Source organism: Pseudomonas sp. WS 5532 (assembly GCF_012985445.1).
GTDB classification, from domain to species: Bacteria; Pseudomonadota; Gammaproteobacteria; order Pseudomonadales; family Pseudomonadaceae; genus Aquipseudomonas; species Aquipseudomonas edaphica.
This window is the reverse complement of sequence record NZ_JAAQWK010000023.1, coordinates 1-53288: the sequence shown is the minus strand read 5'-3', so window position 1 is coordinate 53288 and position 53288 is coordinate 1. Positions and strand designations below refer to the sequence as shown.

Annotated in this window: 64 protein-coding genes, 1 tRNA gene and 1 pseudogene (1 of these 66 running past the window's edge); 37 read left to right on the top strand and 29 right to left on the bottom strand. The window is 60.4% G+C overall.

Features of this window, described 5'->3' with window-relative positions; translation table 11 throughout:
• A protein-coding gene (locus HBO23_RS28220) for a M48 family metalloprotease (protein ID WP_017137332.1) crosses the window boundary here: on the bottom strand, positions 1 to 327 show its start. It extends 1107 nt beyond the left edge of the window; only the first 327 of its 1434 coding nucleotides appear in the window; it begins with the start codon at positions 325 to 327; its stop codon lies beyond the left edge, outside the window.
• A gap of 95 nt (positions 328 to 422) precedes the next feature.
• On the opposite strand from HBO23_RS28220, the gene HBO23_RS28215 reads away from it, so the two are divergent.
• The gene (locus HBO23_RS28215; RefSeq protein ID WP_017137333.1) at positions 423 to 662 is read left to right on the top strand and encodes a sulfurtransferase TusA family protein; all 240 of its coding nucleotides are present in this window, start codon (positions 423 to 425) and stop codon (positions 660 to 662) included.
• Positions 663 to 693: 31 nt separating this feature from the next.
• Entirely contained in the window at positions 694 to 1764 is a 1071-nt protein-coding gene (locus tag HBO23_RS28210) for an AI-2E family transporter (RefSeq protein ID WP_017137334.1), read from the top strand.
• 129 nt (positions 1765 to 1893) lie between these two features.
• On the opposite strand, the gene HBO23_RS28205 is transcribed toward HBO23_RS28210, so the two are convergent.
• On the bottom strand, positions 1894 to 2367 hold the full coding sequence (locus HBO23_RS28205; protein WP_017137335.1) for a peroxiredoxin: 474 nt from the start codon (positions 2365 to 2367) through the stop codon (positions 1894 to 1896).
• Positions 2368 to 2377: 10 nt separating this feature from the next.
• Positions 2378 to 2938: a glycine cleavage system protein R gene (locus HBO23_RS28200; protein WP_017137336.1), complete on the bottom strand. Its 561-nt coding sequence runs from the start codon at positions 2936 to 2938 to the stop codon at positions 2378 to 2380.
• 273 nt (positions 2939 to 3211) lie between these two features.
• On the opposite strand from HBO23_RS28200, the gene dapA reads away from it, so the two are divergent.
• The 7 genes from dapA (at position 3212) to HBO23_RS28165 (ending at position 7854) form a co-directional block, all read left to right on the top strand.
• Positions 3212 to 4090 carry a 4-hydroxy-tetrahydrodipicolinate synthase gene (dapA, locus tag HBO23_RS28195; protein WP_017137337.1) on the top strand — a complete coding sequence of 293 codons (879 nt, stop codon included), beginning with the start codon at positions 3212 to 3214 and terminating at the stop codon, positions 4088 to 4090.
• Positions 4091 to 4107: 17 nt separating this feature from the next.
• Positions 4108 to 5223, top strand: coding sequence for an outer membrane protein assembly factor BamC (bamC, locus tag HBO23_RS28190; RefSeq protein ID WP_017137338.1), 1116 nt, complete (start codon positions 4108 to 4110; stop codon positions 5221 to 5223).
• 4 nt (positions 5224 to 5227) lie between these two features.
• On the top strand, positions 5228 to 5986 hold the full coding sequence (locus HBO23_RS28185; protein WP_170040571.1) for an MBL fold metallo-hydrolase: 759 nt from the start codon (positions 5228 to 5230) through the stop codon (positions 5984 to 5986).
• 27 nt (positions 5987 to 6013) lie between these two features.
• Entirely contained in the window at positions 6014 to 6727 is a 714-nt protein-coding gene (gene purC / locus HBO23_RS28180; protein WP_017137340.1) for a phosphoribosylaminoimidazolesuccinocarboxamide synthase, read from the top strand.
• A gap of 83 nt (positions 6728 to 6810) precedes the next feature.
• Positions 6811 to 6900, top strand: a tRNA-Ser gene (locus HBO23_RS28175).
• A gap of 119 nt (positions 6901 to 7019) precedes the next feature.
• Complete coding sequence (locus HBO23_RS28170) at positions 7020 to 7415, top strand: nucleotidyltransferase domain-containing protein (protein ID WP_017137341.1); 396 nt, start codon at positions 7020 to 7022, stop codon at positions 7413 to 7415.
• A complete protein-coding gene (locus tag HBO23_RS28165) occupies positions 7405 to 7854 on the top strand; it encodes a DUF86 domain-containing protein (protein ID WP_017137342.1) in 450 nt (149 codons plus the stop codon). The genes HBO23_RS28170 and HBO23_RS28165 overlap by 11 nt, the downstream gene beginning before the upstream one ends.
• Positions 7855 to 7923: 69 nt before the next feature.
• Here the strand turns inward: HBO23_RS28165 and HBO23_RS28160 are convergent, their stop codons facing one another.
• The 4 genes from HBO23_RS28160 to HBO23_RS28145 all read right to left on the bottom strand — a co-directional run bounded on the left by HBO23_RS28160 (position 7924) and on the right by HBO23_RS28145 (position 11359).
• Positions 7924 to 8211: a type II toxin-antitoxin system RelE/ParE family toxin gene (locus tag HBO23_RS28160; protein ID WP_170040570.1), complete on the bottom strand. Its 288-nt coding sequence runs from the start codon at positions 8209 to 8211 to the stop codon at positions 7924 to 7926.
• Complete coding sequence (locus HBO23_RS28155) at positions 8201 to 8440, bottom strand: type II toxin-antitoxin system RelB/DinJ family antitoxin (RefSeq protein WP_026013721.1); 240 nt, start codon at positions 8438 to 8440, stop codon at positions 8201 to 8203. Before HBO23_RS28155 ends, HBO23_RS28160 begins: the two co-directional genes overlap by 11 nt.
• Positions 8441 to 8865: 425 nt before the next feature.
• Entirely contained in the window at positions 8866 to 10092 is a 1227-nt protein-coding gene (locus HBO23_RS28150) for an MFS transporter (RefSeq protein ID WP_170040569.1), read from the bottom strand.
• Between the two features lie 394 nt (positions 10093 to 10486).
• The gene (locus HBO23_RS28145; RefSeq protein WP_170040568.1) at positions 10487 to 11359 is read right to left on the bottom strand and encodes a DUF6216 family protein; all 873 of its coding nucleotides are present in this window, start codon (positions 11357 to 11359) and stop codon (positions 10487 to 10489) included.
• A 275-nt stretch (positions 11360 to 11634) separates the two neighbouring features.
• Here HBO23_RS28145 and HBO23_RS28140 point away from each other — a divergent pair, with 275 nt between their 5' ends.
• The 6 genes and pseudogenes from HBO23_RS28140 to HBO23_RS34075 form a co-directional block, all read left to right on the top strand.
• On the top strand, positions 11635 to 11889 hold the full coding sequence (locus HBO23_RS28140; protein WP_017137348.1) for a hypothetical protein: 255 nt from the start codon (positions 11635 to 11637) through the stop codon (positions 11887 to 11889).
• A gap of 143 nt (positions 11890 to 12032) precedes the next feature.
• On the top strand, positions 12033 to 12584 hold the full coding sequence (locus tag HBO23_RS28135; protein WP_170040567.1) for a cytochrome b: 552 nt from the start codon (positions 12033 to 12035) through the stop codon (positions 12582 to 12584).
• Positions 12585 to 12624: 40 nt separating this feature from the next.
• Positions 12625 to 13176 carry a tetratricopeptide repeat protein gene (locus HBO23_RS28130; RefSeq protein WP_017137350.1) on the top strand — a complete coding sequence of 184 codons (552 nt, stop codon included), beginning with the start codon at positions 12625 to 12627 and terminating at the stop codon, positions 13174 to 13176.
• A 60-nt stretch (positions 13177 to 13236) separates the two neighbouring features.
• Positions 13237 to 13734, top strand: coding sequence for an RNA polymerase sigma factor (locus HBO23_RS28125; protein WP_099548645.1), 498 nt, complete (start codon positions 13237 to 13239; stop codon positions 13732 to 13734).
• Positions 13731 to 14498: a transcriptional regulator gene (locus HBO23_RS28120; RefSeq protein ID WP_170040566.1), complete on the top strand. Its 768-nt coding sequence runs from the start codon at positions 13731 to 13733 to the stop codon at positions 14496 to 14498. The genes HBO23_RS28125 and HBO23_RS28120 overlap by 4 nt, the downstream gene beginning before the upstream one ends.
• A 20-nt stretch (positions 14499 to 14518) precedes the next feature.
• Positions 14519 to 14754, top strand: a pseudogene (locus tag HBO23_RS34075) (histone deacetylase family protein); the annotation flags it as partial.
• A gap of 92 nt (positions 14755 to 14846) precedes the next feature.
• On the opposite strand, the gene HBO23_RS28110 reads toward HBO23_RS34075, so the two are convergent.
• Genes HBO23_RS28110 through HBO23_RS28100 form a run of 3 tightly spaced genes read right to left on the bottom strand, consistent with a single transcriptional unit; the run spans position 14847 to position 16368 of the window.
• A complete protein-coding gene (locus HBO23_RS28110) occupies positions 14847 to 15725 on the bottom strand; it encodes a hypothetical protein (RefSeq protein WP_170040565.1) in 879 nt (292 codons plus the stop codon).
• A gap of 50 nt (positions 15726 to 15775) precedes the next feature.
• A complete protein-coding gene (locus HBO23_RS28105) occupies positions 15776 to 16090 on the bottom strand; it encodes a type II toxin-antitoxin system RelE/ParE family toxin (RefSeq protein WP_017137355.1) in 315 nt (104 codons plus the stop codon).
• Entirely contained in the window at positions 16087 to 16368 is a 282-nt protein-coding gene (locus HBO23_RS28100) for a type II toxin-antitoxin system ParD family antitoxin (RefSeq protein WP_026013723.1), read from the bottom strand. Before HBO23_RS28100 ends, HBO23_RS28105 begins: the two co-directional genes overlap by 4 nt.
• Before the next feature lie 344 nt (positions 16369 to 16712).
• Between HBO23_RS28100 and HBO23_RS28095 the strand changes: the two genes are divergently transcribed.
• Complete coding sequence (locus HBO23_RS28095) at positions 16713 to 17615, top strand: LysR family transcriptional regulator (RefSeq protein ID WP_017137357.1); 903 nt, start codon at positions 16713 to 16715, stop codon at positions 17613 to 17615.
• On the opposite strand, the gene HBO23_RS28090 is transcribed toward HBO23_RS28095, so the two are convergent.
• Both HBO23_RS28090 and HBO23_RS28085 read right to left on the bottom strand, forming a co-directional pair.
• Positions 17607 to 18365: a substrate-binding domain-containing protein gene (locus tag HBO23_RS28090; protein WP_017137358.1), complete on the bottom strand. Its 759-nt coding sequence runs from the start codon at positions 18363 to 18365 to the stop codon at positions 17607 to 17609. The genes HBO23_RS28095 and HBO23_RS28090 overlap by 9 nt on opposite strands.
• The gene (locus tag HBO23_RS28085; RefSeq protein WP_170040564.1) at positions 18365 to 19669 is read right to left on the bottom strand and encodes an MFS transporter; all 1305 of its coding nucleotides are present in this window, start codon (positions 19667 to 19669) and stop codon (positions 18365 to 18367) included. Before HBO23_RS28085 ends, HBO23_RS28090 begins: the two co-directional genes overlap by 1 nt.
• Before the next feature lie 197 nt (positions 19670 to 19866).
• Between HBO23_RS28085 and HBO23_RS28080 the strand changes: the two genes are divergently transcribed.
• Positions 19867 to 20013: a hypothetical protein gene (locus HBO23_RS28080; RefSeq protein ID WP_017137360.1), complete on the top strand. Its 147-nt coding sequence runs from the start codon at positions 19867 to 19869 to the stop codon at positions 20011 to 20013.
• Positions 20014 to 20138: 125 nt separating this feature from the next.
• Here the strand turns inward: HBO23_RS28080 and HBO23_RS28075 are convergent, their stop codons facing one another.
• Positions 20139 to 20531, bottom strand: a complete 393-nt coding sequence (locus tag HBO23_RS28075) for a VOC family protein (protein ID WP_017137361.1) — start codon at positions 20529 to 20531, stop codon at positions 20139 to 20141.
• A gap of 31 nt (positions 20532 to 20562) precedes the next feature.
• Positions 20563 to 20742, bottom strand: coding sequence for a hypothetical protein (locus HBO23_RS28070; RefSeq protein WP_017137362.1), 180 nt, complete (start codon positions 20740 to 20742; stop codon positions 20563 to 20565).
• Between the two features lie 129 nt (positions 20743 to 20871).
• Here HBO23_RS28070 and HBO23_RS28065 point away from each other — a divergent pair, with 129 nt between their 5' ends.
• From HBO23_RS28065 to HBO23_RS28055, 3 genes are all read left to right on the top strand, one after another.
• Complete coding sequence (locus HBO23_RS28065; protein WP_017137363.1) at positions 20872 to 21807, top strand: LysR substrate-binding domain-containing protein; 936 nt, start codon at positions 20872 to 20874, stop codon at positions 21805 to 21807.
• Between the two features lie 25 nt (positions 21808 to 21832).
• A complete protein-coding gene (locus HBO23_RS28060; protein WP_017137364.1) occupies positions 21833 to 23020 on the top strand; it encodes a low temperature requirement protein A in 1188 nt (395 codons plus the stop codon).
• 68 nt (positions 23021 to 23088) lie between these two features.
• Positions 23089 to 23451 carry a 5-carboxymethyl-2-hydroxymuconate Delta-isomerase gene (locus tag HBO23_RS28055; RefSeq protein WP_017137365.1) on the top strand — a complete coding sequence of 121 codons (363 nt, stop codon included), beginning with the start codon at positions 23089 to 23091 and terminating at the stop codon, positions 23449 to 23451.
• Positions 23452 to 23454: 3 nt separating this feature from the next.
• On the opposite strand, the gene HBO23_RS28050 is transcribed toward HBO23_RS28055, so the two are convergent.
• The 3 genes from HBO23_RS28050 to HBO23_RS28040 form a co-directional block, all read right to left on the bottom strand.
• Positions 23455 to 24390, bottom strand: a complete 936-nt coding sequence (locus HBO23_RS28050; protein WP_170040563.1) for a LysR family transcriptional regulator — start codon at positions 24388 to 24390, stop codon at positions 23455 to 23457.
• A 211-nt stretch (positions 24391 to 24601) separates the two neighbouring features.
• Complete coding sequence (locus HBO23_RS28045; protein WP_170040562.1) at positions 24602 to 26044, bottom strand: aldehyde dehydrogenase family protein; 1443 nt, start codon at positions 26042 to 26044, stop codon at positions 24602 to 24604.
• Positions 26041 to 27666 carry a 5-guanidino-2-oxopentanoate decarboxylase gene (locus HBO23_RS28040; RefSeq protein WP_170040561.1) on the bottom strand — a complete coding sequence of 542 codons (1626 nt, stop codon included), beginning with the start codon at positions 27664 to 27666 and terminating at the stop codon, positions 26041 to 26043. The genes HBO23_RS28045 and HBO23_RS28040 overlap by 4 nt, the downstream gene beginning before the upstream one ends.
• 111 nt (positions 27667 to 27777) lie before the next feature.
• On the opposite strand from HBO23_RS28040, the gene HBO23_RS28035 reads away from it, so the two are divergent.
• Positions 27778 to 28650: a LysR substrate-binding domain-containing protein gene (locus HBO23_RS28035; RefSeq protein WP_099548654.1), complete on the top strand. Its 873-nt coding sequence runs from the start codon at positions 27778 to 27780 to the stop codon at positions 28648 to 28650.
• A gap of 138 nt (positions 28651 to 28788) precedes the next feature.
• On the opposite strand, the gene HBO23_RS28030 is transcribed toward HBO23_RS28035, so the two are convergent.
• On the bottom strand, positions 28789 to 29403 hold the full coding sequence (locus HBO23_RS28030; RefSeq protein WP_017137370.1) for an NAD(P)-dependent oxidoreductase: 615 nt from the start codon (positions 29401 to 29403) through the stop codon (positions 28789 to 28791).
• 33 nt (positions 29404 to 29436) lie between these two features.
• Entirely contained in the window at positions 29437 to 30303 is an 867-nt protein-coding gene (locus HBO23_RS28025; protein ID WP_170040560.1) for an MBL fold metallo-hydrolase, read from the bottom strand.
• Between the two features lie 104 nt (positions 30304 to 30407).
• Between HBO23_RS28025 and HBO23_RS28020 the strand changes: the two genes are divergently transcribed.
• Both HBO23_RS28020 and HBO23_RS28015 read left to right on the top strand, forming a co-directional pair.
• The gene (locus HBO23_RS28020; RefSeq protein ID WP_170040559.1) at positions 30408 to 31313 is read left to right on the top strand and encodes a LysR family transcriptional regulator; all 906 of its coding nucleotides are present in this window, start codon (positions 30408 to 30410) and stop codon (positions 31311 to 31313) included.
• Between the two features lie 99 nt (positions 31314 to 31412).
• Complete coding sequence (locus HBO23_RS28015) at positions 31413 to 31589, top strand: hypothetical protein (RefSeq protein WP_167353682.1); 177 nt, start codon at positions 31413 to 31415, stop codon at positions 31587 to 31589.
• 59 nt (positions 31590 to 31648) lie between these two features.
• Here HBO23_RS28015 and HBO23_RS28010 read toward each other — a convergent pair whose 3' ends face one another.
• Complete coding sequence (locus tag HBO23_RS28010; RefSeq protein ID WP_170040558.1) at positions 31649 to 32524, bottom strand: helix-turn-helix domain-containing protein; 876 nt, start codon at positions 32522 to 32524, stop codon at positions 31649 to 31651.
• A gap of 190 nt (positions 32525 to 32714) precedes the next feature.
• Between HBO23_RS28010 and pobA the strand changes: the two genes are divergently transcribed.
• Positions 32715 to 33899 carry a 4-hydroxybenzoate 3-monooxygenase gene (pobA, locus tag HBO23_RS28005; protein WP_170040596.1) on the top strand — a complete coding sequence of 395 codons (1185 nt, stop codon included), beginning with the start codon at positions 32715 to 32717 and terminating at the stop codon, positions 33897 to 33899.
• A 67-nt stretch (positions 33900 to 33966) separates the two neighbouring features.
• A complete protein-coding gene (locus tag HBO23_RS28000) occupies positions 33967 to 35484 on the top strand; it encodes an MDR family MFS transporter (protein ID WP_169985528.1) in 1518 nt (505 codons plus the stop codon).
• A gap of 71 nt (positions 35485 to 35555) precedes the next feature.
• Here the strand turns inward: HBO23_RS28000 and HBO23_RS27995 are convergent, their stop codons facing one another.
• Both HBO23_RS27995 and HBO23_RS27990 read right to left on the bottom strand, forming a co-directional pair.
• Positions 35556 to 36392 (bottom strand): cache domain-containing protein, encoded by an 837-nt coding sequence (locus tag HBO23_RS27995; RefSeq protein WP_017137378.1) that lies wholly within the window; start codon positions 36390 to 36392, stop codon positions 35556 to 35558.
• A 50-nt stretch (positions 36393 to 36442) separates the two neighbouring features.
• Entirely contained in the window at positions 36443 to 37207 is a 765-nt protein-coding gene (locus HBO23_RS27990; protein WP_026013725.1) for a transporter substrate-binding domain-containing protein, read from the bottom strand.
• A gap of 333 nt (positions 37208 to 37540) precedes the next feature.
• Between HBO23_RS27990 and HBO23_RS27985 the strand changes: the two genes are divergently transcribed.
• The 5 genes from HBO23_RS27985 to HBO23_RS27965 all read left to right on the top strand — a co-directional run bounded on the left by HBO23_RS27985 (position 37541) and on the right by HBO23_RS27965 (position 42338).
• The gene (locus HBO23_RS27985) at positions 37541 to 38911 is read left to right on the top strand and encodes a glutamine synthetase family protein (protein WP_170040557.1); all 1371 of its coding nucleotides are present in this window, start codon (positions 37541 to 37543) and stop codon (positions 38909 to 38911) included.
• Between the two features lie 240 nt (positions 38912 to 39151).
• Positions 39152 to 39751 (top strand): class I SAM-dependent methyltransferase, encoded by a 600-nt coding sequence (locus HBO23_RS27980; RefSeq protein ID WP_017137381.1) that lies wholly within the window; start codon positions 39152 to 39154, stop codon positions 39749 to 39751.
• Between the two features lie 122 nt (positions 39752 to 39873).
• Complete coding sequence (gene rnd / locus HBO23_RS27975) at positions 39874 to 41007, top strand: ribonuclease D (RefSeq protein WP_169985534.1); 1134 nt, start codon at positions 39874 to 39876, stop codon at positions 41005 to 41007.
• Entirely contained in the window at positions 41004 to 41297 is a 294-nt protein-coding gene (locus HBO23_RS27970; protein ID WP_017137383.1) for a YcgL domain-containing protein, read from the top strand. Before rnd ends, HBO23_RS27970 begins: the two co-directional genes overlap by 4 nt.
• Before the next feature lie 108 nt (positions 41298 to 41405).
• The gene (locus tag HBO23_RS27965; protein ID WP_017137384.1) at positions 41406 to 42338 is read left to right on the top strand and encodes a D-2-hydroxyacid dehydrogenase; all 933 of its coding nucleotides are present in this window, start codon (positions 41406 to 41408) and stop codon (positions 42336 to 42338) included.
• Positions 42339 to 42490: 152 nt separating this feature from the next.
• Here the strand turns inward: HBO23_RS27965 and HBO23_RS27960 are convergent, their stop codons facing one another.
• Complete coding sequence (locus tag HBO23_RS27960) at positions 42491 to 43075, bottom strand: nitroreductase family protein (RefSeq protein ID WP_017137385.1); 585 nt, start codon at positions 43073 to 43075, stop codon at positions 42491 to 42493.
• A gap of 153 nt (positions 43076 to 43228) precedes the next feature.
• On the opposite strand from HBO23_RS27960, the gene HBO23_RS27955 reads away from it, so the two are divergent.
• Together HBO23_RS27955 and HBO23_RS27950 are read left to right on the top strand one after the other, a co-directional pair.
• Entirely contained in the window at positions 43229 to 43678 is a 450-nt protein-coding gene (locus HBO23_RS27955) for a YcgN family cysteine cluster protein (RefSeq protein ID WP_017137386.1), read from the top strand.
• Positions 43679 to 43691: 13 nt separating this feature from the next.
• The gene (locus HBO23_RS27950) at positions 43692 to 44912 is read left to right on the top strand and encodes a hypothetical protein (RefSeq protein WP_017137387.1); all 1221 of its coding nucleotides are present in this window, start codon (positions 43692 to 43694) and stop codon (positions 44910 to 44912) included.
• A 51-nt stretch (positions 44913 to 44963) separates the two neighbouring features.
• Here HBO23_RS27950 and HBO23_RS27945 read toward each other — a convergent pair whose 3' ends face one another.
• The 3 genes from HBO23_RS27945 to HBO23_RS27935 all read right to left on the bottom strand — a co-directional run bounded on the left by HBO23_RS27945 (position 44964) and on the right by HBO23_RS27935 (position 46377).
• On the bottom strand, positions 44964 to 45305 hold the full coding sequence (locus tag HBO23_RS27945) for a DUF2892 domain-containing protein (RefSeq protein WP_017137388.1): 342 nt from the start codon (positions 45303 to 45305) through the stop codon (positions 44964 to 44966).
• A 67-nt stretch (positions 45306 to 45372) separates the two neighbouring features.
• A complete protein-coding gene (locus HBO23_RS27940) occupies positions 45373 to 45840 on the bottom strand; it encodes an RNA methyltransferase (RefSeq protein ID WP_003189607.1) in 468 nt (155 codons plus the stop codon).
• 162 nt (positions 45841 to 46002) lie between these two features.
• Entirely contained in the window at positions 46003 to 46377 is a 375-nt protein-coding gene (locus tag HBO23_RS27935) for a YajD family HNH nuclease (protein ID WP_003210675.1), read from the bottom strand.
• 151 nt (positions 46378 to 46528) lie between these two features.
• Between HBO23_RS27935 and HBO23_RS27930 the strand changes: the two genes are divergently transcribed.
• Complete coding sequence (locus HBO23_RS27930; RefSeq protein WP_170040556.1) at positions 46529 to 47449, top strand: ParB/Srx family N-terminal domain-containing protein; 921 nt, start codon at positions 46529 to 46531, stop codon at positions 47447 to 47449.
• A 156-nt stretch (positions 47450 to 47605) separates the two neighbouring features.
• Here HBO23_RS27930 and HBO23_RS27925 read toward each other — a convergent pair whose 3' ends face one another.
• On the bottom strand, positions 47606 to 48292 hold the full coding sequence (locus tag HBO23_RS27925; protein WP_099548662.1) for a hypothetical protein: 687 nt from the start codon (positions 48290 to 48292) through the stop codon (positions 47606 to 47608).
• Between the two features lie 78 nt (positions 48293 to 48370).
• Here HBO23_RS27925 and HBO23_RS27920 point away from each other — a divergent pair, with 78 nt between their 5' ends.
• Entirely contained in the window at positions 48371 to 48655 is a 285-nt protein-coding gene (locus tag HBO23_RS27920; protein WP_026013726.1) for a hypothetical protein, read from the top strand.
• Here the strand turns inward: HBO23_RS27920 and HBO23_RS27915 are convergent.
• Together HBO23_RS27915 and HBO23_RS27910 are read right to left on the bottom strand one after the other, a co-directional pair.
• Complete coding sequence (locus HBO23_RS27915) at positions 48652 to 49125, bottom strand: cyclic nucleotide-binding domain-containing protein (RefSeq protein ID WP_017137392.1); 474 nt, start codon at positions 49123 to 49125, stop codon at positions 48652 to 48654. The two genes, HBO23_RS27920 and HBO23_RS27915, sit on opposite strands and share 4 nt — an antisense overlap.
• Before the next feature lie 70 nt (positions 49126 to 49195).
• The gene (locus tag HBO23_RS27910) at positions 49196 to 51238 is read right to left on the bottom strand and encodes a S9 family peptidase (RefSeq protein ID WP_170040555.1); all 2043 of its coding nucleotides are present in this window, start codon (positions 51236 to 51238) and stop codon (positions 49196 to 49198) included.
• 21 nt (positions 51239 to 51259) lie between these two features.
• On the opposite strand from HBO23_RS27910, the gene HBO23_RS27905 reads away from it, so the two are divergent.
• Genes HBO23_RS27905 through HBO23_RS27895 form a run of 3 tightly spaced genes read left to right on the top strand, consistent with a single transcriptional unit; the run spans position 51260 to position 53157 of the window.
• Positions 51260 to 51796: a hypothetical protein gene (locus HBO23_RS27905; RefSeq protein WP_017137394.1), complete on the top strand. Its 537-nt coding sequence runs from the start codon at positions 51260 to 51262 to the stop codon at positions 51794 to 51796.
• Positions 51797 to 51826: 30 nt separating this feature from the next.
• The gene (locus HBO23_RS27900) at positions 51827 to 52603 is read left to right on the top strand and encodes a class II glutamine amidotransferase (RefSeq protein WP_017137395.1); all 777 of its coding nucleotides are present in this window, start codon (positions 51827 to 51829) and stop codon (positions 52601 to 52603) included.
• 11 nt (positions 52604 to 52614) lie between these two features.
• Positions 52615 to 53157 carry a DUF2937 family protein gene (locus tag HBO23_RS27895; RefSeq protein WP_099548664.1) on the top strand — a complete coding sequence of 181 codons (543 nt, stop codon included), beginning with the start codon at positions 52615 to 52617 and terminating at the stop codon, positions 53155 to 53157.
• Positions 53158 to 53288: the final 131 nt, after the last annotated feature.

Below are 53288 nucleotides of genomic sequence, written 5' to 3'. Positions count from 1 at the left end.
GCCGTTAACCCCTACAATCCCGCCGGGTGCGGCAAAGGCGTTGAGTTGCGGGCTGTCGATGAGGATGAACTCCAGGCGTCGGTCATTCACCTGGCTGGTCTCCACCAGCTTGTACACGCTGGTTTCGACGTAATCCTTGAGCTGCGGGTCATTGAGTTGCGAGACCTGGCCTCGCAGGTAGGCCAGCCATGCGCGGCCCAGTTGGAATTCCTGTTGCGGCGAGACAATGGCAGAACTGGCGTCGCCGAGTGACGGCAGGTCGTCAGCGAAGGCCGGAGAGGCCAGCAGGCAAGCCAGCGTCAGCAGGGTAGGGCGCAAAAAAGTCATGCACAAAGCCTTTCGACAAAGAGCTTACTGTAGCCGGACACTGAGCTTCGGACCAGATATTCTAAGCACTCCAAACGCATGCCCGGAGCAAACCGATGACCAACGCTGTAGCCTTTGACGCCGAACTCGATGCCAGTGGCCTCAATTGCCCGCTGCCCCTGCTCAAGGCCAAGCTGGAACTCAACCGCTTGGCCAGCGGTGCCGTGCTCAAGGTGATCGCCACGGACGCAGGCTCCCAGCGCGATTTTCGCACCTTTGCCAAGCTGGCCGGGCACACCCTGCTGCACGAAGAAGATGCCGCCGGTGTGTACCGTTACTGGTTGCGCAAGGCCTGAACTGTTCGCCCCCACCGCCCGAGGTTGATTGATGTTCAAAGTGTTACGAGACTGGATTCAGCGCTATTTTTCCGATGAAGAAGCGGTGGTGCTGGCCGTCCTGCTATTCCTGGCTTTTACCGCCGTGCTCACCTTGGGCGGCATGCTGGCGCCAGTATTGGCGGGTATGGTGCTGGCCTACCTGATGCAAGGTTTGGTCACTACCCTGGAACGTCTGCGTTTGCCCGGCGGTGTGGCGGTAGGGCTGGTCTTTGCCCTGTTCATGGGGCTGTTGGTGGTGTTTATCGTCGTGGTGCTGCCATTGCTGTGGCATCAGTTGATCACCTTGTTCAACGAGTTGCCGGGCATGCTCGCCAAGTGGCAATCGCTGTTGCTGCTGTTGCCGGAGCGTTATCCACACCTGGTATCGGACGAGCAGGTGTTGCAGGCCATTGAAGTGGCGCGCGGCGAGATCGGAAAGTTCGGACAATGGGCGCTGACTTTTTCCCTGTCCAGCCTGCCGCTCCTGGTCAACATCATGATCTACCTGGTGCTGGTGCCGATCCTGGTGTTCTTCTTCCTCAAGGACCGCGCAATGATCGGCCGCTGGGTCAGCGGCTATCTGCCGCGTGAACGGGCGCTGATCACCCGAGTGGCCGAAGAAATGAACCGGCAGATTGCCAACTATATTCGCGGCAAGGTCATTGAGATTGTGATCTGTGGCGGCGTCACCTACATTGCGTTTGTCGCGCTCGGGCTGAACTACGCGGCGCTGCTCGCCTTGCTGGTGGGTGTATCGGTGGTAGTGCCGTATGTGGGCGCGGTGGTGGTGACCGTGCCGGTGATGTTGATCGCGTTGTTCCAGTGGGGCTGGAGCGACCAGTTCATCTACCTGATGGCGGTGTACGGGATTATCCAGACCCTGGATGGCAACGTGCTGGTGCCGCTGCTGTTCTCGGAGGCCGTCAACCTGCACCCGGTGGCGATCATCTGCGCGGTGCTGTTGTTTGGAGGGCTGTGGGGGTTTTGGGGCGTGTTCTTTGCAATCCCGCTGGCGACGCTGTTCAAGGCCGTACTGGATGCGTGGCCGCGGCAAGAGCCGGTGGTGGCGCCGCTTTTGTAACAGCAACCTTATTGTGGCGAGGGGGCTTGCTCGTGCTGGATCGCTTAGCGGCCTCTGAAAGCGGGAGCGCTTCGCACTCCAGCGCGAGCAAGCTCGCTCGCCACAACAAGCTCGCTCGCCACAGCAGGGTCAAGCTTTATTCAATGCCTGTGCCGCCGCCAACACCGCATCCACATGGCCCGGCACTTTCACACCACGCCATTCCTGACGCAGCACGCCATCCTTGTCGATCAGGAACGTGCTGCGGTCCACGCCCAGGTATTCCTTGCCATACAGCTTCTTCAGCTTGATCACATCAAACAGCTGGCAAACCGCTTCGTCCTTGTCGCTGATCAGCTCGAAGGGGAATTCCTGCTTGGCCTTGAAGTTCTCGTGGGACTTCACGCTGTCTCGCGACAAGCCAAACACTTCGGTATTGGCAGCCTTGAACGCGGCGTACTGGTCACGAAAACCCTGACCCTCGGTGGTACAACCCGGGGTGCTGTCCTTTGGGTAGAAGTAGATCACCACTTGCTTGCCCTTGAGGGCTGCAAGGCTGAACGTCTGGCCGCTGGTGGCCTGGGCTTCGAAATCGGCCACGGGTTTGTCGATGGCTACCGGCATAGGTACTTCCTTACATTGGGTTCTGTGGGCGCCATGGCTCGATCAGTGCGTCGAGGTTCAGGGCATCGGCGAAATCCAGGAACTGGTCACGCAGCCAACTGATCTGCACGCCGGCCGGCAAGGTCACGGTGAACGTGGCGTTGAGCATGGTGCCGCCGGTTTGCGGGGCCTGGTAGGTGTCGCAGGTCAGGTTTTCCAGCTCGACGTTGTGGTCGATGAAAAACTGGCACAGCTCATTGACGATGTCCGAGCGGTAGGCCGAGCTGACATACGCTACATAAGGCAGGGCCTGCGGGCGGTTTTCCAGGGCGGCGCTGCGCACGACGTTGACGGTGAAGTTGTGCTTCTTGGCCAGGCCCGGCAGGCCGGTTTCGAGGCGCGCCAGGGCGTCCCAGCTGCCGGAGATCTGCAGCACCAACGCGCTGCACTCGCCGTGGCGGGTGAGGCGGGAGGTCACGACGGCGCAGCGGTTCTCATGGCTGGCGCGGCACAGGACGTTGGTCAGCTCCATGGGGTTGGCGCCGAGGGCACTGATAACAAGGAATTGTTCGCGAACTGTGGGGGTGGACATGCAGCCTTCCTAAAGCGATGAGCGGTCGATACCGTGTGGGCCGTATCGATCAAAGGATGAAGGGTAGCGAAAACCATCGCCAAGGGCTAGGAGGTGGCGTTTTCATTACGCGATCGGTCTGATTTCAGCGTGCTTCAAGCCGCGCTTTGGCCCAATGATGGCATTGCCCGTCGTTTAGTTGCCCCAGAACGCATCCTCAGGCGGTACTTCGCTTGTACAAGCATCTTGGCGCCAGTACCATTACGGCTCTCTTTTTCCGGCAGGAGCGGTTGCATGATTGCGGGCAGTATGGTGGCACTGGTCACACCCATGGATGCACAAGGTCATCTCGACTGGGACAGCCTTGGCAAACTGGTGGACTTCCACCTGCAAGAAGGCACCAACGCCATCGTGGCGGTCGGCACCACAGGTGAATCGGCCACCCTTGATGTGGAAGAACACATCCAGGTCATCGAGTTCGTGGTCAAGCGCGTGGCGGGCCGCATTGCCGTAATCGCCGGCACAGGCGCCAACTCGACGCGTGAAGCGATCGAGCTGACCAAGAACGCCAAGAAAGCCGGCGCCGATGCCTGCCTGCTGGTAACCCCGTACTACAACAAGCCGACCCAGGAAGGCTTGTACCAGCACTTCAAGGCCATCGCCGAAGCCGTCGACATCCCGCAGATCCTCTACAACGTTCCTGGCCGCACGGCCTGTGACATGAAGGCCGAGACCGTGATCCGCCTGTCCACCGTGCCGAACATTATCGGCATCAAGGAAGCTACCGGCGACCTGCAGCGCGCCAAGGACATCCTGGCCGGCGTGAGCAGCGACTTCCTGGTGTATTCCGGTGACGACGCCACGGCGGTCGAGCTGATCCTGCTGGGCGGCAAAGGCAACATCTCGGTGACCGCCAACGTCGCGCCACGCGCCATGAGCGACATGTGCGCCGCCGCCATCGCCGGTGATGCCGTAAAAGCCCGTGCGATCCACGAGCAACTGATGCCGCTCAACAAGACACTGTTTATTGAATCCAACCCTATTCCCGTGAAATGGGCACTGTTTGAGATGGGCTTGATGCCGGACGGTATCCGTCTGCCGCTCACCCGGCTCAGCGAAGCCTGTCACGAACCGCTGCGACAGGCCCTGCGCCAGTCCGGCGTCCTGGTTTAATTGAGGAAGCACTACGCATGAAGCGATTGGCCGGACTTTCCGCACTTGCCTTGATTATCTCCAGCACCAGTGGCTGCGGTTGGGTATGGGGCCCGGAAGGCTACTTCCGTGACCGCGGCAGCGATTACCTGGAAGCCCAAGCAACCAAACCGATGCAACTGCCGCCGGACGTCAACGTCGCCAAGCGCCTTGACCCGTTGTTGCCGATTCCGCGCAACGTCGCCGATGACACCACCAAGGGCGAGTACGTAGTGCCACGCCCGCAGCCGATCTCGGCCGTGGCGGACACCAGCGACTACAGCCTGCAAAAGAGCGGCGACAACCGCTGGATCATGGCCCAACGCCCACCGGCTGAAGTCTGGCCAGTGGCGGTGCAGTTCTTCCAGGACAACGGTTTCAGCATTGATCAACAACGCCCGCAAACCGGTGAGTTCACCACGGCATGGCAGCATGGCAGCGAACTGTCCGCCAGCATGGCCAAGCGTCTGCAGGCGAGCGGTGTAGCGCCCGACAGCGAAGCCCGTGTGCGTGTGCGCATCGAGCCAGGCGTGCAGCGCAATACCAGTGAAGTCTACGTGGTGAGCGCCGAGCGTCCTGCCGGCAGCACTGCCAACGTCGATTTCACCCCGCGTTCGGTCAACATGGGCGTAGACGCCGCGTTGGTCGACGAGATGCTGGCCAGCATGAGCCGTATCTCCGAGAAGGGCGGTTCGGTTTCCCTGCTCGCCGCCGGTAACTTCGACACGCCTAACCGCGTCAGCCTCACCGAAGACGGCAGCGGCAACGTGGTGCTCACCCTGGGTGAAGACCTCGACCGTGCCTGGGCCAGTGTTGGCCGTGCGTTGGAGCAAGGTCCATGGCGCGTTGAAGACATCAACCGCAGCCTGGGCCTGTACTACATCAACGTAGCGGAAAAGGCCGAGAAGAAAGACGACGAGCCAGGTTTCTTCGGCAAGTTGTTCGGCAGCAAGCCGACCAAGGAAGAGATCGAAACCCGTGCCGAGCGTTATCAGGTTCGTTTGAGCAAGGTGGGCGAGAGCGTACAAGTGACCGTCGAGAAGAACATCAACACCGTTGCGCCGGCTGAAACAGCCCGCAAAGTGTTGGGCGTGATTCAGGACAACCTGGGCTGACCCGATGCGTTTTGCCGTTCTCGGCAGCGGTAGCCAAGGGAACGGCACGCTGGTCGCACATGACGACACGTATGTGCTGGTGGATTGTGGTTTCTCGTTAAAAGAAACCGAGCGGCGCCTGCTGCGCCTGGGGGTTCACCCCTCGCAGCTGAGCGCAATTGTGGTGACCCACGAACATGCCGACCACGTGCATGGCGTGGGTTTGCTGTCTCGGCGCTACAATCTTCCGGTGTACCTGAGTCGCGGCACCTTGCGCGGGATGCGCAAACCCATAGAACCCGCAGGCTTCCTGGCCGGTGGCGAGACGCTGCAGATCGGTGCGTTGAGCATTGACGTAGTTGCCGTAGCGCACGACGCCCAGGAACCGACGCAGTATGTATTCAGTGGCGGTCAGCGGCGTTTCGGCGTGCTCACCGACCTGGGGTCCTACTGCTCCAGGGTGCTGGACGGTTACCGTGACCTCGATGCCTTGATGATCGAGTCCAACCACTGCCGCGACCTGCTGGCACGTGGTCATTACCCCTACTTTCTCAAGCAGCGGGTAGGCGGCGAACTGGGACATTTGAACAACCACCAGGCGGCGTACCTGGTGTATGAGTTGGGCTGGCAAGACTTGCAACACCTGGTCCTGGCCCACCTGAGCAGCAAGAACAACCTGCCTGCGCTTGCGCGGCAATGTTTTGTCGACACCCTTGGGTGCGACCCGGACTGGCTGCAACTGGCCGATCAAGATTCAGGGCTCGACTGGCGACACATCGCCTAGCCCACCATTTAGCAAGCGGAGCCCATCATGGAAAAACGTGAAGAACTCTACCGCGGCAAAGCCAAGTCGGTATACAAGACCGACGACGCCAACCGCCTGATCCTGCTGTTTCGCAACGACACCTCGGCGTTCGACGGCAAGCGCATCGAACAGCTTGATCGCAAAGGCATGGTGAACAACAAGTTCAACGCCTTCATCATGCAAAAACTCGAAGCGGCCGGCATTCCGACCCAATTCGACAAACTGCTGGGCGATAACGAGTGCCTGGTCAAGAAGCTCGACATGATCCCGGTCGAATGCGTCGTGCGTAACTACGCCGCCGGCAGCCTGGTCAAGCGCCTGGGCGTGGAAGAGGGCCTCAAGCTCAACCCTTACACGTTCGAGCTGTTCCTGAAGGACGACGCCAAGGGCGACCCGTTCATCAACGAATCCCACGTGGTGGCATTCGGCTGGGGCACCGCTGAGCAACTGGTACGCATGAAGGAGTTGTCCCTCAAGGTCAACGACGTGCTGAGCAAGCTGTTCGACGACGCAGGCCTGCTGCTGGTCGACTTCAAACTCGAATTCGGCGTGTTCCACGACGGCACCATCGTCCTGGGCGACGAATTCAGCCCGGACGGCTGCCGCCTGTGGGACAAAGCCACCAAGAAAAAGATGGACAAAGACCGCTTCCGCCAAGGCCTCGGTGACGTCATCGAAGCCTACGAAGAAGTCGCCAACCGTCTCGGCGTACCGCTGTAACCGACGCAAGCATCTGATAGCACGGAAAAAAATCGCTTTTTTGGTTTGCTTTCGCGAAACACACTGTTATGATGCGCGCCGTTGGAGAGATGCCAGAGTGGCCGAATGGGACGGATTCGAAATCCGTTGTACCTTCACCGGTACCTAGGGTTCGAATCCCTATCTCTCCGCCATTATTGAATAACGAAAAACCCCCGATAACTTAATTGTTGTTGGGGGTTTTTTGTTTGGGGCAGAAATGTCGAGGCGATTTCTGCTACGGTCATTCATCAGATGACACGTGGAGCGCAACATGAACGTTGAGCAAGTGTTGGCTCACTTATTGGCCGGTATTCCTGATCTGATCGCGGTTTATGTCTTTGGCAGTCAGGCGACAGGCGAGGCACATGCTGACAGCGATCTGGACTTGGCAGTGCTTGTTGCGGGCTCTGTGGATCCGCTGCTGTTGTGGCGGTTAGCTGGAGAGCTTGCTGACATTGTGGCGGTGCCCGTTGATTTACTCGACCTGCGGGCGGCGTCCACCGTCATGCAATATCAAGTCATAACAACAGGGCGCAGGCTCTGGAACAAGGACAGCCAAGCAGGTATTTTCGAGAGTTACATCCTCAGCGAAAAAACCGAGCTGGACACTGCAAGGGCAGGGTTGCTGGCCGATATCCAGAAGGAAGGGAAAGTGCATGGTCGATGATGTGCTCATCAACAAAGCGTCGAGCATTGAGCGTTGTGTCGCTCGCGCTCGCGAGGAATACGACAAGAACCCCACCAGTTTCGCTACTGATTTCACCCGTCAGGATGCGGCGATTCTTAATATTCAGCGTGCGTGTGAGGCCGCTCTGGATATGGGGCAGCATCTAATTCGACGTGAACGACTGGGTGTTCCTCAGGGTGCTCGAGACGTGTTTGAGTTGCTGTCACGAGGCGGTTGGGTCCAATCGTCTCTGCTGACCAACCTGAAAAACATGGTCGGTTTCCGCAATATCGCAGTGCATGAGTATCAAACGCTTCAGTTGCCGATCACTGTTGCAATCATCACTCAGCATTTAGGTGATTTTCTGGCATTTAGCGCATTTATCCTGACTAAGGATGCAGGGCAGTCAGCGGTTGTCGCAGATACTGGGTTCATTTGAACGAGCTTGACTTGGTCCCCCTGGGCTTTCTGTCCAAGCGCAATATTGCGAAGGATGTCAGATCTACTGCTAGCTCAAACGCTCGCCCGCTTTACGATAAGCCTGTTCACGCTCCCGTTTATCAATGGCCACCACCACCACTGTGATTTCCTGATCGATCACCTGATAAACCAGCCTGTAACCGCTGCTGCGTAGCTTGATTTTGTAGCAGTCGGGCAGGTCATGCAGGCGATTGGCTTCAATACGTGGGTTGTTCAGGATGGCCGCCAGCTTCTTTTTGAGCTGCTGACGAATGGTGTCGCCGAGCTTTTGCCACTCCTTCAATGCACGCGCATCGAAATCAAGGCTATAGGTCATCTATAGAAACCTTTACCCGTTGAGGCGATGCTAATCGTTCCCGGACGGTGGCCATCAACGCTTCATCTTCCTCAGTCATCAGAACGGGCTTGAAAGGTAGCTGGCCGCGATCCGCCACGTATTGCAGGGCCTGGCGCATCAGTTCGGAAGGCGTAACGCCGAGCTTTTCCAGTTCGAGATAGGCGCGCGCTTTCAGGTCGTCATCGATACGGATGCTTATAGTCGCCATGGGAAAGATCCTCGTGTAATGACGTTGGTCATTACATTGGATCAAGAGGGGCTTATTGGCAAGCCTGTCGGGATGTATGGCGTTCGCATACTCCCTTGTTAGCGCGTCACAATGTCCATGTGTCATAGAGGCTCCTCAGCACACCAGCGATCTTTTTTAGGCTAGCCCAGGGGCTTGGGTACACAAGCTTCATTTTGGGAACACTCATTACTGGGCGTTTCCAAATGCGTGATTACCGGTGGCATTGGCTCTGCAGCTATCATGGGCCTCGCGCAATTGATCGAGAATGCTCAGGCATTGGTCGACGCTGCACTTGAGCGTCATGCCCCAACGGATAAACCAGGCAACTAACCCTCTACCCCTGAAACAAAAAAAGCCTGCCGAGCTTAATGTTCAGCAGGCTTTTTAGTGGTTAACGAGTCGTATCAGCCAGGCTGCGCCGCCAAGCTATTACTCACATTACGCCCCAACACCAGCACGGTCACAAATCCAAGCCCCACCAGCGCCGTGGCCAGGCTCAAGAGCATTGCGCTGCCCATCTGGTCCACGATCCGGCCGCCAAAGAATGAACCCAGGGCGATGATCACTTGGAACAGAGCAACGAACAGCGGCATGCCGCGTTCGACGTCTTTAGGTGCGACCACAAACATCCAGATACTCGCGCAGGCCGGGAAGGCGCCGAAGGCGAAGCCCCAGAGTGCGATCAGCATCGCGGCGCCGGTCATGCCGGTGGCGAAGTGAGGGAACAGCGCGGTGCTGGTGCCGATCATCAGCGCGACCAGCAGCAGGGTGTGACGCACGCTGCGGTTGGCGGCGAAACCGGCAAAGACGTTGCCCATCACGCCGGCCACGCCATACAGCAGCAACAGTGAGCCGATGGTCGGGCCGTCGAAGCCGGAACTGTTTTTGAAGAACGGCGCGACATAGGTGTAGGCAGCAAAGTGCGCCAGGCCGATCAGCAGCACGGCGATCAAGCCGACCCGCGCTTGTGGGTTGATAAACAAGGCCGGCAGGTCACGGATCTGGATAGCCTTTTCCGGGGTGAGTCGCGGCAGCAGGAACACCTGCGCCAGCAGCACCGGCACGCCGACAATCGCGGTCACCAGGAAGGTCATGCGCCAGCCCATCAGGCCACTGAGCCAGGTGCCGACGGGTACGCCCAGCACGGTGGCCAGGGTCACGCCCATCATGATGATCGAGGTAGCCTTCGCTACGCCTACGCCCTTGGGCGCCAAGCGGCCGCTGAGGGCAATGGCCGTGGCCCAGAAGCCGCCGATGCTGATGCCGAGCAGGACACGGCCGAACAGCAGCAGGCTGAAGTCGCTGGCGTAGGCCACTACCGTGTTGGCGATGATCATGATCAGCGTCAGGCCGATCAGCAGGTAACGACGGTCCATGCCGCCAATGATCACCGACAGCAACGGCGCGGCGAGGGCGGCCATGATGCCGGGCAGCGTGACCATCAGGCCAGCGTGACCGGCACTGATGCCCAGGTCGCTGGCGACGTCATTGAGCACGCCCACCGGCAGAAACTCACTGGTTACCAGGGCGAAAGCGCCTACGGCGACCGAGAGAATCGCCAGCCACTGCTGTTTGACACTTTGTTGATTATTTTCGGGACGGCCGCTGTGGGCCTGGCTGGGGCTTGGCATAGTGTCGGTTCCAGAAGGAATGTCGCCTGAAGCCAGGCGAAGGGGAGGGAAAGTGGAGGCGATTATAGGAACCGGTGCTGGCAATCACACAGGCGCTCGTTTCGATAATAACCATCAGTGCAATCGATTCGACGCTCTGGGACGGCCTTGATGGTCGGTGAGCCAGCCTGCTATGGCAAGTAGCCTTGTGGCGAGCAGGCTTTTTGTGGCGAGCAGGCTTGCCCTGCGTTGGGCTGCGTAGCGGCCCTAAAACCTGCCACCGCGATCCTCCCCCCTGACACTCGGCGCGTGGGATGGGGCGGCTTCGCCGCCCAACGCAGGGCAAGCCTGCTCGCCACAACAAGCCAGCTTGCTACATCAAGGACAACAGACCTGCTTGCCACAGTGACAGTGTTTACGGTTGAGCGGCGGTCTCTGCGGTCGTATTTGTACTCTGCGCGGTCATCTGGTCATGGAGTTTGCGGGCAACGCCCAAACGCGAGAGCTTGGTCAAAATACAGAAGACCGCACATATCGACAGGCAGGCGATGAACAGCAAAAAGCCTTTTTGCTCTTTCAACCCGGTTTTTACATTTTCACCATAAGTGGGCGAAAGAAATAGCGTGCAAATGGTATTGATGGTGCTTTCCGAGAAGTCCTCGTTATAGAACTTTTCCAGTGCCGTTGGTGATTTGCACTCGTCCACAGACAGCGTTTCGCTGGGCCAGAAATGGAATTTGGCGTTGTTTTCCGACAGATAGAAAGACGGCACGTCCGCGGCTTTTTTCAACGACACCATCAGGTAGCTGGAGTCAGCCAATGGCGGCGTGATGCTGATAATCGCCAGGAAGAAGATGCCCAACCCCAAATACAAATTACGTTTAAAGGGTGTGATCATTGCCTCTTTAAGCGATAACTGAGTGAAGTCTTTCCAGTCAATGTACTTTCTGATTCTGGCCACATCGTTGTAACTGAAGTGGTTATCAGTGATCCATTTATCCGCCTGCCGCGCGTGTTCCAGGTTTTGTGCGGGGATATTGAATTCGAACCGATAGTATTCAACTTCGCGCAGGTCTTTGCGGGTGGCTTCATATTTTGGGTTTTCAAACGTGGTCGAGCCACCGAAAAACCGCCACATCAAATCACGCAGAAAAATCAGCGAGCCTGAGCGCGAGTAGATATATAAAACCAGCGCACATATTGCCAGGCCACTGAGCAACCCGACGATGGCGGCGTAGTTTTGGAATGTCCAGGTGACGATATTGTCGTTGAGTGCAGGTTGGGACATGCAGGGTCATCCTTGAAGGGTTATTAGAGCGGCCTGCTGGCGAAGTTGCCGTGACTGGCCGGGCGGAAATCTAATAAAAACAAGGCGACTTTTCAAACATTATCATTGTGTGAACATCGAACTGGGCGGGTACTACATAGCGCTGGAATCTTTCTTACGTGTTTTAAAAACAAAGGCTACAGCCAGTTCGTTGCGAACGGATATTTAACTCACTATCTTCTGACTACGAGACGTTCACTCGTAGGCTTTCCCCTCAAACGCAAAGGAAATGCACCATGAGCAAAAACACCAAAAAGACCTCCAGCACCCTGGCGACGTTGGCCGCCGAAACCTTGAATAATCCAAACGCCTCGGCCATAGCCAAGAGCCTGGCTGCGTCGGCGCTGTCCCAGACCGGTACTGATAAGCAGACGAGTGCACACATGGAGGAAAAGGCCGGCAAAGCCCTTCAAAGCGATAAATACAGTGAGGAGACCAAATCCCTGGCTGCATCGGTCCTCTCTCAAGCTAACAAAGAGCGGGGAAACTGAGTCATAAAAACCGCATAAAAACGCCCCGTCGTTGAATCAGCGACGGGGCTTCTTGGTTTCCCGATCAGCAAAAATTATTCGCCCCCCACCGAATAACTTTCGCCACTGCGGTGTTCACTTCACAGATCACCCAGGAAACGCCCATGAACACAGCATCCGACCGCTACGACCGCCTGACCCGCAGCTTCCACTGGCTGACCGCCGCCGTGGTGATCTTCATGTTTGCCAGTGCGCATATCTGGGAAGTCCTGGAGAAGGGCACACCGCTGCGCAAGGGCCTGCAAGCGCTGCATATCTCTTTAGGTATCGTCATGGCGCTGTTGATTGCCGCGCGGATTGTGTGGCGTATGTTCGGCGGCAATCGGCCCAAGGCCGACAGTCACCCGGCGCTTAACCTGCTGGCGAAATTAGCGCATGGTTGCCTGTACCTGTTGCTGGTGTCGCAGATTGTGTTGGGCTTCCTGTTTCGCTGGGCTCAAGGTGAACCCTTCAATTTTTTCGGACTGTTTGCCGTGCCCGCGCCTTTTGTGATCGATCATGCCTGGCGGGGCACCTTGGGCGGCCTGCATAACAATGTGGCCTGGGCGATCATCCTGCTGGCGGGTGTGCATGCCATTGCTGCGCTATGGCATCACTACGTGTTGGGCGACGGCACCTTGCGCCGGATGTTGCCGGGCGCACGCAATGCGCTTTAACAGTGATGTTTCCTCCCTATCGTTACGGAGTAAGACAACCATGAAGGCTCGCCACGAACACCCTGTCACCTACCGCACCGCGCTGGTCTTCGGCGCTTGCCTGGCCGCCGCTTTGCTCGCAGGCCAGGCCCACGCCTCCGGCGATGAGTCGGCCCCGCCCAAGCCCAACTGCCCCAAGGGCCAGGTCTGGGACACCAAGACCGGCAAGTGCGTGCTGCAAACCAGCAAGGCCACCTCCGACGCCGACCGCACCGATTACGCCTACCGCCTGGCCAAGGATGGGCGCTTTGATGAGGCGCTGGCCTTGCTCGACACTCTGCAAAATCCCAACACCGCCAAGGCCCTCAACTATCGCGGCTACGCCACGCGCAAGCTGGGGCGCACCGATGAAGGCATCGGTTATTACCTGAAGTCGGTCGCGCTTGACCCCAACTACGCACAGGTTCGCGAGTACCTGGGCGAGGCCTATGTGATCAAGGGCCGGGTCGACCTGGCGCAAGAGCAACTGGTGAAAATCAAAGCCTTGTGCAGTACCACCTGCGAAGAATACGAAGACCTGGCCGCAGCCATCGCCGCAGCGCCACAGGCTTGAACGCCGTGAACCTGTCCGCAGGAGGCAGCCATCGTTCGGGACGCTGAGTTTCGCCGCGAGTTGGGCCAATTGTTGCCACGCTTGTGGCGATACGGTTGGGTGTTGTCGCGGCAAAAGCACCTGGCCGAAGATCTGGTGCAAGCCACCTGCGTAAGGGCCTTGGAGCGTGCCGGGCAATTTGTGGCCGGCACGCGCCTGGATCGCTGGTTGCTGGCGATCATGCACTCGATCTGGCTCAACGAACTGCGCTCGCAACGGGTGCGCCAAGGGCAGGGGTTTGTTGATGCCGAGCAGGTGCTGTCGTTTGATGGCGAGCGCCAGGCGCAGGAACAGATACTGGCCGCACAAGTGATCAAGCGCGTTAACGGTTTGCCCGAAGCGCAGCGCGAAACCGTGTTTCTGGCGTATGTCGAAGGGCTTTCATACAAGGAAATTGCCGAAATCCTGCAGATACCTATGGGCACGGTGATGAGCCGGTTGGCGGCCGCCCGCATTAAGCTGGCCGAAGCCGCCTCCCCAACAGCCCGGCAGGATAAAGCCAACGGAGAACGGCGATGAGCCACACTGACACACCGTCCGATGAGCAGTTATCGGCTTATCTGGATGGCGAACTGAGCGCAGACCAACATCAACGGATCGCCGACCAGGCCAGCGCTGACCCGGCGCTTGCCGCACGCCTGGACGCATTGCGCTGCGCTGACTTGCCGTTCAAGGCCGCCTTCGACACGGTGCTGGAACACGCCCCGACTGAACGCCTGCACGCAATGCTCAACGCCTTGCCACCGGCGCCGCCCCAAGCCTGGAGCCGGCGGCGTTTTCTTGCCGTGGCTGCGAGTTTCGCAGTAGCTGGCGTGGCGGCCGATCGCCTGTTCTTGGGGGGGCAACGTACTGAACCCGGCCAAGGCTGGCGGGCCTCGGTGGCCGAATACATGGCCTTGTATACGCCCCAGACCCTGGAAAACCTCAGCCTCGACCCGGCCTCCCACACGGCCCAGTTGACCGCCGTGGGCGCACTACTGGGCGTGTCGTTATCGCCTGAGTCCGTGAGCCTGCCTGGCGCCGAATTCCGACGGGCGCAGATCCTCGACTATGACGGCGTGTTGATCGGTCAACTCACCTACCTCGACCCACGCCACGGGCCTTTGGCACTGTGCATCACCGCCAGTAAAAAGGGCATGCAGCCGTTGGCCAGCGAACAGCGCCGAGGCCTGAACGTGGTGTATTGGGCCAACCCTGCGCATGCTTTTATGCTGATTGGGAGAAACCCGGTTGAGGATTTGCAGCACATGGCCATTGGTGTCGAGAGCCGCTTGCCGGCCTGACCTCGGTGAGTCGTCGTCCGCAGCGCGTCGCCGTGCTCGACACCGACCTGCACCACGGTCAAGGTTTCCAGGAGATTTTCTACGAGCGGGACGACGTGCTGTATGTGTCCATCCACGGCGCCCGTGAAGCCGTGTTCTTCGACAAGCTCGAACTGGCCCTGCGGCGCTGAAGGACTTTTCGGCGGATGCGCTGGTGTTGTCCCTGGGCTTTGAAATTTGCGAGCTGGACCCGCAAAGCAAAGTCGCGGTGACGCGCGTCTGGCGAGAGGTGGTGTCGCGATAGAAGATGTCCTGTTGATTTTATGACAGGTTCGCGAGCATTCAAATTGGCCCGTACTGCAAAATTTTTTAAGGCGACAGCGTGCGAGTCTCAGGCGTCAACTCCAACACCCGATTCCTCCCGCCTTCCGCCAGCAGATAAGTGCCTCGATTCGTCGGCACAATTGACTGCGGCGCCTTCAGGAACGACAAAATCGTCTGTTGCCGCCCCTGTTTATCAATGAGCAGCAACCTTGCCCGGTGCGTCGAATCTTCATTCACCCACAGCCCGCGCTCATCGCACATCAAGAACGTGGGTTTGTTCAAGCCTGCCAGCACCACCGGATCGCTGCCGTCGTCGGTCAGTTCGCGCACCACGCCTTTTTTCTTTTCGGTGTAGAGCATTCGGCCGTCGGTGCAACGGGTGATGGACTCGCCTTCGTGCAGCTTGTCGCGTATGACAGTCAGCGATTGGTCACTCCAGCGGTAACGCAAAAGTCGCCCGTTGTCTTTGCGGTCTTCGATGGCGTAGAGGTCGTCGCCCTCGACCCACAGGCCTTGCACGTTTTCGCCGCGAAACAGCTCGGTCACCACGCCGTCCTTGAGAAAGCTGACCGGGGCGTCGCCGGTTTCCTGGCTGAACACCCAACCGCCATGGGTGGCGAACATGCCATCGGGCTTGGACAGGCTGCCCACCACCACGTCACGTCGCCCGTCGGGATGGATACGCACGATGCTGCCTTTGGCGTCATTGAGTTCCTGGCTGATCATCAGCGAGCCATCCGGCATGGGCATCAATGACGCGGCTTTGGGCACGTCACTGTGCACGGTTTGCACGCTCCAGCCGGTCGCCGCGCTGACGGGGTAGAAGCTTTGCCAGGCGAAAAAGCCCAGGGTCGCAACAGCCAGCAAGCCGGTCAGGCTTAACACCCAGCGCAAAGGTCGACGCGGGTTTGGGGTGTTAGTCATTTTTTCTTCCTTGTTTTTGGGCGCGCCGTCGTTGGGCGTGATGCTTGCTCTCACCCATGATTCTGAAATTGGGCGGCGTAATCCTGGCCGCCGTAAAACACGCCCAGGATCGACACGGCTTCAGTCTCGGCGGCCACGCTGAATGCGATGGCGGTGGTATGCCGGTAATGGGTGATGCGCAAGGCAGGCAGCAGGTCGTTACGGCATTTACCACGCAATGGAAACACACTAAGGCTGTCGCAGTAGCTGATGATGTTGTCGATAAAACGTGCTGCAGCATCGGGGGCTTCGGTTTTGCTGATGTAGTCTTCAAGGGCGTCCAGTTGGGCTAACGCCTCAGGCGCAAAGGCTACCGTATAGCTCACGGTTTTTCTGTACCGGTTCGCTGGCGTTTTGCTGCCATGTGTTCGCGAACCTGCTCGGTGGAGAGCGCTCGGCCAGGGGCTGCCTCGAGAGCGGCGGCGGCGGGGATCACCTGGTCGCGCAACCAGTCTTCCATGGCGCGATCACGGGCCATCAGCGCCCTGAGGCCGTCGCGTATCACTTCACTTTCGCTCGCATATTCACCGGAGGTGACCTTGGCTTTGACCAGGGCGGCCATCTCGAGTGGCAAGGTAATGCTCATTTGCTGGGTTGAGCGCATGTCGAAGCCTGCGGACAGTGGGTAGGATTCAATCCTACTCGACCATTGGCGTGTTGCAAGGAGCAACTGACCGATGTCGGTATCCGGCGTCTCATCGTCGATCCAAAATAGGTAGGGGTTCTGGCAGGTTTCCATGAGCGTTTCTCTCTCCTGTTGAGTAACTCAGGCTGCAAGTATTGACGCTTTTCAGCGACTGCGTGGCGCCACTCAGCCAATAACGCACTGATATGTATGACTTCATATTTGTAGCAGGGTTATTAACGCCAACCGTCCCTGCACGCATGGCGCCTTACCACCGGCCATACGATAATGCCCCCCAAATCGACCACACTGGCCCATCCCCCGTGATCATCAACTTCGACCTCAACGACCTCCAAGCCTTCCGCGCCGTGGTAGACAAGGGCAGTTTTCGCGGCGCCGCCGAGGCCATCCGCATCTCACAGCCAGCCCTGAGCCGGCGTATCGAAAAGCTCGAGTCCGCCCTTGACGTAAAGCTGTTCGAACGCACCACGCGCCGGGTCAGCCTGACCATGGTCGGGCGCGCGTTTCTGCCTCAGGTGGAGCGCATTCTCGACGACCTCGACATCGCCTTGATGGGTATCAGTAACGTCGCCTCCACGCGCATGGGCAACGTGACCATCGCCTGCGTGCCGTCCACCGCGTATTACTTCATGCCCCACGTGATCTCCGAATTTCACAAGCTATACCCGAAGATTCGCCTGCGTGTGCTGGATGCCAGCGCCGGTGAGGTGTGCAATGCGGTGGAAAGCGGTGAGGCGGATTTCGGCGTGAGTTTCAGCGGCAGCCTGGCCGATGAAGTGGAGTTCGAGTTGCTGTTCCAGGAGCGCTATGTGCTGGCCTGCCGCCGTGACCATGAGTTGGCCGAACGCGACAGCGTAAGCTGGGCCGAAGCCTACGAGCACGACTACATCACCGTCGACAAAACGTCGGGCAACCGCTTCCTGCTGGACCAGGCTTTGCGCGGCGTGCGGGTGAAAAAGCCGAGTATCTGCGAGACCCACCACGTGACCACCATGATCGGGCTGGTGGAGGCGGGGCTGGGCGTGGCGATGGTACCGTCGATTGCGATGCCGGCGTGCGAACACCCGATTCTGGTGAGTGTGCCGCTGATCGAGCCGCAGGTGATGCGCCATGTGGGCTTGATAAAACGCCGCGGGCGGACATTGCCGCCAGCGGCGCTGGAGTTGGAGCGGTTGGTGCGCGAGATGCCGTTTCGGTCAGTGTGAAACCGAGTCCAGGCCGGTGGATTGCACCACCGGTTGCGCTTCGGGCGAGGCCAGGAACTGCAGCAACGCCTTGGCCTGGGCCGGGTGTTCGGCGTTGACCGGAATGCCCGCCGCAAAGCGCGTCACCGACTGCACGTCTTCCGGGATCTTGCCCACGTAGGTCACGCCCGGCACCGGCAACAATTCCGCCACTTGCTGCAGGCCCACCTCGTAATCACCCTTGGCGACCACTGAAGCCACCGGGATGCGTTCGATCATGCTGCCCTTGGCGGGCATGCCGAGCTTCTTGAACAACTCCTTCTCGACATACACACCGCTGGCGCTGTCCGAATACGCCACGGACTTGGCCTGGCTCAGCACTGCCTTCAGCTCGGCATCGGTGCCGATCGCAGGTTTGGCTGCGCCGGCTTTGACCACCAGGCCGATGCGCGAATCCGCCAGTTCCACACGGGACGCCGGGTCGACCTTGCCTTGTTTGATCAAGTCATCCAGGGCATAGCCGACCATGATCACCACATCGGCGTGTTCGCCACGGGCCAGGCGGTTGGGGATCGCCTCCGGCGCCTTGCCCATCGACGGGCCTAGGATGGTGTCCAGGGTGTCGCCGCTGTGCTCGGCATATTGCGGGCCGAGCAATTTATAGGCGGCGGTGAAACCGCCGGAGGTCATCACCTTGAGCTGTTCGGCCTGGGCCGTCAGCGCCAGGGCGCCGAGGGCCAGGGCCGTCAGGGTTTTCAATAGCGTCTTCATTACACCGCCCCCTGCATGACTTGGCCACGCGTGTTGGCATGACGGTACAGCGCCAGGGTCGAACACAGGGCGCACAACGCGGCAAACATCATCCAATAGGCCGGCGAGGCTTTGTCGCCAGTGATGTGAATGAACCACGTGGAGATCGCCGGCGTGAAGCCACCGAAGATCGCCGTTGCCAGGCTATAGGCCAGGGAGAAGCCCGCCACACGCACTTCCACCGGCATGATTTCGGTCAGCGCCGGGATCATCGCGCCGTTGTACATGCCGTACAGGAACGAGAACCACAGCAGGGTTTCGAGCATATGCGCAAAGCTTGGCGCATTGACCACGAACGACAGCGCCGGGTAGGCGGTGATCACGGTCAGGGCGGTCATTGCGACCAGCACCGGCTTACGGCCAAAACGGTCACTCAGGGTGCCGCCGATCGGCAGCCAGACAAAGTTCGACACGGCCACCAGCAAGGTCACCAGCAGGGCGTCGGAGGTGCTCAGTTGCAGCACGGTCTTGCCGAAGGTCGGCGCGTATACCGTGATCAAGTAGAACGCGGTGGTGGTCATGGCCACCATCAGCATGCCGCCGATCACCACACTCCAGTTTTTCACCAGGGTCGCCAGCACTTCGCGCATGGTCGGGCGATGCTTGCGGTTGGCGAACTCTTCGGTCTCCTGCAAGTTGCGACGCAGCACGAAGATGAACGGGATGATCACGCAGCCGAGGGCGAACGGAATGCGCCAGCCCCAATCGGCAACGACCGAGGGTTCCATCCACACATTCAGGCCGTAGCCCAGTGCGGCGGCCACTACGATGGAGATCTGTTGGCTGCCCGACTGCCAGCTGGTGTAGAAGCCTTTGCGGCCTGGCGTAGCCATTTCAGACAGGTAAACCGACACACCGCCCAGTTCTGCGCCAGCCGAGAAGCCTTGCAGCAGGCGGCCCAGCAGCACCAGCAACGGCGCCCACAGGCCAATGGTCTGGTACCCCGGCACGAGCACGATCAGCAACGTACCGCTGGCCATGATCGACAGGGTCACGATCAAGCCTTTGCGACGACCGACGTCATCGATATAGGCACCCAGGATAATCGCGCCCAGGGGCCGCATCAGGAAGCCTGCACCGAACACGGCGAAGGTCATCATTAATGACGCAAACTCATTAGCGGCGGGGAAGAACGCGGCAGCGATATAGGTGGCGTAGAAGCCGAACAGAAAGAAGTCGAACTGTTCGAGGAAGTTGCCCGAAGTAACGCGGAATACCGCACCAACTTTCGAGCGGGCAGAGTCGGGCCGGGAAGGGCTAGTCATGGTTTTGTGTCTCCAGCGTTCTTTTTAAAGTGCTTGTTTCGCTTAAGACCGCGGATAGTGGCTGACACATTTAGAAATGATAAGTGAGTAATTTGGATGCATTGATGCGTTTTAGCTATCAATCAGCAGGTCCGCCAAAATCTCACTGCTGTTCTATGCTTCAGAAGTGACCAATTTCTTATGGAAGGGAGGTGCGTATGGGTGACGAGCACAAACGTCAGGACGAGCCGGAGCACGAGCAGGCCCGGCGGCAACGCGAAGAAGACAAGCCGCAGACCTGGAAACATCCGGACGACGGCACCGAGCTGTCCGAGCGCGATCAGGAGCGACCGCTCAAGCCGTGAATTCCAAGGCGATGATGATCAAACTGTGGGAGCTGGCTTGCCTGCGATGGCGGCGGGTCAGTCTCTACATCTGTGCCTGACACACCGCTATCGCAGGCAAGCCAGCTCCCACAATGTTTCTGTGTTCAGCCCACTATCGGCGTACACAACTCCACCAGCGTGCCATCCGGGCAGCGCACATAAGACACCACTTGCCCCCAGGGCTTGGTGCTCGGTGGCGACAGCTCCTTCGCACCGTGTAACAGCGCCTTGGCATGGGCGACGAATACATCCTCGGTGACAAACCCCACCTCCATCCCCAGCGGTTTTCGGGAGGCGTGCGCCTCGACGTGCCCGCCGTCGAAGTTCATTTCGCCCAGTTCATGCGCGGCAAACGACAGCGTGGTGTCCCCCGTTTCCAGCTCGCCATAAGTGCCGGATTCATGCAAAAACCGGCGACTGAACCCAAAGGCTGCTTCAAAGAATGCCAGTGACGCGGCAACGTCGGGCACATAGATAATGGTGTAGGCGAATTTCAAGATAGGCAGTCCTTGCAGAAAAAGTGACAGTTCATGAAGCCAATACTGAGATAGGAAAACCCCACGCCAGCACCCAATAGGCCACTGCCGCGGCCAGGCATAAGCCAATAAACACCCGCGTCAGTGTCCTGACGGTAGGGTTGGCAATGAACCGGACGACCCAGAGGCAGAGCCCGGCGACGACCATGGCCAAGGCAATAATGACCAGCACGATGGCGTTCCTTTGACCTTCAAGCGCTGATTTATAGTCCCAAAGGCGCCGGATGAACAGTGTTCACATAGACGCAGCCCCGCGGGCTTTCTAAACTGCGGCTTGTCTTGGGGAAAGGGGCAGGCGCCGATGAATCGCAATGAATTACGCAAGGCCGACATCAACCTGATGGTGGTCTTCGAAGCACTGATGCTCGAGCGCAATGTGACGCGGGTGGCAGAGAAGCTGTTTCTCGGCCAGCCGACCATCAGTTCGGCGCTCAACCGCTTGCGCACCTTGTTCAACGACCCACTGTTTATTCGCGTCGGTCACCGCATGGAGCCCACCGCGCGGGCCGAGGAGATCATCCAGCACCTGTCGCCGGCCCTGGACTCTTTGTCGTCGGCCTTGAGCCTGACCCACGATTTCGACCCGACCCAAAGCACTATGACCTTCCGCATCGGCCTGTCCGATGACGTCGAGTTCGGCCTGCTGCCGCCGCTGCTGCGGGCCTTGCGCCAGGAAGCGCCGTTGGTGGTGTTCGTGGTGCAACACGTCGATTACTGGCGCATCCCCGACCTGCTGGCTTCCGGCGATATCACCGTGGGCATCACCCAGACCCGCGGCCTGCCGGCCAATGCCAAGCGCAAGTTGTTACGGCATATTCGCCCCTGCCTGTTGCGCGCCGACGCCTCGGACACACCGCTGACCCTCGACGAATATTGCGCCCGTCCCCATGTGCTGGTCTCTCACACCGCCAACGTGTCGGGGTTTGCCGACGAGTGGCTGGCCGAGATTGGTCGCAAGCGCCACGTGGTGCTGTCCGTACCTCAGTACAGCGCATTGCCGGCGTTGCTCGCCGGCACCGACATGATCGCCAGCCTGCCGGATTACACCGCCCATGCCATGGCCGCCGGCGGCAACCTGTTTTGCGAGCCGTTCCCGTTCGAAACCCCGACCCTGGACCTGTCCATGGTCTGGCTCAGCCACGTCGACACGGACCCTGCCGAGCGCTGGATGCGTTCACGGCTGGAAGCGTTCATGAGTGAACGTGACAGGCTGCCGGTAATCGCGGAAAAATCTTGAGATAAGCCTTCAGGGAGATCCACCGATGACTTCATCCCGTTCTTTGCTGCGTGGGCGCGGCAGTCATGACAGCGGCAAGGTGGGCATGGTCGAGCTGTTTTTCGACCTGGTGTTCGTGTTCGCCGTGACCCAGTTGTCCCACTCGCTGCTGGCCCACCTGAGCCTCGGCGGCGCGGTGCAGGTGGCGCTGATGATGGTCGCGGTGTGGTGGGTGTGGATCTTCACCTCGTGGATCACCAACTGGCTGGACCCGGAAAAAATCCCTATCCGCATCGGCCTGTTCGGCTTGATGGTCGCCGGCCTGTTGCTGTCTTCATCAATCCCCAAAGCCTTTACCGATCGCGGCCTGTTGTTCGCCGGCGCTTACGTCTTCATGCAGGTGGGCCGCACGCTGTTTGCGTTGTGGGCCGTTCGCGGCGAGTCGCTGAACATGACCCGCAACTTCCAGCGGATCCTGGCGTGGATGCTGTGTTCCGGGGTGTTCTGGCTCACCGGCGGCCTGCTCGAAGGCGAGCAACGCCTGGCTTTCTGGGCGCTGGCGCTGCTGATAGAACTGATATCGCCGTCGGTGTATTTCTGGGTGCCAGGGCTTGGGCGCTCGACCCTGGCGGACTGGAATGTCGAAGGCAACCACATGGCCGAGCGTTGCGGCCTGTTTGTGATTATCGCCCTGGGTGAATCCTTGCTGGTGACCGGCGCCACGTTCGCCGAGTTGCCGTGGAGCGTCGAAGGCCTGGGTGCTTTCCTGGTGGCCGTAGTGGGCAGCATTGCGCTGTGGTGGATCTATTTCGACAGCGGCGCCGAGCGCGCCCATCACCGGATTGCCAGCTCCGCCGACCCCGGCCGCCAGGCGCGTATCGCCTACACCTATCTGCATGTGCTGATCGTCGCCGGGATCATCGTCAGCGCGGTGGCCGACGAACTGGTGCTGGTGCATCCAGGGCATGCCAGCCAGGCGGGCGTGCTGGCGATGATTGCCGGGCCGTTTTTGTTTTTGCTCGGCAGTGCGTTGTTCAAGTGGGTGATGAGTGACCGACCGTTGCCACCGCTCTCGCACCTGGGCGGGTTGCTGATGTTGCTGGTGCTGTTGCCGCTGGGGTTGCAGCATATGTTTTCGGCGCTGGCGCTGGGCGCGTTGACCACGGCGGTGTTGGTGATCGTGGCGTTCTGGGAAAATCGTTCGCTGCGGGGGCTGACCGAAGTTTCACATTGAAATCGGTCTGCCTTCGTTCAACTGCATGCTATATGTAGGTTTCTTTTCAAGCCCACTCGGAGCTTTTCATGCCGCACCTGCACCTGGAATACACCGCCAACCTGACCGGCCTTGCCGTCGAGAAAACCCTGCTGCGCCTGAACAACGTGCTGATGGCGTCCGGGCAGTTCGGTTCCGAGTTCGATATCAAGAGCCGCGCAATCAAGGTCGAGAGTTTCCAGGTGGGCACTTCCCTCAGCCCGCGCGGTTTTATTGCGGTAAAGCTCTCGCTGCTCAGCGGGCGCTCACCGCAGGTCAAGCAGCAGTTGTCGGAAAGCTTGTTGGCGGCCCTGCATGACGCGGCTGAGTGGCCGGCCGATCTGCAGGTTCAACTCAGTGTGCAGTTGATGGACATGGATCGTGATTCCTACAGCAAAGTCGCTATCGGCTAAGGGTTACAACAAGCATTGATCGGCGCACACCTTGACGATCTGCTCGCGAAACCAGGTATTGGCGCTGTCCTGGCCACTGGTTTCATTCCACTGCATATCCAGGGTAAACCCCGGCAACCCGTTCGGCGCTTCGCAATGGCCGAACACGGTGGCCGGGGCCAGCAGCTTTTGCACGCGACGGGGCAGGGTGACGATAAAGTCGGTGCCACTGATCATCTTCAAGGCGGCACTGTAGCTGTTGGCACGGGCAATCACCTGGCGCTTGTGAGCCTGGCGTGCCAGCCAGCCGTCGATCATGTTGGTGTCGGAGGTCCAGGGCGCGGGGAACACGTGGCGCCGTTCGACAAACGATTGCAGGCTGAAGGCCGGCTCGCGCGGCGTGGCGCGTTTATCAAACACACACACTAAATCGTCTTCCAGCAGCATCTGGGTCTTGAAGTCTTTGTGGGCACGGTGAAGGTGCGGGCCGAAGCAAATCACCAGGTCGAGACGGCCTTCGCGCAGGTCCTCGGCAGGCAGCTCGGTTTCCAGCTTTTGCACATTGATGATCACCGGCAAGTCGGCTTGGTCGAAGTTCTTCAACAGGCGTGGCAGGATCAGTTGCTCGAAGTATTCCGGGGCACAGACATTGAAGGTCACCGCCTGCTGCGTCGGGTCGAAGGCCTGGCTGCCGGCATGGCACAGGTTGATGCTTTCAAGGATCTTCTGCACGTGTTCGTACATGGTTGTGGCCTTGTACGTCGGGCGCATGCCGGCCCGCGTATTGATAAACAGCTCATCCTCAAAACTGGTGCGCAGCTTCTTCAGGCTGTAGCTCACGGTTGACTGACTGACGAACAGCGTCTCGGACACCTCGGTAACGCTGCTCTGGTCATAGACGGCGATAAACACCATCAAGTCCTGCATATCAAGCTTTCTGAGCAAGTTACTGTTTAGCATCGGTTTCGTCCGTAAACCCTTTGTACCGAACTCAGTACAAGACTGGCAAAAGCTTAACGGAACGGTCGTACCAATAGAAAGCGCTGTAGGGCGTTTCTATGTTTGGTGTGGGACATAAAATGTTGGCAACACGACGTCAGTGAATATGTCGGCTGTAATGCTTTGGGTTCAAGCGTGTGACGATCATCAGCTCCCACAGGGGACCGTGGTGTCAGCTGGCGCGAATTACATGCTTGATCTCCTGAAACGCCGCCAACCCCCACGGCCCCAGCTCGCGGCCGATACTGCTCTGCTTGTAGCCGCCCCATGCCGTCTGCGGGAAGATCACCTGCGGTGCGTTGATCCACACCAGGCCCGCCTGCAAGGCATTGGCCACGCGTTCGGCGGCTTCGGCATTGGCGCTCACCACACTGGCGACCAGGCCGAAATCGCTGTCGTTAGCCAGGGCGATGGCCTCGGCTTCAGTGATAAAACGTCGTACACACAGCACCGGGCCGAAGATCTCTTCATTCCACAAGGCGCTGCCTGATGGCACGTCGGTAAACACTGTCGGGCGAATGAAAAAGCCTTTTTCCAGATCAGCCGGGCGAGCGCCGCCGCACAACAAGCGCGCGCCTTGGTCGATACCACGCTGGATATGCCCCAGCACCCGCTGATACTGCGCACGGTTGATCAGCGCGCCCATCTCCACATCCTCGGCAAACGGGTCGGCCACGCGAATCCCTTCAGCCCGCGCCTGCAAACGCTGCAGGAATTCATCCGCCAGGTTGTCGGCTACCAGCACGCGACTGGTGGCCGAACAGATCTGCCCGGCATTGAAAAAACCACCGCCACAGGCCAGCTCCACTGCCAGGTCGAGGTCGGCATCGGCCAGCACCAGCAACGACGATTTGCCACCCAGTTCCAGGCTCACACCCTTGATGGTTTCGGCGGCGCGCTGCATCACCTGCACGCCCACCGCATTGCTGCCGGTAAAGGAAATTTTCGCCACGCGACGGTCCGCAGCCAGCGGCGCACCGACCGCCAGCCCCGTGCCACACACCAGGTTAAACACACCCGCCGGGAAGCCTGCTTCGGCAATAATCCGCGCCAATTGCAACTCCGCCAGGGGCGTGACTTCCGACGGCTTAAGCACCACGCAGCAACCGGCCGCTAACGCGGGGGCAAGCTTCCAGGCGGTGGTCACCATCGGGAAGTTCCACGGCACGATCAAACCCACCACGCCACAGGGTTCGCGGCGCATGCGTGCGCTGAAATCGTCGCTGGGCAATGCCACCTTGCAGTCTTGACCTGCGTCCATCGCGTCGCAGATTCCCGCGTAGTATTCGAAGGTGGCGATCACGTCATCCACATCAATACTCGCTTCAAACAGCGGCTTGCCGTTGTTGCTCGACTGCAACTGCATCAGTTGTTCACGCTGCTCGCTCACACCTTGGGCGACCTTGCGCAACAGGGCGCCGCGATCACGGCCACTGCTTTTCGACCAGTCGACAAAAGCCGCGCTGGCCGCGTCGACCGCCAGTTCCACTGCTGAGGCATCGCCCACGCTGACATGGGCCAAGGTCGCTTCGGTAGCCGGGTTGATCACCTCCAGCACCTCGTGGCCCGCCTGCCATTGGCCGTTGATAAACACACCGTTCAAGACTGCGCTCATACCGCCACCTCCTGCATCCAGAGCCCTTGGTTGATTTCAATCAGTGTCGGCCCCTGGCGATCCGCGGCGGTGCGCAACGCGCTGCGCAAAGGCTCGACGCCCTGGACACTTTCCGCTGCGCAACCCAAGGCCTTGGCTACGCCGATAAAGTCCGGGGTGTAGATGTCCACACCGACCGGCTCGATGGCGCGGTTGAGCATGTATTTCTTGATCTCTTCATAGCCCTGGTTATTCCACAGCAGCACAATCACTGGCACCTGCGCCTCTACCGCGCTGGCCAGTTCCGGCAGGGAAAATTGCAGGCCGCCGTCGCCGATCAGGCACACCACCGGCTGGCCGTCACCTCGGCCCAGCCAGGCACCGACTGCAGCGGGCAGGGCGTAGCCCAAGGTGCCGTAGCCGGTGGAGGAGTTGAACCAGCGGCGTGGGTGGTCAAGGTTCAGGGTCAGGTTGCCGCTGTAGACCGGCTGGGTGGAGTCGCCCACCAGCACGGCGTTGGGCAGCGCTTGCAGCACGGTGTTGAGGAACAGGGTTTGTGCGCGGGTGGCAGCGTCCCAGTTGGGCGCCAGTTCGGCCCACAAACGCGCGACTCGTTCAGCGCCCCAATCGCGGTTGCGGGCAGGCAATGGGGTTTTATCCAATTCGGCGAGCAAGGCGTCGGCGGCTATCTGTGCATCGGCTACCAGTGCCACGTGCGGCGGGTAGTTGCGCACAGTCTGGTCGGGGTCGATGTCGATACGCAGCAGTGCGCCGGGGATCTCGAAGCCGCCGGCGAAGGTCACGTCGTAGTCGGTTTCTGCCAGCTCTGTGCCGATGGCCAGCACTACGTCGGCTTCAGCGACCAGCGCACGGGTGGCGACCAGGGTTTGCGTCGAGCCGATCAGCAGCGGGTGGGTCGATGCCAGCATGCCTTTGGCATTGATGGTCAGCGCCACCGGTGCGTCAAGGGTGTCGGCCAGGCGCGTCAGCTCTGGCGCGGCATCGATGGCACCGCCACCGGCCAGGATCAGCGGGCGTTTGGCCGCTGCGAGCAATTGGCTCATCTGCTTGACCGCCGACGGCGACGCACCGGCGCGGGCAACGCTGACCGGCTCGCTGCCCAGCAACGCGTCGGCATTCTCCACCAGCACATCCAGCGGGATTTCGATATGCACCGGGCGCGGTCGCCCCGCCTGGAACAACGCAAACGCCCGTGCCAGCACACCAGGCAACTCCGCCGCCGACATCAACGTGTGGGAGAACGCCGACACGCCCGCGATCATCGCGCTCTGGTTCGGCAGCTCATGCAGTTTGCCGCGCCCGCCGCCCAATTGGCTGCGCGACTGCACGCTGGAAATCACCAGCATCGGGATCGAGTCGGCGTAGGCCTGGCCCATGGCAGTGGTGATATTGGTCATGCCCGGGCCGGTGATGATGAAGCACACGCCGGGTTTGCCGCTGGTGCGTGCATACCCGTCGGCCATGAAGCCGGCGCCCTGTTCGTGGCGCGGGGTGACATGGCGGATGCCGGAATGCGCCAGGCCGCGATACAGCTCAACGGTGTGTACGCCTGGAATGCCGAACACCTGGTCCACGCCGTAGCTTTCCAGGAGGTTGACCAATACTTCGCCGCAGGTCGCCATACATGTCGCTCTTGTTATGGATTCGAGGCGCTATTGGAGCGGCTGGCCCGTAGCGGCAACAATCGATAAAAAGTCATACTAGCCATGTCCCCACGTCATGGCTCACACACGATGAAACGCCTTCCGCCGCTGCCTGCGCTGCACACGTTTTGGGTCACTGCCCAGTGCTGCAACTTCACCCGCGCCGCCGAGCAACTGCACATCACCCAGGGCGCAGTGAGCCGCCAGATTGCCGGCCTGGAAAGCCATTTGGGTTACGCCCTGTTTCAGCGCCAGGCACGGGGCTTGAGCCTCACCGAAGAAGGCCGCGAGTGGTCACTGCGTGCGCAGCAAGTATTCGGCCTGATCGGTGACGCGGTGGAGCAGATCGGCAGCCGCCGCGCGACCCTGCAACTCAAGGCCTCCACCTGCGTGATGCGCTGGCTGCTGCCGCGCCTGTTGCAATGGCAGAAGGAGCGCCCGGATGTGCCGGTGGAACTCACCACCACCGTGGCCTATACCGTGGACTTTCGTCGTGAGCAATTTGATGCGGCGGTGATCTATGCGCCCATCGCCGAGCAGTCGGCTGAGGCACGGCACCTGTTTGATGAGCAACTTACGCCAGTGTGCGCACCGGCGCTGCTCGGCGCTTTGGATACCCCGGCAGACTTGCAGCAACAAGTGCTGCTGCACCCCACGCGGGACGAGCGGGATTGGGCGTTGTGGTTAAAGGCGGCGAATACGCGGTTGAGCAACCTGGCCCAGGGGCATCATTTCGAGACGCTGGACCTGGCCATGACGGTGGCGTCACAAGGCTCAGGTGTGGCGATTGGCGACAGTGCGCTGATTGGTGAGGATGTGAAAGCCGGGCGGCTGGCGACGCCGTTTGAACTGCGGGTGCCGACGGGGATGGGCTATTACCTGGTGTACCCGCCGGGGATCGAGCCGTCGGCTGGGCTGCAAGCGTTGATGGCGTGGCTGGTGAGCGAGGCACACCAGTCTTAACACTGAGTATCCAACTGTGGGAACCGGGTTTGTGTGGGAGCTGGCTTGCCTGCGATGCGGGCAACTCGGTCTATCTGTTAAACCGAGCTGATGCCATCGCAGGCAAGCCAGCTCCCACACAAGCCAGTTCCCACAGAGTCAGTAACCGACGGTGAAGCGTTGGCGCGAGTGCTTCGGCGATTCCACTTCGTCGATCAGGGCGATGGCAAAATCAGCAAAACTGATCCAGCTACGGCCCTCGGCGCTCACCAGCAGATCATCCTGGCCCAGACGGAATTTCCCGGTGCGCTCGGTTTCAACAAACTCCGCCGATGGCGACAGGAAGGTCCAATCCAGTTCTTTTTCCTGACGCAGCACGTCGAGAAACTCAGCCCCGGCGCTGGCTTCGGCTTTGTATTCAGCCGGGAAACCCTCGCTGTCGATCACTCGACTGCCTCCTGGCAACAACAGCGAACCCGCACCGCCCACCACCAGCAGGCGTTTCACGCCGGCTTTTTTTACCGGGCCGATCACGGCGCTGGCGGGCAGGGTGGCGAAGTGCGCCGCACTGATCACCACGTCGTTGCCGCTCACTGCTTGCTGCAAGGCCGTTGCATCAAGGGCGTCGACCTTTTTAACGGTAAGGCCTGGGCGTGCGGCCAGCGTGTCGGTGTTACGCGCAATGGCAGTAACGGTATGCCCACGACGCAGCGCTTCTTCCAGCAGTTGGCTACCGGCACGGCCGGTGGCACCAATGATTGCAATCTTGCTCATGACGTTCTCCAGTACGTTAGGGTTTAAAACCAATCACCACTTCATTTCGCCCTTGGCGACTTTGGCACCCAGTTCCAGGCTGCTTTCGTCTTTAAGGTTCGGGTAACGCTTTTTCATCGCCGCGATCAGCGCAGTCGAATCCTTGGCCTTGGCGGTCTCGATATCGAAGGCCTTGATGTAGTCGCCGGTAAAGGCCACGGACTGCACGGTCGGTGTGCCCAGGTAGTGGCCAGGGATCACGGTGGCCGGTTTCAGGTCCTGGATACGTTGAAGGGTGGCCAGCCAGTCGGTGTGGGATTTGGCGGTTTGCGTGTCGGCCATCCACACGTGGGTGTTTTCAAACACCACGACGCCACCGACGACCGCCTTGATCGAGGGGATCCACACAAAGGTGCGCTCAGGTTGCGGACCGTCCAGGCCGATCACTTCCAGGCTTTTGCCTTCCAGCGTCAGGGTATGGCCCTGCAACACCTGCGGGATGATGGCTTTGCTTGGCTTGTCGTCGCCGAGTTTCGGGCTCCAGAACGCGATTTTTTGCTCGACGGTGGCCTTGATATGGTCCACCACCGGCTGGGTCGCCAGCACTTTGGCGTCGGGGAACGCGGCGGTCAGGGTGTCGAGGCCGAAGTAGAAGTCCGGGTCGCCGTCGCTGACGTAGATGGTGGTGAGGTGTTTGCCGCTGCTGCGGATTTTCTGCACCAGTTGCTCGGCTTGGGTCTTGCCGAACTGGGCGTTGACCAGGATGAGGTCTTTTTCACCGCTGACCAGTACCGAGCTGACCGGCATCATGGCCGAGGTGCCAGGGTTGTAGGCATCCAGCTTCAGGTCGGCAGCCGCAGCATGGGCAGCGAACGCCAGGGCGGCCGAAGCCAGGGCAAATCGTTTAAGTACCGAGATCATGTGCAGCTCCAGCAGCAGGTAAGTGATGCACAGAGCTTAGTTGCACCAAACACAACAAAAAATGCGATGCTTGGACATAGTTTGTTTCTAAAAGCGTGCAAATCATGGATCGTCTTCAAGCAATGCGGGTGTTTGTCACGGTAGTTGACCTGGGCAGCCAGTCCGCCGCCGCCGATCAGTTGGACCTGTCGCGGCCGGTGGTCTCGCGCTATCTGGCTGAACTTGAGGATTGGGTCGGTGCGCGCTTGATGCATCGCACCACGCGCAAGCTCAGCCTCACCGCCGCCGGCAGTGAAACGCTGCCGCGCTGCCGGCAAATGCTGGAGCTGTGCAGTGACATGCAGGCGGCCGTCAGTGAGCCGGATGAAGCGCCGCGTGGCCAGTTGCGCCTGAGTGTCAGCAGCTCATTCGGCCAGGCGCAGTTGGCGGATGCCGTGGCCGAATTCGTCAAGCGCTTCCCGTTGGTCAGCATCGACCTGCAGATGCTCGACCGCACGGTAAACCTGGTGGATGAGCGTATCGACCTGGCCATCCGCACCAGCTTTGAGCTGGACCCCAACCTGATCGCGCGCAAGCTCACGCTGTGTCGCTCGGTGATCTGCGCGTCACCGGCGTACCTGCTGGAACACCCGCAGCCTCGGCAAGTCCACGACTTGGCGGAGCACAACTGCCTGACGCATTCTTACTTCGGCAAAAGCCTGTGGCACTTCACCGAGAACGGCGAAGCAGTCTCGGTGGCGGTGCAGGGCAATATCACCGCCAACGAGGCCACGACCTTGCTGCGGGTGACGCTGGCGGGCGCCGGGGTGGCGCGGCTGCCCAGTTATCAGGCGGGGGACTACATCCGCAGTGGCGAATTGATCCGGCTGCTGCCCGAGGCTGAGCCGCAGCAAATGAACGTCTACGCCGTGTATGCCTCGCGTAAACACATGCCGTTGGCGTTGCGCAGCCTGCTGGATTTTCTGGTGCTGCGGTTCCCGGAAGAGCCGGTGTGGGATATCGGTCTGTAAAGCCGACATAAAGATGTTGAATGACGCCCAATAATGGCAACTCGCCCTGACTGACCTATGCTTTAAACAGCACCGAGTCGATCTATTCAGAGGTGTGCCATGACCCTAAAAATTAGAAAGTACCTGATGATTTTCATCCTGTCCGCGTTAGCCACCGCGCTGTACGGCACGGCCGCCTATCGGGTTGAACAGACCCGTATGCAACCGACCTTTGCGATCAGTTGCCATCAGGATCTGTGTGTGCCGCGTACCGGTAGTTTCAGCGCGCTCAGGTAGGCTGTGATCGTTCCCACGCTCCGCGTGGTAATGCAGCCCAGGACGCTCCGCGTCCCGCGTCAATCCGCCTTCAGTTGCTCGCGAAACGCCTTGGGCGAAAACCCCACCCGGCGGCGGAACAGCCGGGAGAAGTTGGTCGGGTCGGAAAACCCCAACACCTCCGACATCTCATTGATGGTCATGCTGGTGTAGGTCAGCAAGCGCTTGGCTTCCAGCAACTGGCGGTCATGCATGATCTGCAAGGCAGGCTGGCCACCCAATTCCCTGCACGTACCGTTCAGGTGTGAGACCGAGATACCCAGCTTGTGCGCCAGGTCTTCAATCTTCGGGTGTTCGCGGTAATGTTGCTCGACCAACTGCGTGAAGCGACGGAAATACTCCCGGCCACGTGGGGCGCGCGGGTGGCGGCGCTGGATGGCTTGACGGCTGATCCACACCAGCAGCACGCTGACCAGGGCGTGCATCATCATGTCGCGGGCCGGTTGTTCATCGGCGTACTCATCCTGCAGTCGGTCGAACAGGCTGTTGAGGTAATCGCTGTCCTTGCCGGCGGGGTAATTGCCCAGGGCCTGCAAACCGTCCACCGTCGCGCCTAACTGTGTCTGCAAATGGCTGACCAGCGGCGCGGCCAGCGTCAGGATAAAACCTTCCACATCTTCAGAAAACCGAAACCCGTGTACACACAACGGCGGCAGCACCTGCAAGGTGGCTTCGCTGAGGGTAGTACGCTGGCCTTCGATTTCCAGCTGCGCCTGGCCTCTGTGTACGTACAGCAACTGGCACAGGTCCGCGTGCCGGTGGGGTTGGATTTCCCACTGGTATTCCCGGCTCCGTCGGGAAATGGTTTCACAGTGCAACAAATCCGGAGTCGGCCATTGCTGACTTTCTCCGTAAAGCTTGAAGACCGGAATCGCGGTACTGGCAGTTTTGGTCATGGTTTCAATCCGATACTCAGGATAGTGGTGCGGTAATCGCCCCAATTGGCAAAAAGCGCAGGCTTTGTCTCAGTTTTCACCTTCTTATGGCGGCCACTCAAGTGAAAAATGATCAGCAACAGGATGAATGACAACTCTTTCACCCTATCCGTTCGGGTGAAGCTTGCGAGCCATAAAAATAATGAAAACGCTGAAAACCCAAGTCGCCATTATTGGCGCCGGTCCCTCCGGATTGCTGCTCGGCCAACTGCTGCATAACGCTGGTATCCAGACCCTGATTCTAGAGCGCCAGAGCGCCGACTACGTGCAAGGCCGCATCCGCGCCGGTGTGCTGGAACAAGGCATGGTCGACCTGCTGCGCGAGGCCGGCGTCAGCCGACGCATGGACGCCGAAGGCCTGGTGCATGATGGCTTTGAGCTGGCGCTCAATGGCCAACTGACCCATATCGACCTCAAAGGCTTGACCGGCGGTCAGTCGGTGATGATCTACGGCCAGACCGAAGTCACCCGCGACCTGATGGCCGCCCGCGAGGCTGCCGGGGCTGTGACCCTGTACGAAGCGCGTGACGTGCAGCCCCATGACCTTAAAACTGATCGGCCCTGGCTCACCTTCGAACATGCCGGCGAAACCTATCGCCTGGACTGCGACTACATCGCCGGGTGCGACGGTTTCCACGGGGTGGCGCGCCAGGCGATTCCGCCTGAGGCGTTGCAGGTGTTCGAGCGCGTCTATCCGTTCGGCTGGCTGGGCATCCTCGCCGATACACCGCCGGTGCATGACGAGCTGGTGTATGCCAAACATTCGCGTGGCTTTGCGTTGTGCAGCATGCGTTCGCCGACCCGCAGCCGCTATTACCTGCAGGTGCCGGTCGATGAGCCTCTGGATGATTGGTCGGATGAGCGTTTCTGGGCCGAGCTGAAAACCCGCCTGCCCAGCCAGTTGGCTGAGCAACTGGTCACCGGGCCGTCAATCGAAAAAAGCATCGCGCCGCTGCGCAGCTTTGTGGTGGAGCCGATGCAGTACGGGCGCCTGTTCCTGCTCGGTGACGCCGCGCATATCGTGCCGCCCACCGGCGCCAAAGGCTTGAACCTGGCGGCCAGTGATGTGAGCACGCTGTTTCGGATCATGCTCAAGGTGTACCGCGAGGGTCGCGTGGACTTGCTGGAAAAATACTCGGCCATCTGCCTGCGCCGGGTGTGGAAGGCCGAGCGGTTTTCCTGGTGGATGACCTCGATGTTGCACCAGTTCCCGGACGCCGACGGCTTCAGCCAGCGAATTGCCGAGAGCGAGCTTGAGTATTTCATCCATTCGCAGGCGGGGCGCAAAACCATCGCAGAAAATTACGTCGGACTTCCTTACGAAGCTATCGAGTAGCCTGCTATCGTATCCAGCATTCCCGCAGGCTCTTCCTTGCCTGCGGGCCTTGCTCGAAGGTTCCGCCGTGACCAGCCTCAACCAACCCGCTCAGCCCGTTCCTGCCGTTCGCAGTGTGCTCGCCGCCTTGATGCTGGCGATTTTCCTCGGCGCCCTGGACCAGACCATTGTCGCCGTGTCCATGCCGGCGATTTCCGCGCAGTTTCACGATGTAAACCTGCTGGCCTGGGTGATCTCCGGCTACATGGTGGCGATGACCGTGGCCGTACCGATCTACGGCAAGCTCGGCGACCTGTACGGGCGCCGGCCGATGATGTTGATCGGCATGGGTGTGTTCACCCTGGCCTCGCTGTTTTGCGGCATGGCGCAAAGCATGGAGCAGTTGGTGCTGGCGCGGATTCTCCAGGGCATCGGTGCCGGCGGGATGATCTCGGTCAGCCAGGCGATCATTGGTGACATCATCGCGCCCCGTGAGCGTGGGCGTTACCAGGGCTATTTCAGCAGCATGTACGCGGTGGCCAGCGTGGCCGGGCCGGTGCTGGGCGGCTACATGACCGAATACCTGTCGTGGCGTTGGGTGTTTTTGATCAACCTGCCGCTGGGCGCCGGGGCCTGGTATGTGGCGCACCGCACACTGGTAGGGCTGCCGGTGCCGCAGCGCAAGCCGATTATCGATTACCTCGGCACCGTGCTGATGATCATCGGCCTGACCGCCTTGCTGCTGGGCATCACCGAAATCGGCCAGGGCCATCATTGGCGTGACGAGCAAGTACTGGGGCTGTTGGCCTGCGCGTTGGTGGCCTTGACGGTGTTCGTGTGGCACGAACGCCGGGCGCGCGAGCCATTGTTGCCGATGCACCTGTTCGCCAATCGCAGCGCAGTGCTGTGCTGGTGCACGATTTTCTTCACCAGCTTCCAGGCGATTTCCCTGACGGTGTTGATGCCGTTGCGTTATCAGACGGTGACCGGCTCGGGGGCCGACAGCGCCGCCTTGCACTTGCTGCCATTGGCCATGGGCTTGCCGATGGGGGCCTATTTCGCCGGGCGCATGACCTCGGTGACCGGGCGTTATAAACCGATGATCCTCACCGGCGCATGCTTGAGCCCGCTGGCGATTCTCGGCATGGCCTACAGCGCGCCGCAGGCGGTGGAGCTTACGGCGGTGTTTATGCTGCTGTGCGGGATTGCGGCGGGGATGCAGTTTCCGACGTCCCTGGTGGGTACACAGAACTCGGTGGAGCAGCGCGACATTGGCGTGGCCACCAGCACGACTAACCTGTTCCGCTCGTTGGGCGGGGCGGTCGGTGTGGCATGCATGTCGGCACTGCTGTTGGCGTTGTTGCAGGATTCCAGCTTTGCGCATTTGGCCAGCGGCGCGCTGGGGGCTGAAGGCAGTTCCGGCAACGTGTTGCTCGACGGCCTCAACGCCGCGCCGGGGCCTGCGCAGGATGCCTTGCGCGGGGAGCTGGCGGTGACATTCCGGCATTTGCTGATGGTGAGTGCGGCGGTGTCGTTGCTGGGGTTGGCGGCGGCCATTGCGATGCCCAATCGTGTGCTGCGTGGGCGTGAAGACAAAGCACGTTAACTGACACAACGATGATCAAACTGTGGGAGCAGGCAAGCCAGCTCCCACAATGGATTGCATTCCAACTCAGATCAGGGGCTGTAGTACCCAACCGCCACCATAAAATGCCCGGCCTTGCGCACGTACGCATGCTTGTTCTCAACCTTGTCGGTCACCGGGTTCTTCCAGCGGTACTTGTATTCCCCCTGATCCTGCTCGGCCATCAGCTTCAGAATGGGTTCACCCACCGGCTTGCCATCCGGGTCTTTGATCTTGCGAAAGTCGGTATTGACCAGTCGCAAGTTGGTGCCATGCGCCACATACCGCCCGGTGTTCAGATCGACCACAAACACATACAAATCATCCTGCAGAAACCCGCCCTGCAATGAGTTGATCGCCTTGAGCGTGCCTGCCTCATCCTTGACCAGCGCCTTCACAGCCTTGTTGCGCAACGCTCGGGCCTGTTCCGGTGTGGCCCGTGGCAGGTAGTAACCCACCGCCAGGATGCGTTCACCCACGCGCTGATAAAACACGTGCTTGTGCTCAACCTTGCCGTCGTTCCAGTTCTGCCAGCGGTAGTCGGCTTGTTGGATGCCCTGGCCTTCGGGCACGGTCAGCGCCTGTTTGAACGAAGCTTGCAGGTCTGGCCCGAGCACCTCGGACACATCACGGCCGATCAATGCGGAGGAAGGCCCGCCGCTGGCTAACAACACGCCCTTGGTGTCGACCACGAACACATAGCGGTCATGGTCGATAAACTCACCCTGGCGGCTGAACGCGGCGAAGGCTTTGTCGCCGTTGCTTTGGAAGTAAGTCACAGCCTTTTCCAGTAGAGCCTTGGCGGCCCGAGCGTCCTCATCCTGAGTGGTCGCGTGCACCTGGCTGAACCCCAACAGCAGCAGGCAGGTGAGTCGGAGCAATCCCTTCATTACCGATCCCTCGTTATGGTTGATGTGAGCACAGCGTAGACGGCTCCTGCTCAGGGCGCCGCCAGCCACTGATTGACGATGCCTTCATACACCCCGGTGGCCATGCTCAGGTGCAGCCACTGGTCGACGTAGCTTTTCCACGCCACATCATCGCGGGGCAGCAGGAAGGCCTTTTCGCTGTATTGCATCTGCCGCTCGGGGTTGACCGCACACAGCCCAGGTTTCTGTTTTTGCTGGAAGCGCGCTTCGCTGGCGTCGGTGATCATCACGTCGGCTTTGCCCGCCAGCAGTTCGTCGAAAATCGTCACGTTGTCATGCAGGCGGATTTGCGCCTTGGCCAGGTGGGCGCGGGCAAACACCTCGTTGGTGCCGCCCGCCGGCTCGATCACACGCACCTGCGGCTGGTTGATCTGCTCGACGCTCTGGTAGCGCTGTACATCGGCGCAGCGCACCAGCGGGATCTTGCCATCGACGCCGAGAGGCTGGCTGAAGAAGGCTTTTTTCTGGCGTTCCAACGACACCGAAATACCGCCCACCGCGATGTCGCAGCGCTGGGCGAGGAAGTCCGGCATCAGGGTTTTCCAGGTAGTGGGCACCCATTTGATGTTGGCGTTGAGGCTCTTGGCCAGGGACTCGGCCATGGCGATATCAATGCCTTCGTAGCGCCCATCGGCACGCAGCGAGGTGTAGGGCTTGTAGTCGCCGGTGGTGCAGACGGTGAGGGTGCCGTTTTGCAGTACCTCGTCCAGGCGTGAATCGGCCAGGGCGTGGGTGGCCACGCTTGCCAGTAAACAGAAGACCAGGGGAGCTTTCATGCGGTCGAATCCTTGGGGCATGCTCGGGTCGCCATTATTTCCAGCTATGCGCAGGGATGGCAATTGTTTAGCCAGGCTGCAACCAAACTCCGTCAACCCTGAATTGAACAACCTTTGTGGGCGTGTGACGCTGCCGGGCTTCTAACTCACTGTGAATCTCGCATGGACGGCTCCCCCGACACTCACCTCGCGACACTGCCGTCCGCGCTGGCCTTCTGGGCCTTGTTCCACTGCCGACACGCGCGCCCACCGGATACCTTTCTCTTACGTTGATCTGCCCCATGAATGACGCGCACCTGTGCGCCTGCCTGACGCAAACGTATGAGAGTTCCCATGAGTGTTTTTGCCAGCCTGCAAGAAGCCCAGTCTTTTCTTGAACAGCACCCGGACATCGAAATGTTCGAGTTGTATATCCTCGACAACAACGGCGTACCGCGCGGCAAGTTGCTGCACCGCGATGAGCTGCTGGCGGTGTATGAAAGTGGCCGCCCGTTGCCCAGTACTATCCTGGGCCTGACGATTAACGGCGACGACGTGGAAAACTCCGGGCTGGTGTGGGAAGTCGGCGATATCGACTGCCGCGCCTACCCGGTCAGCGGCAGCTTGCAGCGTATGCCGTGGCGCCTGATCCCCACAGCCGCCGTGCAAGTCAGCATGCACCCCACCGAAGGCTTGCCGGCCACCGTGGCTGACCCTCGGCATTTGCTGGCCAAGGTGATCGACGACCTCAAGGCCGACGGTTATTACCCGGTGATGGCGGCGGAGTTGGAGTTTTACCTGCTCGACCAGAAACCCGACAGCAACGGCCGCCCACAACCGGCACGGGATGTGGACGGCAATCGCCCGCGCTCGACCCAGGTGTACGGCCTGCGTGAGCTGGAGCAAATCGAGCCGTTCCTGGCCGACCTCTACAGCGCTTGCAAGCTGCAAGGCATTCCGGCGCGCACGGCGATTTCCGAGTATGCGCCGGGCCAGGTGGAAATCACCCTGGAACATCGCGCGGATGCCCTGCAAGCCATGGACGAAGCGGTGCGCTACAAGCGTCTGGTCAAGGGCGTGGCGCATAAGCACGCAATGACCGCCTGCTTTATGGCCAAGCCGTTCGATGACCTGGCGGGCACCGGCATGCACATGCATGTGAGCCTGGCGGATGCCCAGGGCAATAACCTGTTCGCCAGCGAGGCCGCCGATGGCACGCCGCTGCTGCGCCAGGCGGTGGGCGGCATGCTCAGCACCTTGCTCGATTCGCTGCTGATGTTTTGCCCGAATGCCAACTCTTATCGGCGCTTCCAGACCAACAGCTATGCGCCGCTGGCGGCCACCTGGGGCGTGGATAACCGCACCGTCAGCCTGCGCGTGCCGGGCGGGCCTGCCTATTCCCGGCATATCGAACACCGGATTTGCGGGGCCGACGCCAATCCTTACCTGGCGGCTGCCGCCATCCTGGCGGGTATTCACCGAGGCATTCGCGAACAGCGCGACCCCGGTGCGCCGGTGGAAGGTAACGGATACGCCCAGGCCAAGGAGTTGCTGCCCACTGACTGGCTGACCACCTTGCGTGCGCTGGAGGGTTCAAGCTGGGCGCGGGAGGCGTTTGGCAGTGAGTTTCTCGGCGTCTATTTGGCGGTGAAGCGTGAGGAATATCGTCAGTTCATGGGGGAGGTGGGCGAGCAGGATTGGCGCTGGTATCTGCATCAGGCGTGATCCGCTGGCAGCAGATTTGGATACACCGAAGAGCTGCTTTTCTGTGGGCGCTGGCTTGCCTGCGAAGGCATCAACTCGGTGTACCCGATGTACCGAGGTGCCAGCATCGCAGGCAAGCCAGCTCCCACAGTCGAACGTCGGTGTTTTACAGGCGTCACGGTTTCAACCTTTTTTTCACGTTGCAGTGGTTAAGCTGCGGATCAAGGTCGTTCACCACCGTTCCACCCACATGAGCCCGCGATGTCGCCACAACCTCCATCCTCTATCGAGATCGAATTCACCGAGCGCTGTGACCGCGAGCATGCGCAGGTCTGCGGTGACACGCGTCCGCCCGCGCTGCTCAAGCGTCTGGCGGCCTGGCGCGATGAACGGCTGGTGCGCCAAGCGTTGAAAGTGGCCGGTGAGCCTGGGTTGATCCTCGACCTGGCGTGTGGCTCCGGCCGGTTTTGGCCCGTGTTGGCCGAACACGTCAACCGGGTGATCCTGGCATCCGACAACTCCCAGGACATGCTCGACCATGCGCGCACCCATCACCCGGCGGCGTTGCTCAAACGGGTCAAAACGTTCCAGGGTTCGGCGTTTTCCATTGGCCTGTCGGCCAACGCCGTGGACTGTATTTTCTGTTTGGAACTGTTTCGTCATGTGCCCAGCAGCGACGTACGCATGGCGCTGTTGCGCGAATTTCACCGTGTCAGTCGCGACACAGTGATTGTCGCGGTGAGCTCGCGCACACCGGTGGAGGACGAATTCCGCCAGGCCGGTTTCAAGGTTCTCCATCAGCAGGAGTTCCTGCCGGGCTCCAAGCTGTGGCGTGTCTACGTCTTGCGTAAGAGAGGCTAAGTCCCGCCTGTCGGACTATTCTTCCTCTCTTGTCAGAGTTTTCATGATGGTGTGTGCACTGCGGATGCTCGCAAGTCCCTTTCGCGATATATACTGCGCGCCATTCTTCAAGGGAGAGCCGTGTGGCCATCGATATTCACTGGATCTGCGACAACGATAGCCTCGGCCAGCATTGCGCCGAATGGCAGCAGTTGCCATTCGTCGCCCTCGACACCGAATTCATGCGGGTCGACACCTTTTATCCCATTGCCGGGCTGATCCAGATCGGTGATGGCGTTCGCGCTTACCTGATCGACCCCCTGACCATCGATAACTGGCAACCCTTGGCCGCCTTGCTGGAGAACCCGGCGGTGATCAAGGTGGTGCACGCCTGCAGCGAAGACCTGGAAGTGTTGTTGCGCCTGACCGGCAGCCTGCCGGTGCCGTTGTTCGACACTCAATTGGCAGCGGCTTACCTGAACCTCGGTTTCTCCATGGGCTACTCGCGCCTGGTGCAGGCTGTACTCGACATCGAGCTGCCAAAGGGCGAAACCCGCTCGGACTGGCTGCAGCGGCCGTTGTCCGAGACCCAGGTGAGCTACGCCGCCGAAGACGCGGTGCACCTGGCCGAAGTCTATGTGCGCTTGCGCCCGCAGCTGTCGGATGACAAATATGTCTGGGTACTGGAAGACGGCGCCGAACTGGTGGCCAACCTGCGCCGCGAAGTCGACCCGTATGAGGTGTACCGTGACGCCAAGCTGGCGTGGAAACTCTCGCGTGCCCAGCTCGCCGTATTGCGTGAGCTGTGCGCCTGGCGCGAGCAGCAGGCCCGTGCCCGTGACCTGCCGCGCAACCGCATCATTCGCGAACACTCATTGTGGCCCTTGGCCAAATCCCAGCCGGATAACCTCGCTGCGCTGGGCAAGATCGAAGACATGCACCCGCGCACTGTGCGTCAGGACGGCCAGTTTCTGCTGGACCTGATCAAGCGCGCCGGCAGCGTGTCGATGGACCAGTGGCCGCCCGCCGTGGCTGAGCCGCTGCCGGTGGACGCTGCTGTGCTGATCAAGCAACTGCGCGCCCTCGGCCAGGCCGAGGCCGAGCGCCTGGAGATGGCGCCGGAACTGATGCTGCGCAAGAAAACCCTCGAAGCCCTGGTCAAGAGCGGCTACCCCGATGGGCCTTATACATTGCCAGACTCGCTGCGTGGCTGGCGCCGCGAGTTGATGGGCCAGGCGCTGCTCGACAGCCTGGCCACTGCCGGAGAACAGCCTTGAAACGTATTTGCTCCATTTATCGCAGCTTGAAAAAAGACGGGATGTACCTCTACGTGCTCAAAAGCGATGCGCTGGAGCGTGTGCCGGAACCCTTGATGACTGCCTTCGGCAAAGCCCATCTTGCATTCGAGATGATACTCACGCCCGAGCGCAAGTTGTCGCGCGAGGACATTACCGTGGTCCTGGAAAACCTCGACAAGCAGGGCTACCACCTGCAAATGCCACCGGCCGAGGACGAGTACATCGAGCACTTGCCCGAAGAGCTGCTGCGCCGCAACGACCCGATGTAATCGGTCAGTGCCCTGTCCAGGGCACATTCTTTTATGGACTCGTATTCGTTTGGCGGTGGCCGTAAGGAAGCGGGCGGCCGTCTGCACTGTTTTTGAAAGGTTTGAACCATGCGTGTTCTGATTGCTGAACAGGATCACCCGCTCTACGCCCAATTGCTGAGCGAAGCGGCCCCGGACCTTGAGGTGCTGACCAGCGGCGACTCGGCCGAACTGTCGCGCCTGGCCGCCGATTGCCCGGTTTGGCTGGGCCAGCCGGACCTGCTCGCCACCTTGCTGCGCCAGGGCCATAAGCCGCAATGGCTGCAATCGACCTGGGCGGGTATCACGCCGCTGCTGGCCGATGGCTTGCCGCGCGACTATCGCCTGACCCGCGCGGTCGGCATCTTTGGCCAGGTCATGGCCGAGTTCGTGCTCACCTATATGCTCGGCCATGAGCGCGAAGTGCTGGCGCGACTGGTCAGCCAGGTCGAGCGCAAGTGGGACAACCGCATGGGCCAAAGCCTGGCGGGACGCAAGGTGCTGGTGGTTGGCACCGGCGATATCGGCCAGAGCGTTGCTGATTTTTTGCTGCCGTTTGGCGTCAAGCTCTACGGGATTGCCAGCAGCGCGCGAGAACAGGCACCGTTTATCGAAGTGGCCGGGTTGGACCAACTGAGCCGGCTGGTGGGCGAGGTGGACTACGTGATCAACCTGCTGCCGAACACGCCTGATACCCATGATTTGTACAACGCGGCGCTGTTCAAGCAATTCAAGCCGACGGGGTTGTTTATCAACGTCGGGCGCGGCGTGGCGGTGGTCGATGCCGATTTGGTCGAGGCGCTTAAAGAGGGGCACTTGGCCGGTGCGGTGATCGACGTGTGCCGTCAGGAGCCTTTGCCGCAACGCCATCCGTTCTGGACCGCCTGGGGCTTGCTGTTGACCGGGCACAGTTCCGCGCCTACGTCGCCGGGGATGATGGTGGAATTGTTTGTGCAGAACCTGCGGGCTTATCAGGCCAAGGATGCACTGCGCGGGGAAGTCAGCTTCGAACGCGGCTATTAAACGTGTGAGCTGGGCTTATGTGGGAGCTGGCTTGCCTGCGATAGCATCACCTCGGTCTACCTGATTCACCGAGGTGCCTTCATCGCAGGCAAGCCAGCTCCCATACAAACCAGCTCCCACACAAGCCCGCACATATTGGATCTATGCAAGGCTTACAGGCTGAAATCACCCTCGGACACCAGTTCGCTCAGCGGCCGACGCGGGCTTGGCGCTTCACGACCTTGCAGGTACTCCGGCAAGCTCGACTTGTCCCCCAGCTTGCCCACGGCCACAGCCGCGTGCAGGGCATAACCTTCTGGAATCTTCAGCTCTTTGCGGGTCAGCTCCTGATCGAAACCGGCCATGCCGTGGGTGTGCCAGCCGCTGAGGCTGGCTTGCAGCGCCAGGTGGCCCCACGCCGAACCGGTGTCGAAGGTGTGCCACAGCGCCGGGGTTTCTTCGCTGGCGCCGGGGGCGGTAAAGTCGGTTTTTGAAGCGATGATCACCAGGGCCGACGCGTGTTGCGCCCAACCACGGTTGAATTCATTGAGCAACCCCAGGAAACGCTCCCAGTTCGGCGTGTCGCGGCGCGCGTAGAGAAAGCGCCATGGCTGCGAGTTGTAGGCCGACGGCGCCCAGCGTGCGGCTTCGAAGAAGCTCAGCAGCGTCTCCTGCGGGATGCTTTCGCCGGTAAAGGCGCGGGGCGACCAGCGTTCGGTGAACTGGGTGTGGATCGGGTAATCGGCAACGCGTGTCATGGGCAGTTCCTGATCGTCAATTCGGCCTTCAAAGCTACTGCGCGCCCACTAGACTGACAAGTGTTGTTACACCGCCAGTCGTAAGCGCTTGGCCCCAGGCGCCTTGGGCACTAGACTGGCGGCCTTTTCACCTTCCGATACTGATGTAGAGCCATGGCCGCCAAAGTCGAACCTTTCTGGATACGCAAAACCCTTGAACACCTCGACCAGGAGGAGTGGGAGTCGTTGTGCGACGGCTGTGGCCTGTGCTGCCTGCAAAAGCTTGAGGATGAAGAAGACAACAGCGTCTATTACACGCGCATCGCCTGCAAATTGCTCGACCTGAAAACCTGTCAGTGCAGCGACTACACCAACCGCCGCGCCTCGGTGCCCGATTGCATCCAGCTCACGCCGGGCCAGGCCGACCAGTTCAAATGGCTGCCGCCGACCTGCGGCTACCGCCTGGTCAGCGAACGCAAGGACTTGCCGCTGTGGCATCACCTGGTGTGTGGCGACCGCGATGCTGTGCACCATGAACGCATTTCCCAGTCCGGGCGCATGCTCGCCGAAGGCAGCGTGCCCGAAGATGACTGGGAGGATTACCTGATCTTCCGCGCAGGCTGAAAAAGGAGTGTGTATGAGGGTGGCAACCCGGCTGGCGGCATCCTTGGTGCTGCTGGCACTGAGCCTGCCTGCGTGGTGCGCGAAGAAAGTCGACCTCGATTATCACGTCAAGCTGCTGCCCCAGAGTGATCAGGCCGAGGTCCGCGTGAGCCTGTCCCAGGGCTCGGCTGTGCGCAGCCTGAACTTCGACCTGGGCCGTGACGGCGACTACAGTGACTTCAAGGCCGACGGCCAATGGCAGGTCACCGGCAGCCGTGGCCTGTGGCAACCCAGCGCCGACAAAGCCAGCCTGACTTACCGCGTGCGCCTCGCCCATGCGCGCAAGGCGGGCGTGTATGAGGCGCGGATGACGCCGAGCTGGGCGCTGTTTCGCGGCGAAGACCTGGTGCCGGTTGCGCGGCTGGACCAGCAGGACGGTACCGAGTTGGTGTCGCGCCTGATGTTTGAATTGCCGGCCGGCTGGAAGAGCGTCGAAACCGCCTGGCCGCGTATCGGCAAGCACAAATTCCGTATCGACAATGTGTCCCGCCTGTTCGACCGGCCTACCGGCTGGATGCTCGCTGGCAGCCTCGGCAGTCGTCGCGTGCGCCTGGGTGAAACCGACGTCACCGTGGCCTCGCCCAAGGGGCAGGCCATGCGCCGGATGGACGTGCTGACGCTGCTGACGTTCGTCTGGCCGCAAGTCGAAGCCGCACTGCCACGCCATCCTGCCAAGCTGTTGATCGTCGGCGCCAGCGACCCGATGCGCCGTGGCGCTTTCTCATCGCGCGATTCGATTTACCTTAACAGCCGCACGCCGCTGATCAGCGAAAACGGCAGCAGCCCGTTGCTGCGCGAAGTGGTGCAAGCCATTGGCCGTTTTAACGACCACGATACCAGTGACTGGATCAGCGAAGGGTTGGGCGAGTATTACGCCATTGAACTGCTGCGGCGTGCCGGCGGCATTACCGATGAGCGGTATGCGGCGATACAGACGCGGTTGGCCAAGGAAGGCAAGGGCGTGATCAGCCTGCGCGGCAATCAAGTCAACGCTGCGACCGTGGCGCGGGCGGTGCTGGTGTTGCAGGAGCTGGACCGCGAGATCCGCGTAAAGACCCACAACAAACGTTCGCTGGATGATCTGGCGCAGGCGGTGATGCGGGCGAACAGTGTTAATACGGCGCAGTTTGTGCAGTTGGCTGAAAGTGTGATCGGCGAGTCGTCGGTGGTGCTGGACAACAAATTATTGCGTTGACCCAAAACAACTGTGGGAGCTGGCTCCCACAGTTGATTGGGGTTGGCCGGGCTATTTAGTGGCTTTCTCTGCCGCCACTTCAGCCTTGGTCTTCAAGTTCTTCAACTCTTCGCCCGCGCGTTCGATCTTGGTGCGCACACTGTTCATTTCCTGGCGGCCTTGCTCCAGCTTGTCCTTGAGCGAGCTGTGCCCGGTCACGCCGCGCACCAGCGCCACGCCACCAATCGCCACCTGGATCAGCCCGAAGATGCCGCCACGGCGCAGGCCTTTGCCGACCATCATCACACCGCCGGCCACCGAAAGAATGCGTTCCGACCCGTGTACGTTTTGCTCGCTTTTGGGGGCTGGCTGCAGGTGTTCGATGATAGGTCGCAGGGTTTTGCTGTCGCTCATGGTTTGTCTCCAACAAAGGCAAGTGTAAGTAGCTGACTGTTTGCAGGCGCCGGATGTTCCCGAAATATCAGTACTTGGGGCCTGAGCGGGTGTTGTTGCCCTTGGCCAGACGGTCGTACAGCACCACATTGACGGTGGCTGCAAGGTTCATGCAGCCGGTGGTCGGGATGTACACCACGTCTTCACACCAGTCGCGGATCTCTTTGTCCAGCGAGCCGTCTTCGGGGCCGAAGATGTACAGCGCGCGGTCCGGGTGCGTGTATTCGGGCAGCGGGCGGGCGCCTTCCACCAGCTCCACGGCGACCGGGATACAGCCCAGCGGCAGGATCTTTTTCAAGTCATCGATGCCGATCAACGGAATGTCGTGGTGGACCTTCTTGGTGTCGGTGATGAAGTCCCGGGCGCGCTCGTAACGCACGCCGGTGTAAAACACCGAGGCCACGCCGTAGCAGCCGGCGGCGCGCATCACCGAGCCGACGTTTTCGGGGGATTTGGGGTTATACAGACCGATGCAGCTGTAGCGTTTATTGCCCACGGGGAAGGGTGCCTTGGAGGAAAACCGCGATTATACGGCCTTGGAGGCATGTGTTGCTTGGGCGATCGCTATCGCGGGCAAGCCCGGCTCCCACACTTGGAATGCATTCCCCTGTGGGAGCTGGCTTGCCTGCGATGAGGCCCGCACAGACAAAGAAGGGCTTCAGTCGTCCTTTTTCATCAACCCCGCCAACGCCGCAAACGGGTTGTGCGTCGCCTTGGCAATCGTCGGGCTGCTGGTGGAGCCTTCGCCGAAATACTGCTGGTCGGTGTAGCGCGAGTGTTCGTTGTCGTGGCAGTACAGGCACAGCAACTCCCAGTTGGAACCGTCCTGGGGGTTGTCATCATGATTGTGGTTGCGATGGTGTACGGTCAGTTCGCTCAAGCGTTTGCCGGCAAACTCACGGGCACAGCGGCCGCACACGTGCGGGTACATCTTCAAGGCTTTGTCGCGGTAGCCCATTTCCCGGTCGCGCTGGGCATCGGCGAGGATGCGGTCCAGCTTGGCGGTGTGGGAGGGCGGGTTGGTCGAGCTCATCATGGCTCCTGGCTATTTGGGGGTTCACGGATAGGGTTGATTCTAGCCGCTCGCGAGGCAAATGACCGCTGGCTTTTTCAGCCGCGGTACAGCTGCGCTTGAGCGAACGTTTGTAGTATCGGCATATTCACTTCACAAGGATCTGAAACCTATGCGTGTGTACACATGGATCGCAGCCCTGCTGCTCAGCGTGCTGGCCGCTCAAGCCCAGGCGTTCTCCTTACCCAAGCCCGGCCAGGTGATCGAGGTGGCCCTTGAGCAACTGCACCCGACCCAGGCCGTGGTGGGCTTTGACCAGATCTACTACAGCCTGGGGCTGTTCGCCGACAAACCGGCCAAGGTGTTCGACGAATACTGCGAAACCAACGGCCAGGGCGCCGCCGACAACGTGCCGAAGAAAGCCGACCTGCACCAACCCGATAGTTTCACCTGCAAAGACCCGGTGGGCACCCACCCCGACGACATGAAAACCGTGGTGGTCGGCCCCGGTGGCCAGTTGTACCTGACCGACGGTCACCACAGTTTCACTACCTTGTGGGAAGTGCCCGGCGGCGGCCCGCAACTGAAAATGTGGGTCAAGGTAACCGATGACTTCAGCAACAGTGCCGACATGAACACCTTCTGGCAGCGCATGGAAGCGGCCCGCAAGGTCTGGCTCAAGGACAATCAAGGCCAGACCCTGCCGCCGCAACAGCTGCCTGCGCACCTGGGCTTCAAGAACCTGCAGGACGACACGTTTCGCAGCCTGGTGTATTTCACCCGTAAGGCCGCCTACGGCAAGCCGGACGATGGCGCGATTGCGCCGGAATTCCTGGAGTTCTACTGGGGCAACTGGCTGCGTACGCAGATTGATTTGAAGGCGTACAACTTGAACAAAAAGGGCGGCTATAAGGACGCGATTGAGGCGGTTGCCAAGCGCATGGTCAGCCTGGCGCCGGGTTCGCAGGTGGGGAGCAGCGGTTTTACTGCCAGGCAACTGGGCGGTATGACCCAACTGGACCAGGGCGAGCTGGACAAGACCTTTGAGAAAAAAGTGCCGTATGTGATCGACTATCGAAAATCCCGGGGCTGACACGGGACCAAAATGTGGGAGCTGGCTTGCCTGCGATGCTGGCACCTCGGTGATTCAGGTAGACCGCGGTGATGCTATCGCAGGCAAGCCAGCTCCCACACAAGCCAGCTCCCACACCAGCGGGCTCCTACAGGTTTTTTTTTGTGTCAGCGGGCCTCAGCCCTTGAGCTTCTCGGCAATCCAGATGGTATGCCGGGTGCCCTTGTTGCCATGGGCGAACACCTGCACTTCCTCGGCCTTGAACCCGGCCTTGCGCAGTTTGTCGCTGAACAGCTTGTCGGCGCTGGCTGACCACACCGCCAGCACGCCTTTAGGCCGCAGCGCTTTGGCACACGCGGCCAGGCCACCGGCCGAATACAGCCAACTGTTGGCTTTTTGCGTCAGGCCTTCGGGGCCGTTGTCCACATCCAGCATGATCGCGTCAAAGCCTTGCGGCTCGGCCTGCAGCACCTTGGCCACGTCTTCCATGCGGATCACCGTGCGTGGGTCCAGCAGCGGGCGGCCGGATTTTTCCCCCAGTGGGCCACGGTTCCATTCCACTACGCCAGGCACCAATTCCGCTACCACCACTTCAGCGCCCTTGCCCAAATGCTTGAGTGCCGAGGCCAGGGTAAAGCCCATGCCCAGGCCGCCGATCAGCACCCGCGAACCCGGCCGACCGGCGACTTTACGGCAAGGAATCTCCGCCAGCGCGTCTTCGGAACCATGCATGCGCGTGTTCATCAACTGGCCGCCGTCACCGCCCTGGATCTTGATGACAAAATCCTCGCCGTATTCGAACAGGCACAAGGCACCGCCGTTGTCGGGGATTGGGGTGGTGTCGAGCAGAACGAAACGTTTCATGGAAATCTCATTGGGAAGGGCATTCTTGCGCGGTTGGGAGTAGCCTTACGACATTCCGGTCAGGCCATGGAGCCATCGATGAAGTGCAGCATTCTAACGGTCATTGCGTTGAGCGCGCTCACATTGGGTGCGGCGCAGGCGCAAGAGGCGCAAACCGTGCCCGTGGCGCCTACGCCAACCCCCGGTGCGCCGGGCACGCCGACGCCCACCTTGTACCCGCAAGTCACTCCGCCCGTGGCGCCCAAAACCACCGCGAACGGCTCACCGGCGCTGGTGCCGATTGTGTTGCCAACGCCGCCCAAGGATCAGACGGTGCCTGGCCTGCTGCAAAATGACAGCAAGCCGAAGACGCCCGGCGGTTAAAATTGCTGGGACAGTAATTGCCCGTCGGCCATGCGCAGGCGCTTGGACAAGGCAATCGCAATCGCGCGAATGATCTTGGCCGCTACCCTGGGGGCTTCGTTGAGCATTTTTTCCAGCGCATCTTTGCCCAGGTTCAACAGCACGCAATCACTGGCGGCCACGCAACTGGCGGAGCGCCGCTCGCCGTCAAGCACGGCCATCTCGCCAAAAGCCCGGCCACTGCGCAGGGTGGCGATGGTCAGGCGCTGGCCGGTGTGATTGGTTTTTTGCACGGCCACCTGGCCGCTGTGCAGGATGCACATGAAGGTGCCCGCATCGCCCTCGAGGAAAATCACCTCATCGCGGGCAATGCTGCTGATATTGAAGTAGCCGGCGGCCACGTGAAAATCTTCCGGTAACAGCGGGTCGAACAGGCCGCAATCCATGAGCATGTCGCGGATTTCGTTGTTCATCAGAGTCGGTAGTGGCATAGCTGCAATCTTGGTCCATCAATCAAGTCGGGCGGTCTTGTGTTCAGACAGGACCGCCTTGCTAAGTTCCTTAAACGAGCCCCAGGGCCTTGAAGACAAATCCATATTCGAGCGCTACGTCACGTAATCCCTGGTAACGCCCGCTCATCCCGCCATGGCCGGCACCGAGTTCAGTCTTGAGCAGCAACAGGTTGTGGTCGGTTTTGGTGTCGCGCAATTTGGCCACCCACTTGGCCGCTTCCCAATACTGCACGCGGCTGTCGTTGTAGCCGGCAATCACCAGCATGTGCGGGTAAGCCTGGGCCTGGACGTTTTCATAGGGCGCGTAGGCCTTGATGCGTTCATACACCTCGGGCTCTTGCGGGTTGCCCCACTCGTCGTACTCGGTAATGGTCAGCGGCAGTTCCGGGTCGAGCATGGTGTTGAGCACGTCGACGAACGGCACTTCGGCAATCGCCGCCTGGAACAGCTCCGGGCGTTGATTGAGCACCGCGCCGATCAACAGGCCGCCGGCACTGCCGCCGCTGATAGCCAGCTGCTTGGAGGTGGTCAGCCCTTCGGCGATCAAGTGCTCGGCGCAGGCGATAAAGTCGCTGAACGTGTTCTGTTTGTGTTCCTGCTTGCCATTGCGGTACCAGGCTTCACCCAGCTCACCGCCGCCGCGTACATGCGCGATGGCAAATGCCACGCCACGCTCCAGCAAACTCAGGCGCGCATGGGAAAACCAAGGGTCGAGGCTTGAGCCGTAGGCGCCGTAGCCATAGAGGTACAGCGGCGTGGGTTGGCCAAGCTGATCACGCTTGACCACCAGGCTGATCGGCACCTGAGTGCCATCTGCAGAAGTCGCCCACAGCCGTTGGCTGACATAATCGTCGGCGTTGAACACACCGAGTACCGGGGTTTCCTTGAGCACCACCTGCGCGCCGCTGGCCAGTTCAAGCTGGCGCACCTGGGCCGGACGGTTCAGGGCTTCATAACGCAGGCGGATCTTGTCGCTGGCAAATTCCAGGCTGTTCTGCACGTAAAGGCTGTAGGCGGCGTCAGGCAATTCCACGCGGTAGGCGCTCGAACCCTGCGGGTGCACTTCGATCACCGGCAGGCCGCCGATACGCAGACTCAAGGTCATGGCGCTGGCATTGAGGGTCACGCCGTCGAGCATCACGTCATCGCTGTGGGGGACCAGGTTCTGCCATTGATCCTCGCTTGGCACACTGCCAGTGTCGGCGGCGATGAACAGCGCATAGTTGATGCCGTCACGGTTGCTGCGGATAAACCAGGTCCATTGGTCATCCAGCATGCCGTGGTCGACATCGTATTCATGGTCTTCGACCCGTGGCGCCAGGCAGGTGAAAGCCTGCTGTGGCTGGTCGGCGTCCAGCGCCCAGATTTCGCTGGTGGTCTTGCTGCCCAGGGCCAGCAGCAATTGGCGCTCGGAGCTGGAGCGGTAGCAATGCAGGAAGAACCGCCCGTCGGGCTCGTGGAACACTTCCTGCGCTGCCGTGCCATCCAGGCGGTAGCGGTAAAGCTTGTGCGGGCGATGGGTGTCGTCCAGTTCGCCGAAGAACAGCGTCAGGCTGTCGTTGGCCCAGGTCATGCTGCCGTCGCAGTCTTCAAACTCCAGTTCGCTGACCTTGCCGGTGGCCAATTCCTTCACGTACAGGGTGTAAATCTCTTCACCGCTGGTGTCGAGGCTGTAAGCCAGGCGCAGGTGGTCGGGGCTGATGCTGAACGCGCCCAGGGAGAAAAAGCCGCCGTTTGCCAGCACATTCGGGTCCAGCAGCAATTCTTCGCTGCTTTCGTCCACCGTGTTGCTGTCATCCGCCGGGCGACGGCAGCGGTAGTGGCGGGCGTATTCATCACCGGCGGTGGTGCGTGTGTAATACAGGTACGGGCCCCACGGCGAAGGCAACGACAGGTCGGTTTCCAGGATGCGGCCCTTGATTTCTTCGAACAGGCTTTGACGCAGGGCTTGCTGGCCGGCGAGCTGGTCTTCCTGCCAGGCGTTTTCGGCTTTGAGGTAATCGAGGACTTCAGGTGTGTCACGTTCCTGCAGCCAGGCATACGGGTCCGGGCCTTGGGCCTTGCGGGCGATCGGGGCAGTCGATATAGGCATGGATCACTCTCTGTCTGGCGGATGGTGGCAGGCATTGCAGCCGAGACACGCAAAAGCCGTTATCATAGCCGCCTCTTTGCCAGCCTTGCCATGGACACCATGACCGAGAACGACTATCTGACCGCTTGGGGCCTTTACGCCTTCGCCGCTTTGGGCTGCCTGTTGGTGTGGTGGCGCATGACCCGCTGGATCTGGCGCTGGCTGCGTGAGCCGCTGCAATTGTTGATGGCGGTGTTGCTGTTCAGCCCGACCATCGTCGACCCGGTCAAGACCCAGTTTGCGCCAGCCGTGGCCATTACCGCCCTGGACCTGGTGCTGCACGTGGGCAATAACGCCTGGCGGGCCATCTCCGACCTGTTCATGTACACGATGATTGCGTTTGGCGTGTATATCGTGTTCGTGTTGATCCGCTGGCCCATCGAGCGTGCCGCCAACGCCCGCCGTGAGCGCAAGGCCGCCGCCGACGCCGCACTGGCCGCCGAGCCGGTAGACGAAGACGACGAACCTTTCCGTCGCCCGCCGCCTGCCGGCAATCTGCGGGTTGAGCCGCGTCTTTAACGTTGTAAGCCCTGCAGCGAGAGCCCTGGCATGTGTGAATTATTGGGCATGAGTGCCAACGTCCCCACCGATATCGTGTTCAGCTTTACCGGGCTGATGCAGCGGGGCGGGCGTACCGGCCCCCACCGCGACGGTTGGGGTATCGCGTTTTACGAAGGCCGTGGCCTGCGGCTGTTCCAGGACCCGGCCGCGAGCAGCGAGTCGGAAGTCGCCCTGCTGGTGCAGCGTTATCCAATCAAAAGTGAAGTGGTGATTGGCCATATCCGCCAGGCCAATGTGGGCAAGGTGAGCCTGGCCAACACTCACCCGTTCGTGCGTGAACTGTGGGGCCGTAACTGGTGCTTTGCGCATAACGGCCAATTGGCCGACTTCAACCCGCGCGCCACGTTCTACCGGCCGGTGGGCGACACCGACAGCGAAGCGGCGTTCTGCGACCTGCTCAATCGCGTTCGCGAAGCCTTTCCGGAGCCGGTGGAGATCGAGCAGGTGCTGCCGGACCTGATCGCCGCCTGCGCCGAATACCGCAGCAAAGGCGTGTTCAACTGCCTGCTCAGCGACGGCGACTGGCTGTTTTGCTACTGCTCGACCAAACTGGCGCAGATTACCCGGCGCGCACCGTTTGGCCCGGCGCGTTTGAAAGATGTCGACGTGATCGTCGATTTTCAGGCCGAAACCACGCCTGATGACGTAGTCACGGTGATCGCCACCGAGCCCTTGACCGACAATGAAAACTGGACCCGCTACGAACCGGGCCAATGGAGCCTGTGGCGACGCGGTGAATGCGTCAGCCAAGGCGTTACCGAGTAAGGATATCGACCATGTTGCTCAGTTATCTGCGGTTGGTGCTGTTTGCCATTGGCTTGTTGGTCGGCGTGCAAGTGCCGGGGTTTATCAACGACTACGCCAAGCGCGTTGAAGCCCATTTGATCGAAGCCCAGACCGGCCTGCGCGGCTTTGATGCCACGGCGCAGCAGTTCTTCAATGGGGACTTGCAGGCGTTGGTGGCCCATTACCGCGCCAGTGATGACCCGGTGTTTCGCAGCGATGCCAACAGCCTGGGCACTTTGCTCGATCGTCAGGTGGCGTTGGACAAGCAGTTCCAGGCCATGCAAGGCCCGTGGTACATCCGCGCGCTGCAAGTGGCGGTGGCTGCCGACCCGGATATCCGCCTGGAAACCTGGAATGGCTACAGCTACCAGATTTTGCTGACGCCTGAGGCGATGGGCTGGGGTTTGGGCGGGGCGATGCTGTTGTCGTTCGGCATCGAATGCCTGTTCCGCCTGATCGACTGGGTGGTGTTGGGCGGCAAGCGCCTGCGCCAGAGCCGGCCGATCGAAGAGCGCGACCTTAAAGGCCTCTAAAGATGATCGTTCCCACGCTCTGCGTCACTAGTGTCCGGTAAAAACCAAAGGGGGAGCTTGCTCCCCCTTGTTGTTCGCGACTGTCAGTCATAATCGGATTTTTCAGACTCGATTTTGACCCATGTTTACCA

Excerpts from the sequence above, each read along its gene's own strand:
- HBO23_RS28080 (WP_017137360.1), top strand. The coding sequence starts at position 19,867 with ATGGGTGACGAGCACAAACGTCAGGACGAGCCGGAGCACGAGCAGGCC.
- HBO23_RS28130 (WP_017137350.1), top strand. The coding sequence starts at position 12,625 with ATGAAGGCTCGCCACGAACACCCTGTCACCTACCGCACCGCGCTGGTC.
- HBO23_RS28145 (WP_170040568.1), bottom strand. The coding sequence starts at position 11,359 with ATGTCCCAACCTGCACTCAACGACAATATCGTCACCTGGACATTCCAA.
- HBO23_RS27995 (WP_017137378.1), bottom strand. The coding sequence starts at position 36,392 with ATGAAGGGATTGCTCCGACTCACCTGCCTGCTGCTGTTGGGGTTCAGC.
- HBO23_RS27955 (WP_017137386.1), top strand. The coding sequence starts at position 43,229 with ATGGCCGCCAAAGTCGAACCTTTCTGGATACGCAAAACCCTTGAACAC.
- HBO23_RS28155 (WP_026013721.1), bottom strand. The coding sequence starts at position 8,440 with ATGGCGACTATAAGCATCCGTATCGATGACGACCTGAAAGCGCGCGCC.
- HBO23_RS28215 (WP_017137333.1), top strand. The coding sequence starts at position 423 with ATGACCAACGCTGTAGCCTTTGACGCCGAACTCGATGCCAGTGGCCTC.
- HBO23_RS27960 (WP_017137385.1), bottom strand. The coding sequence starts at position 43,075 with ATGACACGCGTTGCCGATTACCCGATCCACACCCAGTTCACCGAACGC.
- HBO23_RS28120 (WP_170040566.1), top strand. The coding sequence starts at position 13,731 with ATGAGCCACACTGACACACCGTCCGATGAGCAGTTATCGGCTTATCTG.
- HBO23_RS27925 (WP_099548662.1), bottom strand. The coding sequence starts at position 48,292 with ATGAAACGTTTCGTTCTGCTCGACACCACCCCAATCCCCGACAACGGC.
- HBO23_RS28050 (WP_170040563.1), bottom strand. The coding sequence starts at position 24,390 with ATGCTAAACAGTAACTTGCTCAGAAAGCTTGATATGCAGGACTTGATG.
- HBO23_RS28150 (WP_170040569.1), bottom strand. The coding sequence starts at position 10,092 with ATGCCAAGCCCCAGCCAGGCCCACAGCGGCCGTCCCGAAAATAATCAA.
- HBO23_RS28030 (WP_017137370.1), bottom strand. The coding sequence starts at position 29,403 with ATGAGCAAGATTGCAATCATTGGTGCCACCGGCCGTGCCGGTAGCCAA.
- HBO23_RS28200 (WP_017137336.1), bottom strand. The coding sequence starts at position 2,938 with ATGTCCACCCCCACAGTTCGCGAACAATTCCTTGTTATCAGTGCCCTC.
- HBO23_RS28065 (WP_017137363.1), top strand. The coding sequence starts at position 20,872 with ATGAATCGCAATGAATTACGCAAGGCCGACATCAACCTGATGGTGGTC.
- HBO23_RS27985 (WP_170040557.1), top strand. The coding sequence starts at position 37,541 with ATGAGTGTTTTTGCCAGCCTGCAAGAAGCCCAGTCTTTTCTTGAACAG.
- HBO23_RS27905 (WP_017137394.1), top strand. The coding sequence starts at position 51,260 with ATGGTGGCAGGCATTGCAGCCGAGACACGCAAAAGCCGTTATCATAGC.
- HBO23_RS28165 (WP_017137342.1), top strand. The coding sequence starts at position 7,405 with ATGGTCGATGATGTGCTCATCAACAAAGCGTCGAGCATTGAGCGTTGT.
- HBO23_RS27920 (WP_026013726.1), top strand. The coding sequence starts at position 48,371 with ATGAAGTGCAGCATTCTAACGGTCATTGCGTTGAGCGCGCTCACATTG.
- HBO23_RS28040 (WP_170040561.1), bottom strand. The coding sequence starts at position 27,666 with ATGGCGACCTGCGGCGAAGTATTGGTCAACCTCCTGGAAAGCTACGGC.
- HBO23_RS27945 (WP_017137388.1), bottom strand. The coding sequence starts at position 45,305 with ATGAGCGACAGCAAAACCCTGCGACCTATCATCGAACACCTGCAGCCA.
- HBO23_RS27895 (WP_099548664.1), top strand. The coding sequence starts at position 52,615 with ATGTTGCTCAGTTATCTGCGGTTGGTGCTGTTTGCCATTGGCTTGTTG.
- HBO23_RS28210 (WP_017137334.1), top strand. The coding sequence starts at position 694 with ATGTTCAAAGTGTTACGAGACTGGATTCAGCGCTATTTTTCCGATGAA.
- HBO23_RS27930 (WP_170040556.1), top strand. The coding sequence starts at position 46,529 with ATGCGTGTGTACACATGGATCGCAGCCCTGCTGCTCAGCGTGCTGGCC.
- HBO23_RS28035 (WP_099548654.1), top strand. The coding sequence starts at position 27,778 with ATGAAACGCCTTCCGCCGCTGCCTGCGCTGCACACGTTTTGGGTCACT.
- HBO23_RS27965 (WP_017137384.1), top strand. The coding sequence starts at position 41,406 with ATGCGTGTTCTGATTGCTGAACAGGATCACCCGCTCTACGCCCAATTG.
- HBO23_RS28045 (WP_170040562.1), bottom strand. The coding sequence starts at position 26,044 with ATGAGCGCAGTCTTGAACGGTGTGTTTATCAACGGCCAATGGCAGGCG.
- HBO23_RS27980 (WP_017137381.1), top strand. The coding sequence starts at position 39,152 with ATGTCGCCACAACCTCCATCCTCTATCGAGATCGAATTCACCGAGCGC.
- HBO23_RS28170 (WP_017137341.1), top strand. The coding sequence starts at position 7,020 with ATGAACGTTGAGCAAGTGTTGGCTCACTTATTGGCCGGTATTCCTGAT.
- bamC (WP_017137338.1), top strand. The coding sequence starts at position 4,108 with ATGAAGCGATTGGCCGGACTTTCCGCACTTGCCTTGATTATCTCCAGC.
- HBO23_RS28205 (WP_017137335.1), bottom strand. The coding sequence starts at position 2,367 with ATGCCGGTAGCCATCGACAAACCCGTGGCCGATTTCGAAGCCCAGGCC.
- HBO23_RS28020 (WP_170040559.1), top strand. The coding sequence starts at position 30,408 with ATGGATCGTCTTCAAGCAATGCGGGTGTTTGTCACGGTAGTTGACCTG.
- HBO23_RS27950 (WP_017137387.1), top strand. The coding sequence starts at position 43,692 with ATGAGGGTGGCAACCCGGCTGGCGGCATCCTTGGTGCTGCTGGCACTG.
- HBO23_RS28025 (WP_170040560.1), bottom strand. The coding sequence starts at position 30,303 with ATGATCTCGGTACTTAAACGATTTGCCCTGGCTTCGGCCGCCCTGGCG.
- HBO23_RS28085 (WP_170040564.1), bottom strand. The coding sequence starts at position 19,669 with ATGACTAGCCCTTCCCGGCCCGACTCTGCCCGCTCGAAAGTTGGTGCG.
- HBO23_RS28140 (WP_017137348.1), top strand. The coding sequence starts at position 11,635 with ATGAGCAAAAACACCAAAAAGACCTCCAGCACCCTGGCGACGTTGGCC.
- HBO23_RS28055 (WP_017137365.1), top strand. The coding sequence starts at position 23,089 with ATGCCGCACCTGCACCTGGAATACACCGCCAACCTGACCGGCCTTGCC.
- HBO23_RS27910 (WP_170040555.1), bottom strand. The coding sequence starts at position 51,238 with ATGCCTATATCGACTGCCCCGATCGCCCGCAAGGCCCAAGGCCCGGAC.
- HBO23_RS28090 (WP_017137358.1), bottom strand. The coding sequence starts at position 18,365 with ATGAAGACGCTATTGAAAACCCTGACGGCCCTGGCCCTCGGCGCCCTG.
- HBO23_RS28185 (WP_170040571.1), top strand. The coding sequence starts at position 5,228 with ATGCGTTTTGCCGTTCTCGGCAGCGGTAGCCAAGGGAACGGCACGCTG.
- HBO23_RS27935 (WP_003210675.1), bottom strand. The coding sequence starts at position 46,377 with ATGAGCTCGACCAACCCGCCCTCCCACACCGCCAAGCTGGACCGCATC.
- HBO23_RS27990 (WP_026013725.1), bottom strand. The coding sequence starts at position 37,207 with ATGAAAGCTCCCCTGGTCTTCTGTTTACTGGCAAGCGTGGCCACCCAC.
- HBO23_RS28160 (WP_170040570.1), bottom strand. The coding sequence starts at position 8,211 with ATGACCTATAGCCTTGATTTCGATGCGCGTGCATTGAAGGAGTGGCAA.
- HBO23_RS28010 (WP_170040558.1), bottom strand. The coding sequence starts at position 32,524 with ATGACCAAAACTGCCAGTACCGCGATTCCGGTCTTCAAGCTTTACGGA.
- HBO23_RS28060 (WP_017137364.1), top strand. The coding sequence starts at position 21,833 with ATGACTTCATCCCGTTCTTTGCTGCGTGGGCGCGGCAGTCATGACAGC.
- dapA (WP_017137337.1), top strand. The coding sequence starts at position 3,212 with ATGATTGCGGGCAGTATGGTGGCACTGGTCACACCCATGGATGCACAA.
- purC (WP_017137340.1), top strand. The coding sequence starts at position 6,014 with ATGGAAAAACGTGAAGAACTCTACCGCGGCAAAGCCAAGTCGGTATAC.
- HBO23_RS28110 (WP_170040565.1), bottom strand. The coding sequence starts at position 15,725 with ATGACTAACACCCCAAACCCGCGTCGACCTTTGCGCTGGGTGTTAAGC.
- HBO23_RS27915 (WP_017137392.1), bottom strand. The coding sequence starts at position 49,125 with ATGCCACTACCGACTCTGATGAACAACGAAATCCGCGACATGCTCATG.
- HBO23_RS28015 (WP_167353682.1), top strand. The coding sequence starts at position 31,413 with ATGACCCTAAAAATTAGAAAGTACCTGATGATTTTCATCCTGTCCGCG.
- HBO23_RS28135 (WP_170040567.1), top strand. The coding sequence starts at position 12,033 with ATGAACACAGCATCCGACCGCTACGACCGCCTGACCCGCAGCTTCCAC.
- HBO23_RS27900 (WP_017137395.1), top strand. The coding sequence starts at position 51,827 with ATGTGTGAATTATTGGGCATGAGTGCCAACGTCCCCACCGATATCGTG.
- HBO23_RS28100 (WP_026013723.1), bottom strand. The coding sequence starts at position 16,368 with ATGCGCTCAACCCAGCAAATGAGCATTACCTTGCCACTCGAGATGGCC.